Genomic DNA, 57,671 nt, shown 5'->3' with positions numbered 1-57,671 from the left:
CTTGCGGGCCTCCACGGCCTGCTGCTCACCTTCCACGGTCAAAGGAAGGTCGGTGAGCCCGGTGTACTGTCCGCTCTTGGACCATTCGGTCTCACCGTGGCGAAGGATCCAGAGCTGGGGGCGCGGGGCAAGGGCGGGATTGGTCACTTGGACTCCTCAACGGGTGAAGGTTCGACGACGGCGGGAGGGGCTTCGGCCCCAGGTCCGGCAGGTGCTGATTCAGGCTGTTCGGCCCACCAGCGGAGCAGGCGCGCCTCCGCTTCTTCGGCGGGCAGCGGGCCGTGTTCCATCCGCTCATTAAGGAGGAACTTGTAGGCGCGCCCCACAACAGGTCCGGGTTTAAGGTCCAGCAGGGCCATGATCCGCGCGCCGTCCAGATCCGGGCGCACCGCGTCCAGGGACTCCTGTTCACGCAGGACGGCAATCCGTGACTCAAGGTCGTCGTAGGCGAAGGCCAGTCGTTCGGCCTTCCGCTGATTCCTGGTGGTGACGTCCGAGCGCGTCAGCCGGTGCAGCCGCTCCAGCAGCGGCCCGGCGTCCGTGACGTAGCGCCGGACGGCGGAGTCACTCCAGCCGGCGTCGCCGTAGCCGTAGAAGCGCATATGGAGCTCCACCAGCCTTGATACGGCCTTGGTGGTGTCATTGTCGAACCGCAATGCCTTCATGCGCTTGCTGGTGAGCTTGGCACCCACCATGTCGTGGTGGCGGAAGCTCACCGCGCCGCCCGGTTCAAAACGGCGCGTAGCCGGCTTCCCGACGTCGTGCATTAATGCCGCAAAGCGCAACACGAAGTCCGGCCCGGGAACGGGGCCCTCCGCGTCCGTTTCCAGCTCCGCGGCCTGTTCCAGGACCTGCAGGGAGTGCTGGTAGACGTCCTTGTGACGGTGGTGCTCGTCGGACTCGAGGCGGAGGGCGGACACCTCGGGCAGCACGTGCTCGGCCAGTCCCGTGTCCACCAGGAGGTCAATACCTGTCCGCGGCCGGGCCCCGCAGACCAGCTTGACCAGTTCATCCCGCACCCGCTCCGCGGAGATGATCTTGATCCGGTCGGCCATGTTGGTCATGGCATCCCGGACATCATCGCGGACGGAAACGCCCAGCTGGGCGGCGAACCGGGCCGCCCGCATCATCCGCAACGGATCATCAGAGAAGGAAGCCTCGGGGGCGCCCGGCGTGGCCAGCACGGACGCGTGGAGGTCACGCACGCCGCCAAAGGGATCCACCAGCTCCATGGAAGGCAGCTTCAGCGCCATGGCATTGATGGTGAAGTCGCGGCGCAGCAGGTCATCGGTCAACGAGGAGCCAAATGCCACTACCGGCTTGCGGGAGTCCGGATCGTAGGCCTCGGCCCGGTACGTGGTGATTTCGATCTGGAAACCGGCCTTGCGCATGCCGATGGTGCCGAACGCCCGGCCGATCTCCCAAAAGTTGTCCGCCCACTTCTTGATCAGCGCCACGGTCTGGTCCGGCGTGGCGTCAGTGGTGAAGTCCAGGTCGGGGGAGGTCCGGCCCAGGAACAGGTCACGCACGGGACCGCCCACCAGGGACAACTCGTGGCCGGCGTCCACGAAGCGCTGCCCGAGCTCCAGGACCACCGGGGGCACCTTGAAGTCGACAGTGTGGGAATCAATCTTGTGATGTGCGTGCGCCATAGTTCCTTAAGCTTGGCAGAAACCAGCGGCTTGGCAGTCCAAAAAAGCGTCACGATCCGCGCTGATTCGCGATCCCCTCCGGAAAGTACGTCATATCCCGTCCATGTTGCTGTCATGTTCCGGTCATCACCGGAGGGCAACAGTCGTTAGAGTGGACTCCATGGCCCATCCAGTACCGAGCGCTCCAGGCAGGAGGACAAACGCACCATTGCCGTCGGCAATCGGTGCGCACGTTGCCCCTGCCCAGCAGTCGGCACCGGCATCGCTGCCTACGGTTGAGGAAGTCTCGGCCGGTGGCGTGGTGGTGGACACGTCCGACGCCGAATTGAGGGTGGCGATTATCGCCCGCCTTAACAGGGGTGGCCGCCTCGAGTGGTGCCTGCCCAAGGGCCATCCGGAGGGCAAGGAAAACAACGAAGAGGCCGCGGTCCGGGAGATTGCCGAGGAAACCGGCATCGAGGGCACCATCCTGGCTCCGCTGGGCAGCATCGACTACTGGTTCACCGTCAGCGGCCACCGGGTCCACAAGACCGTGCACCATTACCTCCTTCGTGCCACAGGCGGCGAGCTGACGATCGAGAACGATCCGGACCAGGAAGCCGTGGACGTGGCCTGGGTACCCATCCAGGAACTGGCCCGGAAGCTGTCCTTCCCCAACGAACGCCGCATCGCCGACCTCGCCCGCGAGGTCCTGCCCGGGCACCTTTAAGCCCGGACGCCGCCGTCGCCATTGCGGTGTTAAGTGCCCGCGGGTGAGACGATGAAGTCGATGTCAGCTACCAACTTTCCTTCCGACCGGTCCGGCCGGCCCGATGACGCCGCGCCCGACGGCGTACCCCCTGAGCCGGCGGCCCCGGACCTTGCGGAGCCTGCAGCGGCGGGCGTCAGCGAGACCCGTTCCAGCGCCATCATGGCTGCCGGGACGCTCGTTTCACGTTTCCTGGGCTTCGGCAAGACCTGGATGCTCGGCACCGCCCTGGGCCTCGGTTCAACGGTCAATGACACCTTCATCAATGCCAACAACCTGCCCAACCTGATCTTCCTGCTGGTGGCCGGCGGCGTGTTCAATGCAGTGCTGGTCCCGCAGATCATCAAGGCCAGCAAGGCTCCGGACAGGGGAGCGGACTACATCAGCCGGCTGCTGACGCTGGCTGTCCTGCTCCTCCTCGGGCTGACAGCGCTGGTTACCCTGGCGGCGCCGGGGGTTATCGAACTGACCACGCAGGGGTACTCGCCACAGCAGAAGGCGCTGGCGGTGACGTTCGCGTTCTGGTGCCTGCCACAGATCTTCTTCTACGGCCTCTACGCCCTGCTCACCCAGGTCCTGAACGCCAACGGCGCGTTCGGCCCTGCCATGTGGGCACCCATCCTGAACAACGTGGTGGCTATCGCCGGCCTGGGGATGTTCATTTGGATCTTCGGCACCAACGAGTTCAGTCCCCACACCCTGGACAACTGGGGTTCCACGCAGACGCTGCTGATCGCAGGGTTCTCCACCATTGGCGTGCTGTCGCAGACGGCCATCCTGCTGGTGCCGGTCTTCCGGCTGAAGCTGGGACTCCGGCCGCGGTTCGGCTGGCGGGGAGTGGGACTCGGCCACGCAGCCAGGCTGAGCGTGTGGACGCTCCTGACGGCCGCCGTCGGGCAGTTGGCTTTCCTGTACGTCATGCGCATCGCCACTATCCCCGGCGCTGAGCGCATCCGGCTGCAGGAGGCGGGGGACCCTTCCGCCTCCACCCTTCCGGGCAACGCCGTCCTTGAGGTGGCCAGCCAGCTGTACCTCCTGCCGCACTCGATCATCGCCCTCTCCCTTGCCACGGTGCTGTTCAACCGCATGACCCGCGCCTCACAGGAGGGCAATCGTGCGGAACTGCGGGATGCTCTCTCTCACGGTCTCCGGACCATGGCTGTGGCCACCGTCTTTGGAGCGCTGGCGCTGTTCGCCCTGGCAGGTCCGCTGGGCATGTTCTTCTCGGGCGGCCTCCGCCAGGACGGCGTCATGCTCGCCCAGACGCTGACCATCCTGGCCCTCAGCACGCCGTTCATGAGTGCCAATTTCATGATGTCCCGCGTTTTCTACGCCAACGAGGACGCCCGCACCCCGTTCTACGTGCAGCTGCTCCTTGCAGTGGTGTACGTGGCGGGCGCCTTTGCCATCCAGTTCCTGCCGGTGGGCCAGATCATCTACGCCATCGCCGTCCTCTACATGGCAGGCAACATTCTCTCCGTGGTCATCAGCGCGTTCTTCCTGCGCCGCATGCTGGGCAGCCTCGATGGGCCGCGCATCGCCAACTCCTACATCCGCATGGGGTACGCGGCCTTGGGCTCGGCCATTGCCGGTGCCGGCGCGCTCTGGCTGATGGGCAGCTACAACCCCGACGGGTTCGCATGGAGCGGGCGACTCCAGGCGCTGGTGACGGTGGCCGTGGCAGGGCCGGTCATGCTGGCCGTCTACTTCCTGCTGCTCAGGCTGTTCCGGGTCTCTGAGCTGAGCGATATGCTGCGGCCCCTGTTGGGACGGTTTGGCCGGGGCGGCCCGGCCCCTGCTCCTGAAGCCGGGGACGCGCCGTCGTCCGCTCCTGCCGGCGGAACTTCCGGCCAGGGTCAGCGTCCGGAGCGGGCCACCACGTCGGTGGACACCGGCCTCATCCCACGGATTTCAGGCGAGTTCGACGCCGTCTCCTTCCGTGCGGGCCCGGATCCGGAGCGTGGGGCCCGCCGCCAGGAAAAGTACGACGACGGGGCGCGGCAAGGTGCCGAGGAAGCCTACCTGCCGGGCGAGGACCAGCCCGGCACGGCCCGCGGCGGCCTGCTCAGCGACCAGATTCCGCTCCCCGGCCGCCGGACCTACCAGGGCAAAGCCGGTGAGAACCCGTATTTCAGCAGCCGGCGCAAGCGCAAAAAGTAACCCAGGTGCGCCCCCGCGGCCGTCTTCTCCGCGGCCGTCCGGGGCGGATCGGCTAGGATCGAACAGGTACAGGGGTAGTTGCATTCAGGGCAGGCCGTGCGCGGGCACCTGAAGGGCGGTTGCGTTATCGAGGCCGGCAATCCCGGACAGTCTAGGAGGAACACGTGTCCAACCCGATCGATGTCGGATCAGTACTGGGCGGCCGCTACAAGGTCACCGCCACAGTGCTGGCCTCGCACGACCACGATCTGGTGCTGGATGGTGTGGACCAGGTCCTCAACCGCCCGGTCAGCATCCTGGTTGCCGGACCGGAAAACACGGAACAGGTTGCGCAAAGCGCCCGCGAAGTGGCCACCGGCGAACGTCCCGGAACCGTGCAGGTCCTGGACCTTGGCGTCACCGAGGACGCCACCTACCTCATCACCAACCACACGTCCGCCGCCGACCTCCTGGACCTGGTGGTGGCCCCCAACCCGCCATACGTGGAGCCGTTCTTCACGGACACCCTGGGCAGTGAAATCTTCGGACAGGCGCGGTCACACGAGCCCGAACCGTACGACGAAGAAGACCACGTCGAAGCAGGCTACATCAGCTACGCCGATTCGCACCCCAACCAGGTTGATCCCTACCGTTCAGCTCCTGAGCGGTCAGCTCCCGCCGTTCCGCCCCGGCCGCCGGTCCGTCCCGCTTCCAGTCAGCCCACGCCGAGGGGCCGCGCCGGAGCAGCTGCCGCCGGTGTTGCCGGTGTTGCCGGTGCAGCCGCCACTGCCAAGACGGGGACGGGTGCCTCCCGGATGGACCCCGACGCCACTGCCGCCCAGCCCGTGGCACATGATGCCGTAACCGCGCCGGGCCGCGCAGTCTCCGCAGAGGCGGACACTGGTCCGAACGCTACAGCTGCCCAGGCCAACACTTCGTCAGTCACCCAGCCTTCCGCTGAAGAACGTAAGCCGAAGGTCTCCCTGTGGTCCAACGACGACTACGCCCAGCCGGGGGACCAGGACCACCACGAAGACACGGATCACGCCCCGCAGGAGCCTCGTCCTGTCAAGAGCAAATCCGCGCTCTTTGCCCGCACGGCAGCGCCCGCTACCGCCGGCGTCTCCTTTGCTGACCGAGACGACTACGACGATGACCGCGACGCATCCGAAAGCCAGCCGCGATCCATGCGCTGGCTGGTCGGGGGTCTGCTCGCTGTTGTCCTGATCGCCGGCCTCATCTTCGCCGTAACCAACCTCGGAAGCCTCTTCACGTCAGAACCGCAGGCCAAGCCCACGGCCGCGCCCGTTACCACCGGTGCTCCGCAAAACTCTGCACCGGCAACGCAAGCAGCCCCATCGGCGCCCCCGGTTGTTCCTCCGGCCATCGAGAGCGTCAGCCGGCAGGGGAATTTCGACTTCGCCGCCACGTTCGACGGCGACCTGATCAAGGCGTATGACGGTAACGCGGCCAGCTACTGGTCCGACATGGAATTCGCAACGGAGAACTGGGGCGGTTTGGCTCCCCAGGGGGTCCCGTTGGTTGTGAAGTTGAAGGGCACTTCCACCATCTCATCCATCACCCTCTCCCAGCTCGGTGGATCGGGCGGCAACATCACCGTTTACACCAACGACCGGCCCTCCATGGACGGAGCGAAGCCAGTGGGAACCAACAGCTTCACGTCCACTGACCTGAACATGCCCCTTCCGGAACCCGTTCAGGCACAGTACGTGATCGTCTCCATCAATTCGCTCCCCAAGCTGGCGGCCCCCAAGACCCGTTACGGCTACGGCCTCCGGCTCGCTGAAATCAAGGTCCAGTAGCGCTTAGGCATCACGGCGGCCCGGCTGCTGTAATCCATCCTGCAGCAGCAGGGACTGTAGTCTGGGAAAAGCGCCCTGATACGGCGGGACCTTTGTCTTCCGCTGTGCTTTACGTCGTCCGGGCGCTGGAATATTCAGCACTCGGACACAGTTGTGCCATGTGGCCGGCCTCCACGGGGAGGCGAGTCGAACAAGGAAGAGGTTCACGGTCCAGTGACCATCGAAGAGAAGACGGCGTCGGACGTTCGCGACGTCATTATTGTGGGCTCAGGCCCGGCGGGCTACACAGCAGCTGTCTATACCGCCAGGGCAGACCTTAAGCCTCTGCTGCTGGCTGGTTCGGTGACCGCCGGCGGGGAATTGATGAACACCACGGACGTGGAGAACTATCCCGGTTTCCCAGAGGGAATCATGGGACCGGACCTGATGGAAAACTTCGAGAAGCAGGCCGCACGATTCGGGACTGAAATCCAGTTTGAGGATGTGACCGCGCTTGAGCTCGATGGGCCCGTGAAGACGGTTACCATCGCCACGGGGGAGACCTTCAAGGCAAAGGCAATCATTCTCTCCACCGGCTCCGCCTATCGTGAACTGGGCCTCCCCAACGAAAAGCGGCTCTCTGGGCACGGTGTGAGCTGGTGCGCAACCTGCGACGGTTTCTTTTTCAAGGATCAGGACATCGCAGTCATCGGTGGCGGCGACTCCGCCATGGAAGAGGCCCTGTTCCTTACCAAGTTCGCGAAATCGGTAACGGTTGTTCATCGCCGTGACTCGCTGAAGGCCTCCAAGATCATGGCCGACCGGGCGCTTGCCCATGAAAAGATCAATTTTGTCTGGAACAGCACCGTAGACGACGTCCTGGGAACGGACAAAGTCACGGGTCTGCGGTTGAAGAATCTGTTGGACGGCTCAGTGTCCGATCTTGCCGTTACGGGAGTTTTTGTCGCTATCGGTAATGATCCCCGCACCGACCTGGTTGAGGGTGTCCTGGATCTGACGCCTGAAGGAACCATCGCGGTGGAGGGGAGGAGCTCCCGGACCAGCCTCCCGGGTGTGTTCGCCGCCGGCGACGTTGTGGATCCCACCTACCGGCAAGCCATCACTGCCTCGGGTTCCGGATGCGTTGCGGCTATCGATGTTGAACACTATCTGGCAGACCTGCCTGCATAATCTGCCCCACTGTTATTCGAAGAGAAAGATTAGGTTATGAGCAACGCTAAAGATGTAACTGACTCGAGTTTCGGCTCCGACGTCCTCTCCGCCGATAAGCCGGTAATCGTAGACTTCTGGGCAGAATGGTGCGGCCCCTGCCGCAAGCTGGGACCTATCCTGGATGAAATTGCAGTCGAGTACGGTGAGAAGGTGGACGTCGTCAAGGTAAACGTTGATGACAACCCCGCTATTGCTGCCCAGTATGGAATCACCTCCATTCCTGCGGTCTATCTCTTCCAGGGCGGCGAGGTGAAGAGCACTGTCATAGGCGCCAAGCCGAAACAGTTCTTCGAAAAGGAATTTTCTGACGTCTTGTCCTGATGCCTGCATCCCTCAGATGTTTAGTGGGGGATTGCCCGCGCAGAGATAGCGCTTGAAGTGGCCATCGCCTACCGGCGGTGGCCACTTTTTATTGTGTTGGCCCCCTGGTTGCTGGGCGACCACGTGCCGGAGACCGCATCAGCGCCCCTGTCCGTCATACGACGTGTTTCACGTGAAACGTTCCCAGTGGGCTAGTCAGGCGACAACTGGGCGTCCCTGAACCCGCACTTCAGTAACCGCCCTCGATCACGGTACACCCACGACTACTGCAGAGACACCGCGCAATGGAGACGCGTCGTCCGGGAATAAGCGTCCTCGTGTTGAGTCTCCTGCCTGCTTCATCTCTTCAACCCACCACTGCTGTCGCCCTGATGCTGGCAGGCGTCCCACGGACTATCTAGGCAGAGGGCGACAGGGGATAGAAACGCGCATACCCCGCCGGATCCCTTCAGAGACTCCGGGGAGTCCGTCGAGGTCCCGGCCTCCCCAAATCGGGGTGGAGCAGCCTGCGAGTCCTGATCGGCATGCGTCTTGGGAGGATGTTTCACGTGAAACGAGGCAGCATCTCTTTGTCCTCTAAGCTGCATCCCCTTACCGGGGTCAGTCTCCATACTTGCAGATTGAATCTCCACTATGATGCGAGGATTGGTCGCCTGTGCGTGGTGCGCGGCAGCGTACACCACTTCAGGCTCCCCAGATGCCTTCAAACTTACTAGTCACGAACACTATTCGAGTATCCTTTTGCGCAGGACCTACCAGTAGCAGCGGCGACGTCAGCTATCCACTACATTGAGACGCAGTATCCGTCTTGCAGCGGCCGCACGACCAGGGGAAGGCGATTGCAGTCGTGGATCGACACGAACGACAACGCTCGCGATAACCCGGAATACGCGACCAACCCGGCGCGCCCGGTCGAAATCTGCCGTCTCCGTCATCGCGTAGCTTCTCGGTCCGCGCTGCGCTGAACACCAAGCGTTGTTTGCCACTCAGCCACTAGGGCTCCGACGTGCTCATGCCCGGGAGAGTGGTGACACCGACACCAGCCAGCAGACGCGGGATCTGGTCTGAAGACCATAAGAACACTAGTGGTAGCTCCCCGCGGACGACGTACATCCAAGGTGCCATACCGCTTGGGGCCGATTCGCTGGGCACGGCCATTGGTATCCGATGGGCTGGGCCCGGATCCGCACGGCGAGCAGCAAGAGGGTGGGCAGCTGCGCGTCCGCAGTCACGGATGGACTGACAGCCTAGGTGCCATTGCGTCCCGGTCAGCGCAGGACGGGGAACTCGTTAGACTAAGCCTTTGGCTCGGGCACCATCCGGGTTTCCGCGGCCTCCCGCTGATTCAAGGACCGGTGAAACATCGGCGAATGATGATTGCGGGTTGTTCATTCACGTCCGCGATCCCCATCCAACGACCCGCACGCAACCCCGGTTCACTTGGAAGGCCGCACTCTGTTGCGCCGGTGCTTCACGTGAAACAATGGCGCCACCGGGGGACAAGTCCTGTTCACTCAGGCGCACTCCGGCCACTAACAGGACAATGTTTCACGTGAAACGTTCATGCGACACAGGACCGCGGCGAGGTGCAGGCGTAGACCCCAGGGAATAGGCAGGCGGGGGCATACCCATGCACTCATCGCCCACGATATGCACATTCTCCTTTAGGGATGTGCGACCCGCTAGACGATGATCGAGCCCCAGCCTTGAAGGAGGGCGTAGGAATATACCGCTAAACGGTTGACCGATCATGCGGCCTGCGCGAACAGCGGCGGTAGCAAAGGTCAGGCATGCATCCACGTGGCGGCCCAGGGGCCAGGCATCAGTCCATCACCGCGTGAGATCCACGCCATCGACTGAGGCCCCGCATCGTACGAGACTGCAGTAGGAGATGCTACCTTCCCGGCGGGTGCTGGCAGTCAGCTCAGTAGACCCGCACGGATATCGATGGTAGCCGGTCGCCCTGGGCTTATCGCACGCCAGGTGGCATTCTCTGAAGTGTCGTGCCCTGCATCTTGAAGGGTCCAGCGGCACAGCGCCCGACTGCGCGACGAGAACGGGCGAGGTCTAGCAGGAAGGCGTAGTCTCAGGGGGCAGAGGTCTGCCCGCCATGGTGATCTTGTCCACACGATTATCCACAGCTACACGGTGGGCTAATCCACAAGTTTATCCACAGCCCCCAAGGTGGGAGGCGGGCCGCGCTGTATAGGCTATCTTGCTATGAAATTGAGGACGGTCCTGGGCAGGCCTTCCTGTTCCTATGGGCAACATGGGACCAGTGCCAGCACTTCCCAGCGAATCGCGATTTTCAAGCCCGATTATTACCCTCTTTGGTTGTAAACTCAGTCTAGCTTCCACTACGAGTGCATGCGGCGCCAGCTGTTTCACGTGAAACAATGCTAGCGCCTCACGTCATCCGTCTCGGGTATCGGGACATATCCGGACGGTCGGCCGCTGGGTGGCCGGAGGAACCGGTAGGGGACTGCAGATGTGTCCCATTTATCCCCATGGTTATCCACAGGGATATCCACGGCCGGTCTCTCTGTTGATACCCCGCCACAGTGGCAGCGGGGCAGTACTGCGAAGCCGTAACTCGAAGGACGGTGACCGCAGCTCCGCCGCAACACTGGTAGGTCGCCAGAGGCCAGCCTCAGGACCAGGAGCGGACCCACCCCAACAACGGCATTCACGGTCCGCGCGGGCATGCGGAACAAAGAGATGCGGATTTTTCCCGGGGGGCGGATTTTTCCCGGGGGGCGGATTTTTCCCGGGGGACGGGCGCTTCAAATGGACTTCCTCAAGTCGTCATTCGGCTGCCGGGTACTTAGCTCCATGATGCTGGTAGCGACTGCCCCTGGACTTGGTCAAGCCAGAGGGGCACTGCGGGAACGCGTCGAACTCACTGTAGCGCAAAGGCCCATCCGTGACCGATGGGTAGCGGCGGACGTGGGGCCGCCATCTACATGCGGTTAATGAGAGGTAAACGAAATTGCACAGTTAACTATGTTCCGCCACGGTCGGCCCCATCGTCAGCTCGAGTACGTCGAAGGCGGTGGCTGGTGAGCCCACCTCACATGACCCTGCGGGCGCAGTCACAGCTCTGCCCAGCACTTTTTTCTGAACAGATCCTCGCACCGTCCTCCATGTGCGTAGCAGCGTTGGTCCGCCTACGTGGGGTCCAGGGACAATGCGGGCACCGCACGTGCAACTGAGTCGTCTTCCGCCAACCAAGGTCTGCTTAGGAAGATACGGACGGGTCAGGCGCCGGCACCGGTAGCCCTGGTCGACGCCGTGGGCGTACACGTTGTTTCACGTGAAACGCCGCGTCGATGGACGGTCTGGGATGAACGCAATTGCCCCATTCCCTCGCCACCCCCGGCTTCCCTTGCTCACCGGCTTTGTCTCATAGGATGAGTACCCGCTGCACGTCAGGACTTAGCTTTCCCGCACGATGAATTTGAACGCGTCTTGCTGGATGCCGCCCAACTCGTTAGCTGGATGAAGACGGCGGCCTTGCGTCCAGGTAGCCCGCAAAGCAGGTGAGGGGACCTTCGCGGTGGCGCCAACCTTGTTTCACGTGAAACACGGCAGCGCGTTTTCGCTGTCAATTCCGTCGGCACGTGCTGCAATCCGTGACCGACTATATTCACATAGAGGTACCCGGTCCTCCGTTGAGTCCCGACAGTCTCCTCTTCTAAACCTCCGTATACACAATGTTCGTCAGCAGACGATGAGTCACCCTAGTGGAAAGGCAGGGCGCAAGGGGTAGCGAAGCTAGTATCGCCGTGGTCTATGCTGCATCAGGGCTGGGGAGGCCGCGAACAGCTCATAGGATGCGAGTCCTGATCCGAGCCCCACCTGGGCGAGCACCACGGGGGCCAGCCGAAAAGCCCTTCAACGGATCCTTGGCAACCTTACCGTCAAAGCTGAAAGAGACGGCTAGGTTGGAATACTGGTCTTGTTCGCGCGTTTCTGGATGAAGCACATTTTGGGCGGCAGCCTAAGGCGTCAATGGCACGGGTTTCCGACCAACCACATGTAGAGCAGCGGCCACGGGCAGCTGTCACGCCCATTCACGGCCCCCAAGTAGGCGGCACATGCGCCGCGGTGGTGGCGTGCGCGTGGAGCTTCAAGAACGCGTGGAGTAACCTCTTCCTCGGGCCAAGAGGTGCTGCGATTCTGACGCGGAGACCATTAAAACGGCCACCACGTTGATTCACTGGCGGCTCATTCAGTGCAATGACGGATGTCGCCAGTAATCCAAGCACGGAATGCAAGACGTGTTTCACGTGAAACGTCGCAGCCGGGTAAGGGATCGAAAGGAGTTACCCTGTTCACTGGGCCAGCGTCACACCGCGGATCAGCAATCACCACGTAGGTTTAGCCAAGTCCTATCCTCGTTGAGCTGAAGCTCGGCTGTACTGCGGGAGCGGAGGCGCCAGTAGGCTAGTCACAAAAAGATCGAGGTATCCCGTTCAGGCAGACATCGAGGTATCCCGTTCAGGCAGACTGGGCAGCAATCGCCCTAGTACGTTGCAGCAAGCGTCGGCGCCGTCCAGATCGGGTTATGAAAGCAGTGCTACAAGGGAGGCACGGAAGCACCATCACGTGCGGGACATAAAGGGAAAGTGCAGGCGAGGCGCCAATCGAGCCAGTCTCGCGGTCGCTTATATTCATTGATCTGAGGTCCGCGAGGCACTACGCAAAACAGAAACAAAAAAGGCCCGGTCCACAACGGACCGGGCCTCTTCTGGACTCAATTATTGGAACCGGGAGCCAAAACGTCCATAATCCGGTTCAGGTCCTCAACGCTGGCAAATTCGATGCTGACTTTGCCTTTCCTGACACCCAGGGAGATCTTGACGTTGGTGTCCAAGCGATCTGAGAGCGAAGAGGCAAGGTAATCCAGTCGTTCATGCCTGGCCCCAGGACGCGGAATGTTGTTCTTGACCGGCTTGGCAGGATCCTGGTACAGGGTCACTGCTTCCTCTGTTGCCCGAACAGACATCCCTTCGGCAACGATTTTCTGGGCGAGGCGCTCCATGGCGGCCGCGTCAGGCAGCGAGAGAAGGGCCCTGGCGTGGCCAGCGGACAGCACACCGGCGGCTACGCGGCGCTGAACCAGCGGTGGCAGCTTCAGGAGACGCAGGGTGTTGGAGACTTGGGGCCGGGAGCGACCGATACGGTCCGCCAGCTGCTCGTGGGTGGTACCGAAGTCCTCCAGGAGTTGCTGGTAAGCCGCAGCCTCTTCCAGGGGGTTCAGCTGGCTGCGATGGAGGTTCTCGAGCAGGGCGTCCCGCAGAAGGTCGTCATCGGTGGTGTCCCGGATGATCGCGGGGATGGTTTCCAGCCCTGCTGCCTGCACTGCGCGCCAGCGGCGTTCACCCATGACAAGTTCGTAGGGTTCACTACCGTCTTCGGTTGAAGTACGAACCACGACTGGCTGCAGGACGCCGATTTCACGGACTGAGTGAACCAGCTCAGCCATGTCGTCTTCATCGAAGACACTTCTAGGTTGCTTCCGGTTGGGATGGATATCGGCGACGGGGATCTCCGCGAAGCGGGCACCCGGAACCTCTACGAGCTCAACACCGGAGTCCCCAGGACTACTTACGTCGGCGCTGGCGGCAGGAGCGTTGCTCTCTGGCCTCTCGGCACCAGCAGGCGCCTCCATTGGAGGAGCGGGCTCAGCTGCTGCCTTAGCCTCCGCAGCGGACGCCTTTTTGGCAGGAGCCTTTTTCGCCGAAGCCGCAGCTGCAGAAGGAGCGGGCTTCTCTCCGTCCCCACTGCCGTTGTCCACGGTGGACTTTGCAGCTCCCGACCTGGCTGGGGAACGGCGTGATGCCGCCGATTCCGCCGAGTCATTGTCCTGCGACCTGGCAGCGGCAGGCGCTGCAGGCTGCTCCAAGGGTTCGGTCTTCTTCCGGCCCTCGGGGAAAAACAAGTCCACAGGTCGGGATACCGCCCCGCCGTTACCGGAAGACCCATTGGCTGCGGCGGAACTAGGAATCAGCGCGCCAAGACCGCGGCCTAGGCCCCGTCGCTTCTCGCTCATGGGTAAATCCCTCCAGTGGTGGAGGCAGGACCAGCCTGGCTCCGTGCGTTGCGGTATTGAAGATTCTAGCGTTCGGCTATTTCAGCAGCGGCTTCCAAGTATGAAAGAGCACCACTCGAGGAAGGGTCGTATGTCATAACCGTCTGCTGGTAGCTCGGGGCCTCCGAGATGCGCACCGAGCGCGGAACGACGGCCGAGAGCACCTGGTCGGGGAAGTGCTGGCGCACCTCAGCGGCTACCTGTGCAGCAAGGTTGGTGCGGCCGTCATACATAGTAAGCAGGATGGTGGATACAACAAGATCGGCGTTGAGGTGCTTTTGGATCATCTCAATGTTCTTGAGCAGCTGGCTAAGGCCTTCCAGGGCGTAGTACTCGCACTGGATGGGAATCAGTACCTCGTTGGCCGCACAGAAAGCATTGACTGTCAGCAGGCCCAGGCTGGGCGGGCAGTCGATGAAGACGTAGTCCAGGCGCTCTTCGCCGTTCTTCTCGCGCGTCTTCGCGTAGACATCGATGGCCCGGCGCAAACGCTGTTCACGGGCCACGAGCGATACCAGTTCAATTTCGGCGCCGGCGAGGTGGATCGTGGCCGGCGCGCAGATCAGTTTTCCTATGTCCGGGCACGGGGCGACTACGTCAGCCAGCGGGACGTCGTTGATCAAGACGTCGTAGATGCTGTCGACGTCTGCATGGTGTTCAATGCCCAGTGCAGTGGAAGCATTGCCCTGCGGGTCGATATCGATAACAAGGACATTCAGCCCGGCGGCCGCCAGGGCCGCGGCGATGTTGACGGTCGTGGTGGTTTTGCCCACCCCGCCCTTTTGGTTGGAAACGGTAAAGACCCGAGTCTTTTCGGGCCGCGGCAGGTTCCTCCCCATCAGACGCTCACGGCGTTTGGTTTCGTGGGCGAGCTCACGGGCGATGGGACTCGAGTCGTCGATGGCGTCCATGACGTTGGAACGACCGGCAGAGGTTGTTTCACGTGAAACGGCGTTTCCCAGAGATGGCGAGGCAACCGCCTTAGGATGATTACCGCCGCGACCAGGAGCCATGGCGGTACCCGCCAGTCCTGACCCAGCGACAGAACGTGCCGACCCCAAGGACACAAACGGCGGGATCCGTTGTGCGGAGGCTTCACTACTGGTCACTGGGGCACACTCACTCTCGTTCAGCCAATTTTGCTGCCGTTGTCTAGCCTAGCTGCTCCGGCCTGCTGACAGCCGTCAGCGGGCCCGCGTTAGGACTTCTTTTGGGACTTGTTCACCACGATGCGGACCACCGTGGTGGGCTCCTCCAGGAGGTTGTCGCCCACTGTCAGCACCGACGTCTCCACGCCACCCAGCTTGCGGATGGTCTTGGCAGCCTTCTCGATCTCTTCAGCCGCGCTGCGGCCCTTGATCGCCACCACTTCGCCGTGCCCACCCAGCAGCGGGATGGTGAGGCCGGCAAGGTTGGACAGCGCGGATACGGCGCGGGCCGTCACAACGTCCGCATGCACGTGGCCCACGGCCAGCTCGGCCCGGGTGCGCATCACCGTGACGTTGTCCAGGCCGAGGTCATCAACCACTTCCTGGAGCCAGATCACCCTTCGTTCCAGCGGTTCGATGAGGGTCAGTTCCAGGTCCGGACGTGCGATGGCAAGGCAAAGGCCCGGCAGTCCGGCGCCGCTTCCGACGTCGGCCACGTGGCTCCCGTGGGCGATCTCGCTTTCGATGACGGCACAATTGAGCACATGGCGGCTCCACAGCCTGGGAACCTCACGCGGGCCAATCAGGCCCCGTTCGGTCCCGGACGTGGCGAGGTGCTCCACATAGCGTTTGGCCAGCTCGAGGCGGTCGCCGAAGATCTTCTCAGCAGCGCGAAGCTCTGCTGCCGTGATGTCAACCATAACTATTGGGTCAGCATTCTCTAGTCTGCGGAAACAACAATGTGGCGGCCGGCGCCTTCGCCCTCGGACTCGCTGACCAGGCCGAGGTCGGCCACAGCGTCGTGCACGATCTTGCGTTCGTAGGCGCTCATCGGTTCAAGGGCGACCGACTTGCCGGTTTCCTTCACGGAAGCCGCGGCGTCCTCGGCGATTTTCTGCAGATGTCCGGTGCGTTCCTGCCGGTAACCATTGATGTCCAGGACAAGCCGGGAACGGTTCTCTGTTGCGGACAGGACGGCGAGGCGGGTGAGCTCCTGCAGGGCTTCGAGGACTTCGCCGTCCTCACCAACCAGGCCCTCCAGCCCTTCGGTCTCCTCCTCGGCGACGATGGAGATGTAAGTCCGTCCGTTGCGGACCTCGATGTCGATGTCACCGTCGATGTCGGCGATGTCCAGCAGTTCCTCCAGGTAGTCGGCAGCGACATCCCCCTCTTCCTCGAGGCGGCTGGCGGCGGAACCCTTGGCAGCGGAATCATCCTGGCTCACGGACTCGTCCTGATCTTCGATCGCTTCAGAAAAGGCGTGTTCGGTGCTCTCAGCTGACATTACTTCTTCTTCCTGTTCTTGCGCTGGGGCTGGACGCGCTGTCCCTTGGTCTCAAGTGCGGCAGCCTCGGCGGCGTCGGCTGCTTCGTCCCGCTTCCCGCTCAGGACGGAAAGGGCCGGCAGGCCCTTGGCGGCACGGCGCTCGGCGAGGGCCTTGGCTGCGGGCGATCCCGGCGTCGGCATGCGTCGGATGACGAAGAACTGCTGGCCCATGGTCCAAAGGTTGGTGGTGGTCCAGTAGATCAGGACGCCGATGGGGAAGTTGATGCCACCCACGCCGAAGACGAGGGGCAGGATGTAGAGCATCATCTTCTGCTGCCGCATGAACGGGCTGGCCATGGCTTCTTCGGACATGTTCTTGGCCATGATCTGCTTCTGGGTGATGAACTGCGAGGCCGTCATGGCGAGGATCATCACGATGGAAAGGATCCACACAGCAGCCTGGTTGCCGGTACCCCCGCCATGCAGCAGGGAGGCGGACAGCGGAGCCCCGAAGATGCTCGAGGCGTCGAACTCGACAACCTGCTCGTGGCTCATCGCACCGATGCCGGCGCCCTGGTCCTTGGCCTGCGAGATGCCGGAGAGCACCTGGAACAGGGCAAAGAAGAACGGCATCTGGATCAGCATGGGCAGGCATGCGGAGAACGGGTTGGTCCCGTGCTTCTTGTACATGGCCATCTGTTCCTGGGCCATGGCCTGGCGGGACAGCTGGTCAGTCTTGCCCTTGTACTTGTCCTGGAGCTTCTTCAGGTCAGGCTGCAGCAACTGCATGCCGCGCTGGGCCTTGATCTGCTTGACGAATACCGGGATCAGGGCGGCACGGATCACCAGCACCAGTCCGATGATGGACAGAGTCCAGGTCCAGCCGTTCGCGGCGGGCATCCCGATGGCGCTCAGGCCATCGTGGAATCCAATCATGATGATGGAAACCAGCCACTTGAACGGGGCCATGATTGTTCCAAAGAAGTCCATACTTATCCCTATTCGTCAGGCCGCACTGCGGCCTTCTTCATCAGTCCGAGCAACCAGGTACCGGTCCGGATTGTTCAGCACAACAATTGTGGGGGTCTGGCCCGCTGGCCATTCCCGGCCGCCGGCGGGGACGTGGTCCACTCCGCCGGCGTTCCATGGGTGGCAGTGGCCAAGGCGGCGCGCCGCAAGCCAGCTTCCTTTGACCGCGCCGTGGACGGTGACCGCTTCAAGGGCATAGGCCGAACATGAAGGGAAGAACCGGCAGACCGGACCGTACAAGGGAGAAACCACCTTGCGGTAGCCCATCAGCAGAAGAATGAGGATGTTCCGGGGCAGGTTCCAGAGGAACTTCCCGACGGCGGCAATCACGTTGCGGAGACGGGCGACGACGGCGCTGGCGTTAGGCACGCGGTGTCCCCTCCTGTGTTGTACCGGCTGAACCCTTGGCGGCAGCCCGTGGAGGGCGGCCGGCCAGCCGGTTCAGCGTAGATTCCAGTGCAGCGTTGTAGTCCGACAGCAGCTGGTCCCAGCTGGCAGAGGCGGACGCCGGAAGCGCCCGCACTACGATAGCGAGTCCCGTACCGTGCTCACGCAACGAGGCAGCACCTGCTTCTCTCAGTCTCCTCTTAACGAGGTTCCTGACCACAGCGTTCCCTACACTCTTGGAAACAATGAACCCGATCCGGCTGGGTTCGTCGGCAGCAATGGCTGCCGCATATAACACTACGTTCCGGCGTCCATTGCGGACACCGGAACGTACAGTTGTTGAAAAATCGGTTGGGGTCCTCAAGCGGTTGCGGGCGGCCAGCACCTTAAACTCGCAAGGGAATGTCTACCGACAAGCCAGTTATTTAGGCCGACAGTTCGGTGCGGCCCTTGCCACGACGGGCTGCCAGGATGGCACGGCCGGCACGGGTACGCATACGAAGGCGGAAGCCGTGCTTCTTGGCTCGACGGCGGTTATTCGGCTGAAAAGTCCGCTTGCTCACGTTAGTTACTCCAGTGGATCAAAGGTGCGCCCACCCGATCAGTAAAGGGGAAGAACTGGCCGACGCTAAGTTTTGTATATGCACGCTTCCCCCGACTGCCCAGGCGCACTGCGCCAGGATGTTCAGATGGGGCCCAAAAAGCGGACACAAAGGACTTCACAACGTTAGGGCAATCTGCAGGCCTTAGTCAAACCGGAGGGGCCCTTCGAGGCTGTCCCCAACTGTTCCTAACTATCCCCAACAGCCTGTGGATGAAGTGGCTCACAGAGGCCCTTCCGAAACCACACCGATGTAATTATCCACAGCCGGATAGCCAGCTATCTTCTAGGCTTTTCATCCCCTAGAGTGTCCCAGTAGCCGATTATCCACGGACTGTGCATAACCCTGTGGATGAAGCTGGGCCAGGACCTGGTTCCGGACTTGGGGCTGCAGGCAATGCAGGCATAGCAAGTTTTGAGGGAACCGATTGATGACAGTAGACGAAGCCAACCACGCCAATACTGTCGGAAGTTCCTGGCGTCGGGTTGTCAGCCTGCTGGAACAGGACCACCGCGTATCACCCCGCCAGCGCGGTTTTGTCATCCTTGCCCAGGCGCAGGGCCTCATCGGTTCCACCCTCCTGGTTGCCGTTCCCAACGAACTCACCCGCGAGGTGCTCCAGACCCAGGTCAAGGAAGCCCTTGACGATGCACTGCACAACGTCTTTTCTGACGACATCCGCTGCGCCATCGACGTGGACACTGACCTGGTCCCCATCCATGTGGAGCCCGAACCCGTCGTCGAACCTGCTTTCGCGCCGGACCAGGTCATCGAGCAGAAGCCGCAGCCAATGCTGCCCAGCACGTCGCACGAATTCGGCCGGCTGAACCCCAAGTACGTCTTTGACACCTTCGTGATTGGTTCCTCCAACCGGTTCGCCCATGCGGCTGCCGTTGCTGTTGCCGAGGCGCCCGCCAAGGCGTACAACCCGCTCTTCATCTATGGTGACTCCGGCCTGGGCAAGACCCATCTCCTGCATGCCATCGGCCACTACGCCAGGCGGCTGTACAGCGGGATCCGGGTCCGATACGTGAATTCGGAAGAATTCACCAACGACTTCATCAACTCGATCCGCGATGACGAGGGCACCAGCTTCAAGACGACCTACCGCAACGTGGACGTCCTGCTGATCGATGACATCCAGTTCCTGGCCGGCAAGGACCGGACGCTGGAGGAGTTCTTCCACACCTTCAATGCCCTGCACAACAACAACAAGCAGGTGGTCATCACCTCGGACCAGCCGCCCAAGCTGCTGGCCGGGTTCGAAGACCGCATGAAGTCCCGCTTCGAGTGGGGCCTGCTGACCGACATCCAGCCGCCGGAACTTGAAACCCGGATCGCCATCCTCCGCAAGAAGGCGCTGAGTGAGGGCCTGTCGGCGCCGGACGATGCGCTGGAGTACATCGCATCCAAGATCTCCAGCAACATCCGCGAGCTGGAGGGCGCTTTGATCAGGGTGACAGCCTTTGCCAGCCTGAACCGCCAGCCGGTGGACGTGGCCCTTGCAGAGATGGTCCTGAAGGACCTGATTACCGACGACGGCGCCCAGGAGATCACATCCGCCCAGATCCTTCAGCAGACGGCTGACTACTTCAAGCTCAGCATGGAAGAACTGTGCAGCAAATCCCGGACCCGGACGCTGGTGACTGCGCGGCAGATCGCCATGTACCTCTGCCGGGAGCTCACGGACATGTCGCTTCCCAAGATCGGCCAGGAACTTGGCGGCCGCGACCACACCACCGTCATCCACGCCGACCGGAAGATCCGCGAACTGATGGCGGAGCGTCGTGTGATCTACAACCAGGTCACAGAGCTGACCAACCGGATCAAGCAGCAGCAGCGCGACTCCTGAATCCACACCGCGCCCCGCACTCTATACCTTATTAACAGGGGCGTGTGGATAAGCCTGTGGATACTTAAGGGGACAAGCGCGGTTAATGGGCTTAAAACCCTTAAGCCGTCTGTGGATCGTTAAAAGCGGTCTTTCGCCTTGTCCCCATCCACACCCTGTTTAAAACCCCTTAACACACACTCGGTGAACAGGGCTTAAGCGCGGAACTGCGCGGCAGGACCGGGTTATCCACAGTTTCCACAGCAGTTATTAACACTACTAATCCCAAAAAATTGAAATCCCTCAAACAACAAGAACGTTCCGCGCATCCGGCACACGGGGCCTGCCGGCCCCTGAGGGGGCTGGACCGAACTTTGGGGGATGGGTTAATCCCCGATCTTCCGGCTAAGCTGTCAGCAGCGCTCCCATCCCTGGGTTTTCGTGTGGTTTCCGTCTTCGCGGACCATGCACCAGCCGGGGTGCGCCCAACTTCTTCCGGAGTTTCCTGCGAAACTCCCGGGTTTTACATGGCAGCAGCAATGAAAGGCGGCACCCTTCCGTGAAGTTCAGAGTCGATCGGGACGTCCTGGCAGAAGCCGTCACCTGGACAGCCCGGTCGTTGTCTCCGCGGCCGCCCGTACCTGTCCTGTCAGGGCTGCTTTTGAAGGCTGAAGGCGGAACCGTCAGCCTTTCGAGCTTTGACTACGAGACCTCTGCACGGCTTGAAATCACCGCAGACATCAGGGACGAGGGCACCATTCTGGTATCCGGCCGGCTGCTCGCCGACATCTGTCGGAGCCTGCCTTCTGCTCCGGTGGATGTGGAAACAGACGGAAACAAGGTCACGCTCACCTGCCGTCGAAGCAGCTTCCACCTCGCCACCATGCCGGAAGCCGAATACCCGCCACTGCCTTCCCTGCCGGATATCAGCGGAACTGTCCCGGGCGATGCCTTCGCCCAGGCTGTTTCGCAGGTCATCATCGCGGCAAGCAAGGACGACACCCTCCCCATCCTCACCGGTGTGCGGATGGAGATCGAGGACGACCTGATCACGCTTCTGGCCACCGACCGCTACCGGCTGGCCATGCGCGAAGTCCCGTGGAAGCCGGTTACTCCAGGCATCTCCACCAGCGCCTTGGTCAAGGCCAAAACCCTCAACGAGGTAGCCAAAACGCTCGGTAACAGCGGCGACATCAACCTCGCCCTGGCCGACGATGACAGCCGGCTTATTGGCTTCGAAAGTGGCGGACGCACCACAACGTCGCTGCTGGTGGATGGGGACTACCCCAAGATCCGGTCGCTGTTCCCCGAGTCCACCCCCATCCACGCGACGGTCCAGACCCAGGAACTGGTTGAAGCTGTCCGCCGTGTGTCCCTCGTGGCAGAGCGCAACACTCCGGTCCGGCTTGCCTTCACTGCCGGTCTGCTGAACCTGGATGCCGGCACCGGAGAGGACGCCCAGGCATCGGAAGAACTGGAGGCCCAGCTGTCCGGTGATGACATCACGGTGGCCTTCAACCCGCATTACCTGATCGAGGGACTCAGCGTCATCGAGACCAAGTTCGTCCGGTTCTCATTCACCACAGCTCCCAAGCCCGCCATGATCACGGCGCAGGCGGACGCCGACGGCGAAGACCAGGATGACTACCGCTACCTGGTGATGCCGGTTCGACTCCCCAACTAGTCCCCCTCCACCGCCAACCCCGTTCCTCCCACTAGCGCAGAAAAGAGTTCCACATGCACATTGGACTGATCGGCCTCGGCAAAATGGGATTCAACATGCGTGAGCGCCTGCGCAAGGGAGGCCTGGAAGTCACTGGCTACGACCGGAACCCGGACGTCACTGATGCCGCCAGCGTCGATGACCTGATCGCTGCCGTTCCGGCACCAAGGATCATCTGGGTGATGGTGCCCTCGGGCCCCATCACGGACGCCGTCATCACTGAGCTGAGCGAAAAGCTGGAGTCAGGCGACCTGGTCATCGACGGTGGCAATTCCCGGTTCACCGAGGACCAGAAGCACGGCGAACTCCTTGCGTCCAAGGGGATCCGCTTCGCTGACTGCGGCGTGTCCGGCGGAGTCTGGGGGCTGCAGAACGGTTATGGACTCATGGCCGGTGGCGACGCAGCAGACATCGAACGCGCTTTGCCCGTTTTCGATGCGCTGCGTCCGGACGGTGAAAGGGCCGACAGCTTTGTCCACGTCGGCGGCGTCGGAGCCGGCCACTACGCCAAGATGGTGCACAACGGGATCGAGTACGGCCTGATGCAGGCCTACGCCGAAGGCTACGAACTGCTCGCGGCCAAGGACATTGTCACCGACCTCCCCGGCACGTTCAGGGCATGGCAAAAAGGAACGGTAGTCCGCTCGTGGCTCCTGGACCTCATGGTCAAGGCCCTTGACGAAGACCCGGGGCTGGCCTCGATTGACGACTACGTGGAGGATTCCGGTGAAGGCCGCTGGACCGTTGAGGAAGCCATCGCCAACGCAGTCCCCGCCCCGGCCATCACCGCCGCGCTGTTCGCCCGGTTCGCATCCCGGGAAGACACCTCGCCTGCCATGAAGATGGTTTCCGCGCTGCGCCACCAATTCGGCGGCCACGCAACCCGTCCCGCCAAGTAGTACCCATCGGGAACCAACAGAGTTCCCAGAATTGCCGATAACCGCGTGTATCTGGAACACCTTTCACTGACCGACTTCCGCAGTTACGCCCAGGTTGACCTCACCCTGGGACCCGGCGTCACCGTCCTGGTGGGATACAACGGCATCGGCAAGACCAACTTGATGGAGGCCATCGGTTACCTTGCCACGCTCAGCTCGCACCGGGTCAGCTCCGACGCCCCCCTGCTGAAGTTCGGCACGGAACGTGCCCTGGTGCGGGCGCGGCTGGTCCGCGGCAGCCAAACCACGGTCCTTGAACTGGAAATCAACGCCAGCCGCGCCAACCGGGGCCGCATCAACCGCAGCAACCCGGTCCGGGCCCGCGACATTCTCGGCATCTGCCAGACAGTCTTGTTTGCCCCGGAGGACCTGGCCCTGGTCAAGGGCGACCCCTCAAACCGCCGCCGCTTCCTGGACGAGCTGCTGGCAAGCCTCATCCCGCACCACGCCGCCACCCGCAGCGACTATGACCGGGTCCTGAAACAGCGCAACGCCCTGCTCAAATCGGCGCGGGCCGGAAAGTTCACGGCGGCACATGAGTCCACCCTGGATGTGTGGGACCAGCACATGGCCCGGGCCGGAGCCCAATTGCTGCATGCGCGGCTGGAGCTCGTGGAACGCCTCCGCCCGCACCTTGCCCGGGCCTATGCCCAACTCACGGACGCGTCCAAGCCGGCGGACGCCACCTACCGGTCAACCCTCCAGAACCAAATGGACGACGACGGCGTCCCGGCGGGAAACGCGCAGCGCACCGCACCGGGAGGTTCTTCAGGCGGCCAGGATGACCTCCGCCTTCTGTCCGTGGAGCAGCTCACGGAACGCTACGTCCAGGCATTCGCGGAATCCCGGAAGAAGGAACTCGAACGGGGTATATCCCTGGTTGGCCCGCACCGGGACGAACTGGATCTCATGCTCGGGCAAGCGCCTGCCAAGGGCTATGCGTCGCATGGGGAAACCTGGTCCATGTGCCTGTCCCTTCGCCTGGCCTCGTACTACGTGATGCTGGACGATGCCCGGACCGGAGGTTCTGCCCCGATCCTCATCCTCGACGACGTCTTTGCCGAACTCGACGTCCAGCGGCGGCGTAAACTGGCGGCAATAGTCTCCGGCGCGGAACAGGTCCTGGTGACCGCCGCCGTCGACGCCGATATTCCGGAAGAACTGTCCGGACGGCGGGTGAAGGTCATCCCGGGAGGTATCGATGAGCAGTGACCAGGGCGGCGGGCTCCAGCCCGGCCGCGAACCTGACGACATCGATGCCCCGCAGGCCGCCCTGAACCGGATGCGTGAAGCCGCCGCTGCCCGTGGCGAAGTCCGCCGGAAAGTGGCGCGGCCTGGTTCCCAAAAAGCTAAAGGCAGTATCCGGGACACCCGGGGCTTCAGCCAGTTCCACGCAACGGGCCGGGACCCCCTGGGATTGGGGAAGGTTGTGGGACGGCTGGTTGCGGAGCGTGGCTGGACATCACCCGTGGCGGTCGGCTCGGTCATGGCGGAATGGGCCACGCTCGTGGGGCCGGAAATCTCTGCCCACTGCACGCCGGAGAGCTTTACCGGCACCACCCTCCACGTGCGGTGCGATTCCACAGCCTGGGCCACCCAGCTTCGGCTTTTGAGCAGCAGCCTGCTCGATAAATTCCGCCGGGAACTGGGCGACGGCGTGGTCACCACCATCCAGGTCCTTGGCCCCTCTGCACCAAGCTGGCGCAAGGGCGGACGCAGCGTTAACGGCCGTGGGCCGCGGGACACGTACGGATAGCCGGAACCGCAGGTCTTGAAACTGCGCCCAAGGGCGTGTAGGGCCTTCTAAGGACTGCGGCGTGTATAGGCACCCGGGGGGCGTACCGCTGGGCCGCCCTAGGCAGGACCGAGAGCCTCGCATGGCGGTATTCGCTGCCGGCGAAGGCCCCGGAATGCAGGGATATGCGCTGGTTCGCGGTAGAATTGTCGCAGATAACTGGGCGCGGATGAAACGTTGACTTCAGTCCGTTCTCCGCGCACTTCCCGTGTGCGGAGACTGGATCACCAACCGTCAGCAGGTCACCGGCGCCATAAGTTTGTGCCTGTTGGCGGGTGGCTTTCCCCTTGGGAAGAGCAACCGGCCGGCCATCATCGAGAACAGAGGAGTCGCAGCGCCTGTGGCTAACGACAATACAGATATTCTGGCAGCAGATACAGCAGTCGAGGATGGCCGCACCCCTGATACTCCACCCGCGTCACCCACTCCAAGGGAATACGGCGCCAGTGACATCACTGTGCTCGAAGGCCTGGAGGCTGTCCGTAAGCGGCCAGGCATGTACATCGGCTCCACCGGTCCCCGCGGACTCCACCACCTTGTCTACGAAGTGGTGGACAACTCCGTTGATGAGGCGCTGGCAGGCTACTGCAGCCATATCGAGATAGTCCTGCAGGCCGACGGCGGCGTCAAGGTGGTTGACGACGGCCGTGGCATTCCCGTGGACATGCACCCGACCGAACACAAGCCCACCGTCGAGGTGGTCATGACCATCCTGCACGCCGGCGGCAAGTTCGGCGGCGGCGGATACGCAGTCTCCGGCGGCCTGCACGGTGTGGGCATCTCGGTGGTCAACGCCTTGTCCAGCCGCGTGGACACCGAAGTGAGGCGCCAAGGGCATGTATGGCGGATGTCCTTCGCTGACGGCGGCAAGCCGCAGGGCAGCCTGGTCAAGGGCGAAGAGACAGACACCACCGGCACCACCCAGACCTTCTACCCGGATCCGGCGATCTTCGAAACCACGGAATTCGATTTCGAAACGCTGCGCGCCCGCTTCCAGCAGATGGCGTTCCTGAACAAGGGCCTGCGGATTACCCTCACGGATGAGCGTGCTGCAGCCAGCGACGATGCCGACGGCGACCTGGACCTTGATGACCTCAGCACCGAGGGTGAGGTCAGCGCCGAACACCGCACCGTGGTGTACCAGTACAACGAAGGCCTGCTGGACTACGTCAGGCACCTGAACTCGGGCAAGAAGGTTGAGGTGGTCCACGAGGACGTCATCGCCTTCGAAACTGAGGACACGGAGCGCAAGATCGCCCTGGAAATGGCCATGCAGTGGACCAGCGCCTATTCCGAAAGCGTCCACACCTACGCCAACACCATCAACACCCATGAGGGCGGCACGCACGAAGAAGGCTTCCGCGCCGCTATGACCTCCCTTATCAACCGGTATGCCCGCGAAAAAGGCATTATCAAGGAGAAGGACGACAACCTCACGGGCGACGACATCCGCGAGGGCCTCACCGCCGTCATCTCGGTCAAGCTGGCCGAACCCCAGTTCGAGGGCCAGACCAAGACCAAGCTGGGCAACTCCGAGGTGAAGGGCTTCGTCCAGCGCGTGGTCACTGACGGCTTGGGCGATTGGCTGGAGCGCAATCCCGGTCCCGCCCGCGACGTGATCCGCAAGGCGATCTCTGCCGCGCAGGCCCGGATGGCGGCACGGAAGGCCCGCGACAACGCCCGGCGCAAGAGCCCGCTGGAATCCTTTGGCATGCCTGGCAAGCTTTCGGACTGCTCCTCCAAGGACCCGGAAAAGTGCGAGGTCTACATCGTGGAAGGTGACTCGGCCGGCGGCTCCGCCAAGCGTGGCCGCAACCCCGAGACCCAGGCCATCCTGCCCCTTCGCGGCAAGATCCTGAACGTGGAGCGCGCACGCCTGGACAAGGCCCTGGGCAACGCGGAAGTGCAGTCCATGATCACTGCCTTCGGTACCGGCATTGGCGAGGACTTCGACTTGGCCAAGCTGCGGTACCACAAAATCGTGCTCATGGCAGATGCCGACGTGGACGGCCAGCACATCACCACGCTGCTGATGACCCTGCTGTTCCGTTACATGCGGCCCCTGATCGAGAACGGCTACGTGTACCTGGCCCAGCCGCCGCTGTACCGGATCAAGTGGTCCAACGCCCCGCACGACTACGTATACAGCGACCGCGAACGCGACGCCAAGCTCGTGTCGGGCCAGGCCGCCGGCCGCCGTATCCCCAAGGACAACGGCATCCAGCGCTACAAGGGCCTTGGCGAGATGGACTACACCGAGTTGTGGGACACCACCATGGACCCCGACCACCGCACCCTGCTGCAGGTGACCATGGACGACGCCCTGGCCGCCGACCAGATCTTCTCCGTCCTCATGGGCGAAGACGTCGAATCCCGCCGCAACTTCATCCAGCAGAACGCCAAGGACGTCCGGTTCCTGGACATCTAAGGACCCGCTCCAAAGTATTCGGAACCAGACATATACCTGAAACGGAAAATAACCAATGAGCGACGAAACCCCCGAGAACTCCGCGCCTGAGGCCGGATCTCCGGACACCGTTCTTGAAGGCGACGTGCTGATCGACCGGGTGGAACAGGTGGACCTGCAGACGGAAATGCAGCGTTCCTACCTGGACTACGCGATGGCCGTCATCGTAGGCCGTGCCCTGCCGGACGTCCGCGACGGCCTCAAGCCCGTGCACCGCCGCGTGCTCTACGCGATGTTCGACGGCGGCTACCGCCCCGACCGGTCTTTCAACAAGTGCGCCCGCGTGGTGGGCGAGGTCATGGGCCAGTACCACCCCCACGGCGACACCGCGATCTATGACGCCCTGGTGCGCCTCATCCAGGACTGGACCATGCGCTACCCGCTGGCACTGGGGCAGGGCAACTTCGGTTCGCCGGGCAACGACGGCGCCGCCGCCCCGCGGTACACCGAAACCAAGATGGCCCCCCTGGCCATGGAAATGGTCCGGGACATCGACGAGGAAACCGTCGATTTCCAGGACAACTACGACGGTAAGAACCAGGAACCCACCATCCTGCCGGCCAGGTTCCCCAACCTGCTGGTGAACGGTTCCTCCGGCATCGCCGTGGGCATGGCCACCAACATCCCGCCGCACAACCTCCGGGAAGTGGCCGACGGTGTGCAGTGGTACCTCTCCAACCCCGGCGCCACGCGTGAGGAACTCCTCGAGGAACTGCTGGTGCGGGTCAAAGGACCGGATTTCCCAACAGGCGCCACCATCCTTGGCCACAAGGGCATCGAAGACGCGTACCGCACTGGCCGCGGATCCGTCACCATGCGCGCCGTGGTTGCCGTGGAGGAACTGCAGGGCCGCACCTGCCTGGTGGTCACCGAACTTCCGTACCAGGCCAACCCTGACAACCTGGCCATCAAGATCGCCGAACTGGTCAAGGACGGCAAGATCCAGGGCATTGCCGACCTCCGCGATGAAACCTCAGGACGCACCGGCCAGCGCCTGGTGATCGTGCTGAAGCGCGACGCCGTGCCCAAGGTGGTGCTGAACAACCTGTACAAGCACACCGAGCTGCAGAGCAACTTCTCCGCCAACATGCTGGCCATCGTTGACGGCGTCCCGCGGACCCTGAGCCTCGATGCGTTCATCCGGCACTGGGTGACGCACCAGATGGACGTCATCGCCCGGCGCACCCGGTACCGCCTGCGCAAGGCCGAAGAAGAGGCCCACATCCTGCGGGCCCTTTTGAAGGCACTGGACATGCTGGACGAGGTCATCGCCCTCATCCGCGCCTCCAGCACCACCGAGGCCGCACGGGACGGGCTGATGGAGCTGCTGGACATTGATGAGCTGCAGGCCCGGGCCATCCTTGATATGCAGCTGCGCCGCCTGGCTGCCCTGGAACGCCAGCGGATCCAGGAAAAGCACGAAGAACTCGAAGCGATGATCACCGAATACAAGGAAATCCTGGCTTCGGAGCAGCGTCAGCGCGAGATCATCAGCACCGAGCTGGGCGAAATCGTGGACAAGCACGGCGATGACCGTCGCACCAGGATCCTCATGGGTTACGACGGCGACATGTCCATGGAGGACCTGATCCCCGAAGAGGAGATGGTCGTCACCATTACCCGCGGCGGCTACGTCAAGCGCACCCGTAGCGACAACTACCGGTCGCAGCAGCGCGGCGGCAAGGGCATCAAGGGTGCCCAGCTGCGTGGTGACGACGTGGTGGAGCACTTCTTCGTCACCACAACCCACCACTGGCTGCTGTTCTTCACCAACCTGGGACGGGTCTACCGAGCCAAGGCCTACGAGTTGATGGAAGCGGGCAGGGACGCCAAGGGCCAGCACGTGGCCAACCTGATGGCCTTTCAGCCCGACGAACACATCGCCCAGGTCCTGGATCTCAAGGACTACCAGCAGGCGCCCTACCTGGTGCTTGCCACGAAGAGGGGCCTGGTGAAGAAGACCAGGCTGGAGGACTACGATACGAACCGCTCGGCAGGCGTGATCGCCATCAACCTGCGCGACGGCGACGAATTGGTCTCCGCCCAGCTTGTCTCGGAAACCGACGACCTCTTCCTGGTCTCCCGCAAGGGCCAGTCGATCCGCTTCACCGCAACCGACGACGCATTGCGCCCCATGGGACGTGCCACGTCCGGCGTTACCGGCATGAAGTTCCGGGAGGACGATGAACTGCTGGCGGCAGACGTAGTCACCGACGGCTCCTTCGTGTTCATCGTGACCGAAGGCGGCTATGCCAAGCGGACGGCCGTGGAGGAATACCGGCTGCAGGGCCGGGGCGGACTGGGCATCAAGGTAGGCAAATACCAGGAAGAACGCGGCCACCTGGTGGGTGCCCTGATCGTCCATGAAGAAGATGAAGTCCTGGTGGTCATGGAAGGCGGCAAGGTTGTCCGCTCCTCCGTCGCCGGTGTGCCTGCCAAGGGCCGCGACACCATGGGGGTCATCTTCGCCAAGCCGGACAAGAATGACCGGATTATCGAGGTGGCGCGCAACAGCGAACGCGGTCTTGAGGACGAAGAATCCGCCGCCGATGACGTAACGTTGGCTGAAGATGGCGGGACCGCTGGGGAATCCGCCGCGCCAGCAATGGCAGAAGAATCACCGGCCGTTGAGTCAGAGGACGCCTCGGGCGACGCTGAGCCGAACGAAGACAACACGGAGGTAACGAGTGAGTAATTCCGACTCATTTCCCAAGCCGAACAGCACTGTTCCCGACGGGAACCGGCCTTCAGCGGCGCCCCGCGTGAACGCCCCCGTTCGTCCGCAGCAGCGCCCCTCGGCGCCTGCCGGCGCGCCAGGCCAGCGGCCTGCCGTCCCGGGACAGCGCCCCCAGCAGGGCGACCGCCCCGTGCAGCCCGGCCAGCGCCCCTTCCAGGGCCAGCCCGGGCAGCGTTCCGCACAGGGTTCCAGCCAGGGAACACCTGGCCTGGTGAAGCCGGCGCCGAAGGCAAAAGTCCGCCGGGCGCGGCTGCTGATCAGCAAGGTGGACCCCTGGTCAGTCCTGAAGATGGCATTCCTGCTGTCTGTGGCACTGGGAATCGTCACCGTCGTGGCCGCCATCGTCCTGTGGACGGTCCTGGACCTCACCGGGATCTTCGACCAGGTGGACAGCCTGCTCGGGACGCTTGCAGGCTCCGAAGGCGGCGGCTTCGAACTGAAGAAGGTGGCCTCGCTGGGCCAGGTGGCATCATTCGCTACCATCATTGCCGTGGTCAACGTCGTCCTGCTGACGGCGCTGTCCATGCTTTCCGCTGTGCTGTACAACATCTCCGCCACCCTGGTGGGCGGCGTTGGCGTGACCCTCACCGACGATTAGGAAGCCATTTCCACCGGCTCCGCACCGGTGGAAAGGCCCGATTTGAGATCGGGCCGGGGTGTGCTGTAAAGTCATGTCTCGGCCCGATGAGGGATCGGGGCGTATAGCTCAGGCGGTTAGAGCGCTTCGCTGATAACGAAGAGGTCCCAGGTTCAAGTCCTGGTACGCCCACGGAACCTGTGCAGGTTTCAAACGGAGGTTTGGTCCGGATCATTCGGTACCGGACCGGAACGGGGAGCATGTGAAGAAGTTGCTGGTACTGGCAGCCGCAATCGCAGGCTTCCTGGTCTACCGAAAGGCACAGGAATCCGAAGCCCGGAAGACAGTCTGGAGCAAGTCAACCGATACGGTCGACTAGCCCGGACACCCGCTCCGGGAGCCTGTCAGGGGCTCCGCGGTTCTAGGGTATGATGGACGGGTTGCTTCTTATGGGGGCATGGCGCAATTGGTAGCGCACCTGCTTTGCAAGCAGGGGGTTCGGGGTTCGAGTCCCCGTGCCTCCACCATAGGAAAGTCCCGGTCAGCGGAAACGCCGGCCGGGACTTTTTGCTTTCCATCTGAGTAAGGAACCAGCACCAGGGGGCTGCAATGAACTTCTTCTTCGCGGCCCTGGGAGTCCTGGGCGTTGCATCGTCGGGACCCCTGATCGCGGCGACGCTTGGCGCCACCGGCGTCAGCGCCCTTGCCATTGCCTTCTGGCGCAATGCCATCGGGGCCGCGGTCATGGCGACCCCTACCCTGGTCCGGGAGCCCGGCCAGTTCCGCAGGATCAGCGGCCGCGAGTTCCGCTGGTCCATGCTGGCCGCCATTGCGCTTGCCTTCCACTTCGCCTGCTTCATCACGTCCCTTCAGCTGACGTCCGTTGCAGCTGCCACCGCCCTCGTGTGCCTGCAGTCCGCCTGGATTGCCGTCTTCCAGCTGTTCCGCGGCATCCGCCACCGTTGGCAGGTCCTGGCCGGGCTGGGGATCGCCTTCGGCGGTGTCGTGGCGATCACCGGCTTCGATATGGGATCTTCCCCGCAGGCACTCACGGGCGACCTGCTGGCGATGGCCGGCGGCGCCCTTGCCGGCCTCTATACGCTCGCCGGCGGCAAGGCACGGCAGAGTATGACCACCGGAACGTACACCACGCTGTGCTACGGCATGTGCGCGGCCCTCGTGGCCGTGCTGGCCGTGTTCGCTGGGCAGCCCCTGGCGGGTTTCGAACCCGCGGGATGGCTGGGCATCGCAGCCATCACCGTTTGTGCGCAGCTGGTGGGCCACACCGCCTTCAACCACCTGTTGGCCACCATGAGCCCCCTGATCGTCTCCATGATCATCCTCCTGGAAATCCCGGGGGCAGCGCTGTTGGCGGCCCTGTTCCTGCACGAGACCCTGCCCGCGGGCACCTATGCGGGGCTCGGGCTGATCCTGGCGGGACTCGCCGTCGTGGTCCTCGGCCAGAGAAACAGCAGGGGCCAAAGGAACGGCAGACGCGGCAGCGGTGGCACGGCGCCGCAGGAGGAACCGCCGTCGGAACGCCTCGCCGGGCTGGGAACTGACTGAGCGCTATTGTCCGCCGCGGCGGACTGGCTGGGCCGTATTAACGGTGTGGATTGCCCTGAGGAGCTTGGCCGGGAAGTACACCGAGAAGAAGACCACCATGGGGGCCTTGAGCGCCATTTTTTTGACGTTGTGGGCCTTGTAGGTGCGGTCGAACCGGGTGACGTAGTAGCGGTAGTCCCGCGGTGAATCTTCAAGCCGCCGCGCGGACATTCCGGACACCATCTGCGGCCAGTAGCGAACCGGCAGCTCATGGTCAGCCAGGTGCAGGGACAAATCGATGTCCTCGTGCATCTCGTCCTTCTCGTCCCGGCAGGTCTCGGAACGGATGGTCTCCCAGGCGCTGGCCCGCAGTGCCATGTTGGAGCCGAACAGGAAATGGTACTGGTGCTTGGCCAGCTTCAGCATGAGCTGGCGCATTTTGTCGTCCGCCTTGAGTCCAAAACGGCGCATCGGCATGTCGTAGTAGACCACAGGGCCGGTTGCAGCCTGGACCGACTGGTCAGCGAAGGCCTTCTGCACCTGCTCAACCCAGTCGGGTTCCACGATCGAGTCGGCGTCAATCCGGCCCAGGATATCCCCTGTGGCACTGTCCAGCCCGAAGTTCCGGGTGGGGATGAGCCCCTGCTCCCGGTCCTGGCTCAGGAGGATGATGGGGCTTTCCGGATACTCAAGCTGCATCTGGCGAACAATGTCAGCCGTCCGGTCCTTTGACAGGTTGTCCACCACGATGATCTCGTGGGCAGGAACGGACTGGTAGATGGCGGCTATCAGGCACTGCCTGATCACGCTCTCCTCGTTGTACGCCGGGATGACGATTGACACACGGAGCTGTACGGCTGCGTCGTTCACGGCATCCCCAGAGGATCGATTGGCTGACATCACTTCAAATCTAGCATCCGGGAACGATGCCCCCGCGGACGGGAAGAGACACAAAAGGGGGCCCCGCCGTCAAACGGAGCCCCCTGTGTGAACGGCGAAAATCAGGCCTGGCTGCTGCCCTTGTCTTCATCGGCAACCGTCTTGGCGCCGCCTTCGGTGTCGTCGGCAACGTGCTTGGCCTTATCGGCGGCGTCCGCTGACTTATCAGCGGCAGTCTCAGTTGCGTCACCGGCCTTGTCTGCGGCAGCATCGGCTATGGACGTGCCCTTGCCGGCGGCGTCGGCAGTTGTTGCGTTGACATCGCTGACCGTCGTGGCCGGAACGGGCGCAGGAGTCGGAGTGACGGGCGAGGGGGTCTTCCAGGGGTCTTCCACCGGCTTGGATGCCTTCCATGCCGCAACACCCGCAGCAACCGCGGCGGCCACCACGCCGAAGACCAGCCAGCCGCGCTTCTTGGGCTTCTCCGGCTGGGCCAGCTGGACGTCCACTGCGCGGCTGGCTCCTGCTGCGGCTGCCTTCAGCTGCGTGCCGGTGGCCTGGGCCTGCTCCTGGAGGGCGTGGATAATGCCCACGTCTCCCAGTTTCTGCGCAACAGCGTCAACCCGTGCGGGGGTGTTTTCCAGGGTGCGGTGAACGACGCCGGACGCCACGCCAATCTGGTCGGAGAGCTTGGGCAGGTACTCCACCACTACCCGGTCACGGGCATTGAGGACGACGGGAGTGGCCTTGTCCAGGGCTTCGTGCAGCCTGGGCGATGCGCCGTCAACCACGTCATTGATCTTCGGGGCTAGGTGGGCCAGGCCGTCCTGGATCCGGGGAGTCACGGTGGCAACACCGTCAGCCAGGCTGTGGGCCGCGGTCTTCAGGCCTTCCTGGATCTTGGGAGACGCGGTGTCCAGGCTCTGCTGCAGCCGCGGAACAGCCCAGTCCACGGCAGCTTCCACCCGGGGGGCCGCCCAATCCTTGGCGTTTTCCACCGCACTGGTGACCGACTGCTCAAGGTCACGGGCAATACGATCCGATTTCTTCACAACTACCTCCCGATTAATGTGACGGTTCTGTCGCTAGCCTACGTGCCCAGATCACCACGGGCTATTCACTCTGCGGATTTTAGGGGGATTTCACCCAGCGCGGAACTGCCCGCGGAGCCGTGGCTGCCCAGAACCGGCATGGGAGAATCAACCTATGACTGCCATCGCAACTGCAAAAGCAACCATCCACACCAGCCTCGGCGACATCGTGGTTAACCTCTTCGGCAACCACGCGCCCAAGACGGTCAAGAACTTCGTCGGCCTTGCCACCGGCGAGCAGGCGTGGACCCACCCGGAAACCGGCGAGGACAAGGCCGGCACGCCGCTCTACAACGGAACCATCTTCCACCGCATCATCAAGGACTTCATGATCCAGGCGGGCGATCCCCTGGGCCGTGGAACCGGTGGCCCCGGCTACCGCTTTGACGACGAGATCCACCCGGAACTGAGCTTCAACCAGCCCTACAAGCTGGCCATGGCCAACGCCGGCATCCAGATGGGCAAGGGAACCAACGGTTCACAGTTCTTCATCACCACCATTCCCACCGACTGGCTCCAGGGCAAGCACACCATCTTCGGTGAAGTGGCTGACGAGGAATCCAAGAAGGTCGTGGACGCCATCGAGGGTGTCCGCACCGGCATGGGCGACCGCCCGGTTGAGGACGTCACCATCAACAGCATCGACATCGAACAGCTGTAACGTCCCACCATGAGTTACGGAATTCCGTCGGCTGAGCCGTCCGCGCAGGTCCCGGTGTGCCCCCGGCACCCGGACCGGCCGTCCTACGTGCGCTGCCAGCGCTGTGGGCGCCCGGCCTGCCCGGACTGCCAGCGGGCGGCCGCCGTCGGATTCCAATGCGTTGACTGCGTCAACGAAACAAAACGTACGACGCCGGAAGTACGGACCGTCTACGGCGGTGCCGTTGCCACTGGCAAGCCTTTGGTGACGTTCGGCATCATCGCAGCCTGCGTTGTGGTCTACGCACTGCAAATGCTCATCCCCGGCGATTGGGTTTACAAACAGTTCGCCTACAACAACATCTTTGCCGCCCCGCAGTACGGCGCGTTCGAGCCGTGGCGGATGGTGACCTCAGCTTTCCTCCATTCCCCGGACTCGCTGCTGCACATCCTCCTGAACATGTACACGCTGTGGATCTTCGGCCAGGCCCTGGAACCCATCCTCGGCCGGGTCCGCTTCCTGGCGCTGTACCTTATCTCTGCTCTTGGCGGTTCAGTGGGTTACCTGCTGATGAACCCCGTGCTGGTGCCAGGGCAGGGCCTGGTTGGGCTGGTGGGCGCCTCCGGAGCCATCTTCGGCCTCTTCGGCGCCATGCTGCTGGTCCAACGGCAGCGCGGCGGTGATACCCGGCAGCTGTGGGTCCTGATCGCCATCAACGGCGTCATTGGTTTCCTGATCCCCCACATCGCCTGGCAGGCCCACCTTGGCGGCCTCATCACCGGCGGCCTCTGTGCCGCGGTCCTTGCCTACACACCCCGGGGACGCCGCCAGGGCCTTCTCCAGGCGCTGGGACTCGCCGCCGTTTTTGCGCTGCTTGTCGCTGCGAGCTGGATACGGGTGACACTCTAGCCGCCGCTTTTCCAACACCCGCATGCCCCCGACACCGTTGGTGCCGGGGGCATTCGTGTTTTCCACAGCCTTTGTCCACAGTGTTGGTAACTTACATTGCTGTAGTTCAATAGCGTCTTCGCCGCGTTCCGGGCCTTGGCCCCTGATAAGCGGGGAGCTGGGCCGCTGTTCTCCACATCTGTGGATAACCTGTGGGGATAGTGCTGTGCGTAAGTGGATAAGCGGCCCTCTGAGTGCCGTTCTGTGGAAAAGTCATCGCCCGGCAGAGGCGCAGGCCCCCTCTGCCCTCCTTCACAGGAGGTTATCGACACCGCTATCCACACTGTTAATAAGTGACAGGAGTGTTGTTTTCGTGCCGTCCCCGACCGCAGGAGTAGGGCAAGGGGGCCTCGAGTGGCAGAATTTCCACGCCGTTTCCCACAGCTGTGGATAACTTGTGGGTATCGCGATGTTGGTAAGTGGATAATGCCGGCAGCTGCGGCCCGCTGCCTGCCTATGATGGTTGCCTGCCAGCCGTTCAACCTGACAAGGACACCCGTGAGCGCCACCGAGCACTTGTACCTGGATAAACAACACCCTGCCCTCTGGAGGGCGATCAGCGGGCTTGGCCTGAAAGTGCAGGAAGCGGCCGAAGAAGCTGGAATCGGGCGGGGCCTGCTGGAACTGCTCAACGTACGGATTTCCCAGATCAACGGCTGCGCCTACTGCCTGGACCTCCACGTGCGGAAGGCCGGCGAGGCGGGGGAAAGCCCCCAACGGCTGGCGGTACTGCCTGCGTGGCGCGAAACGGCTCTGTTCACGGACAAAGAGCGGGCCGCGCTGGCCCTGGTGGAGAGCATCACCGAACTCCGGAACGAGGAGTCAAGGGAGCACGCGGAGGCGTACGCGCGGGAGCGTCTCACAGCTGACGAGTTTTCGGCTGTGAGCTGGGTTGCCGTGACCATGAATGCGTTTAACAGGGTGTCCATCACCAGCCACCATCCGGTCCGGCGGAACCGTCCCTAGGCTCAATGGGCCGCCGGGCGGGATGTGTCCCCCGAGGGTCCTTGGATTTATCCACAGGTATTCCACACTGTTAATAACCACATCTTCCCGGCAGCTTTGGGCGGAAAGGCGCTGCACGGGGCTGCTGTCGCTGTCTACAGAGCTCGAAAGGAAGGTTGTCCACACTGTGGATAACCTTCCCAACAGCTGGGGATAACGGGTAGCGGTAGGGTCTTTAGGCCTGCATGGACCAGATGCCGGAGGAACCGCGGCGGTGGCTGTCCAGGAGATGGGTGTCCACTATTCCCACGGCCTCCATCAGCGCAAACATGGTGGTGGGACCAACAAAGGAGAAGCCGCGCTTGCGGAGCGCCTTGGACAGGGCCACCGACTCCGCTGACTGCGTGGGGATATCGGCAGCCACGGCCGGCTCCGGGGTGCTGGCCGGGCGGAAGCTCCAAACAAAGTCCACCAGTCCGCCGTCGTTGCGAAGTTCCAGGGTGGCCTGTGCATTCTTGACCGCGGCAAGGATTTTGAGCCGGTTCCTGATGATTCCCGGATCCTGCATGAGCCGCTCCACGTCGGACCCGCTGAACGTGGCAACCTGTTCCGGATCGAAGCCGGCAAAGGCGGCACGGAAGGCCGGACGCTTACGCAGTATGGTGGCCCAGGACAGACCGGCCTGGAAACCCTCCAAGCAGATCCGCTCGTAGAGGCCCTGCTCGTCAGTGACGGGCAGTCCCCATTCCTGGTCGTAATAGTCGCGCATGAGCGGATCTGTGGCAGCCCAGGCAGGACGGGCCAGTCCATCCTCGCCAACGATCACTCCGCTGGAATCGGGAGCCAGTGGGGTCCCCCTTGGAACAGTTCCCTCGGCAAGCGCTAGGAGCGCCAGCGGGTGGTCATCAGGAACCCGACGATGGCGATGCCGAAGCCCGCCACGATGTTCCAGGACTGCCAGGCCTGGACCGGGAAGCGTCCCTCGCTGATGTAGAAGGTGATGATCCAGAAGAGACCGATGATCATAAGGCCAAACATGACCGGCTTGAACCACACGGGGTTGGGCTTGTAGGCCTGCGGGGACGCCGGTTGGGCGGTGCTGGCGGTCTTTCGGCGGGGCTTTGACTCGGGCACTGGCTCTCCTTGGCGGGCTGGGCAAGCTCGGCGGTCCGGGCTTGGTATCCTGCAAGAAGGAAATTGCCAGCGGCCTGCGCGATCTTGGTCAAATCTGGATTCTTACTAGCAGCCAATTCTAGCCGCAGTTGACGGGCACCCCGGTGCCCAGGGCAAAAGCCCGGAGGGGAACGCGTGGTATTGCAGGAGAAGGCGGAGCCCGCCACTGCGCCCGCATCCCGTCGCGCCCTCCTGCACGGCACCATCTCGGTACTAGGCGAGCTGCTGATTACTGCCGGCGTGATCCTCCTGCTCTTCGTGGCGTGGCAGCTGTGGTGGACCAACGTGGAATCCGATGCCAAGCAGAGCCAGGTCATCAAGGAATTTGCCGAGGACCTGGGCAGTGCTGTTCCGGACCCCGCCGCCTCAGCTCCCGCGGCGCCACCTGCCGCCGGCGAGGATTTCGGTGTGCCCGTGGTGGGGACTGCTCCCGGGCATGCGGGCACCATCGGCATCATGTACATCCCCCGGTTCGGCCCCACCTACACCCGCCCGATCGTCCAGGGGACCAGCCAGGACGTCCTGGACACCCTGGGCCTTGGGCACTACAGCAATACGGCGATGCCGGGCGCAGTAGGCAACTTTGCGGTGGCCGGGCACCGGCAGACGCACGGCGCGGTGCTGGACAACATCCACACGCTGGTGCCCGGCGACAAGATCTACGTCCAAACCAAGGACGGCTATTACGTCTATGTCTTCCGGAACAACCAGATCGTGATGCCTTCCCGCACCGACGTCCTGGAACCGGTCCCCACCCAGCCGGGCGTCGCGCCCACCGAAAGCTACCTCACCATGACCAGCTGCAACCCCCGCTTTGGCGCAGAAGAACGCATCATTGCCTACGCCCTGCTGGACAGCTGGCGCCCGGCAGCGGCAGGGCCGCCGGCCGAAATCGCGGCGCAGGTCGCAGCAGCCACCGGACGGAGCTGACCGTGTACGCCTGGATTTTCCGCCACCTACCCGGGCCGCTCTGGCTCAGGATCATCATTTCGCTGGCACTGATCTTTGTTGCCCTGATCCTGATGGTCCAGTTCCTTTTCCCGTGGATGTCCCATTTCACCCAATTCACCGACTCAACGATTGGTTCCGCAGACCAGCCATGACCACAACCAAGATCCTTGTAGTGGATAACTACGACAGCTTCGTCTACACCCTGGTGGGCTACCTCCAGGAACTCGGTGCCGAGACCACGGTGGTCCGCAACGATGACGTCACCCTGGCCGAGGCCATCGAACTCGCCAGCACCCGGGACGGTGTCCTCATTTCTCCGGGTCCCGGAAATCCTGCCGAGGCAGGGGTCTGCATCGAGCTGATCAAGTGGTGCGGCGAACACAGCGTCCCCATGTTCGGGGTCTGCCTGGGCCACCAGGCGCTGGCAGAGGCTTTCGGAGGCAAAGTGACCCACGCCCCGGAGCTCATGCACGGCAAGACGTCCCAGGTGGAGCACATTGGCACCAGCGTGTTCGCCGGGCTCCCCTCCCCCGTCACGGCAACCCGCTACCACTCGCTGGCCGCGGTACGGGAATCCATTCCCGACGTCCTGGAAGTGACGGCACAGACCGCGTCCGGCGTAGTCATGGGACTGCAGCACCGTACAGCCCCGCTCTGCGGTGTACAGTTCCACCCCGAATCGGTACTCACCGAGGGCGGATACCAGATGCTGGGCAACTGGCTGGAGTCTCTGGGCATGAAGGGAGCGGCCGCGAGGGCCGCGAAGCTGAGCCCGTTGATCCAGCACTAGCCAGCAGACGGCCAGCCAGGACGCGTCAGCCCTTCCTGGTGGGCTTGGGCGTCGGTGTTGGCGTGGGCGTAGCCGTTTCCGTTGGCGCCGGCGGAGGCGGGGGCGGCGGCGCCTTGGCCACCACGACGGTGATGGTCTTTCCCTGCTCCACGGCGGCGTTGGCCGCGTCGCTTTGGTCCGTGACCTTGCCGGGCTCCACCTGGGAGTTTTCCACCTCGACCACCGAGGGCACCAGGCCGAGCTCCTTCAGTGCTGCCTCGGCTTCGTCACGCATCAGGCCCCGCAGTTCCGGGACCACCACCTTTCCGGTGGACACGATCAGCTCCACGCTGGTACCGACACCGACGCTTTGCCCGGGAGCCGGGTTGGAGGTGATGACGATTCCCGCAGGCACAGTGGCACTGTTGGCGGTGGTGGTCGACGGCGCGCCCACCAGGCCGACCTGGCGGAGGATGTCCCGCGCCGCTGCCTCGGTCTTGCCGGGAAGGCTGTCAGGGATCTTCACCGAGCTGGGGCCGTCGGAGACGTTAAGGATGACCTCGGCCCCCGGATCCAGCGAACCGCCCGCCGCGGGATCCGTCCCAATGGCGGTCCCCTTGGGCACCGTGTCGTTTGCTGACCTGGCGATCTTGGGGCGAAGGCCTGCGTTGTACAGTTCCTGGAGAGCGGCTGTTTCCGTCATGGACGCCACCGCCGGGATGGGAACCTTGGGCGGCGCCGGAGCGGGCCGGTTGACCGTTTGGTACAGCCACAATCCACCCCCGGCGAGGATCAGCAAGGTGAAGATCACCAGGGTGGCAATCCATGCACGACGGCGGGACTTCTGCCGGGTGGTCCGCTCGCGTTCGGGAGCGAGGCCCAGCGGGAGCGGGCCGTCCCCGTAGGAATCTGCACCGTACCTATTTGCACCGTGCTCATCCGCCCCGTGCGCATCTGCCAGTTCCAGCGGAACCGCGCCGCCCTCGTCATGGAAGAGGTTGGTGGCAGCCAGCCGCCCGGTGGGCGCGTCATCAAGGAAGTTTGCCCCCGTTGCAGCGAACGCCTCGGTGGGCGGCGCCGCCTGGGGTACGTGGTCATTTGGATCGGTGGGTGCCTCGGATGCCGGCAGGGCCGGGACGGGGACGCCGGCCTTTGCTGAGCGCAGGGCTCGCCGGAAGGCTGCCGCATCCTGGAACCGGTCCGCGCGGTTTTTTTGCAGGGCCTTGGCGAGGACGGTGTCCAGCGCCGGTGACACCTCGGAGTTGAGTTTGCTGGCCGGCTCGGGAATCTCCCGGACGTGCTGGTAGGCCACGGAAACAGGGCTGTCCCCGACGAACGGCGGCCGTGAGGTCAGCATTTCGTAGAGCAGGCATGCGGCCGAATAGAGGTCGCTGCGGGCGTCAACGGTCTCACCCCGGGCCTGTTCCGGCGAGAGGTACTGGGCCGTTCCCACCACTGCCTGGGTCTGGGTCATGGTGGCGGACGAATCGGCGATGGCGCGGGCAATGCCGAAGTCCATCACCTTCACCGAGTTGGTGCCCGGGCAGTACATCACATTCGCAGGCTTGATGTCCCGGTGCACAATGCCGGCCTTGTGGCTGTACTCGAGGGCTCCCAGCACGCCCAGGCAATAGTCGATCGCCTGGTTGATGGTGACCTCGTTGCCGCGGATCAATTCGCGAAGGGTCCTGCCCTCCACGTATTCCATGACGATGTACGGCACCCGCACGTCTTCGGCGGAGCCGTCATGGACCACGTGCTCACCGGTATCGAAGATGGCCACGATGGCGGGGTGGTTCAGCGCGGCCACCGCCTGGGCTTCACGTTTGAAGCGTGCCTGGAACTGTGGATCCCGGGCCATGTCAGGCCGGAGCAGCTTGATGGCAACAGTCCTGCCCAGGCGGGTATCGGTTCCCTTGTAGACGTCCGCCATACCGCCGCGGCCAATGAGGTTGCCCAGCTCGTAGCGCCCGCTCAGGACACGCCGGTTATCCACCGGCAGGCTGTCCTCCCGGTGCAACGGTGTGCGTGGTGACTCATTCACTGGTGGTCCAGGCCTTTACGGGGCGCAGGTCGGGGGTATTCCCGGCGTTTGGCCGGCCGCACATGTTGCCAAGGGCGAGATGGGCGTGGGCCCCGCCTGGGAGGACGTTGTGGGCGTAGGGGTAGGTGCCGCACTGGTGGGCGCGGGGCTGGGAGCAGGAGCTACGGCGTACGTAACCGTGATTGGCGACCCAACCTCGATACGACCGGAACGGGACAGCGCGATGACGGTGCCGGGCTTCGCCGTAGCGTCCACCTGCTGTTCCAATGTGACGTCCAGGTTCTTCGCGGATAGCTCGGATTGGACGGTCTGGTACGGCTTACCGAGGTATGCCTCGGGAATGATGTCAACGGTTTCCGGCGTTGGTGTGGGTGTGGGCGTTGGGGTGCTGCGTGTCTGCGTAGGCGTCGCCGACGGCGTGGTCCGCGTGGGTGTAGCGGACGACGGCGGTGCGCTGCTGGCCGACGCGCTGGAGGTAGGAGTGCCGGACGGCGAGAAAAGCCCCACCTGGTTCAGGAGGAAGCCCACCAGCGCGAAGAGGAGCAGCAGAATCAAGGCGACCAAAGGCCAGGTCCAGGGGCTGCGGCCCTTGCGCCGGGGCTCATCGGCGGGCTCGTCGTCGTACGTCTCCTCCTCCTGGTCCCAATTCCGCTCAGCAGCCAGCGCGTTGGCGCGGGCAAGGGGTCCCTGCGCCCGCTCCGCGTCGTCTCCGGAGGCGCCATGGGCGCCGGCAGCCATTGCGGCGGCAGCGCCGGCCGCAGCTGCCCCGATCACCGGCAGGGCGGATGTGGCAGTCGGGGAATCCCGCTGGCTGCCGATGATGCCGGTGGGGGCAGTGGCGGTCTCGACGGGGGCCGTGATGGGGCCGGTGTCGGCGTCGAAGAGAAGCATGCCGGGCACTGCTGCGCGCGCCGCGCTGATGTCACCGTTACGGATGGCCTCCGCCGCTTCGGCCAACTTGATGGCATTGGCGGGACGGTCCTTGGGATCCTTGGCCAGCATGGACATCAGGAGCGCCCGGACCGGAGAAGGCAGGCTGTCCGAAAGGGGTGGCGGAGCGTCGTTGACCTGAGCCAGCGCAATCGCGATCTGCGATTCGCCGGAGAAAGGGCGGTGGCCGCTGAGGCATTCGTACCCGATAACGCCGAGTGAGTAGATGTCAGAGGAACCGGTGGCGGTCTGGCCTGTGGCCTGCTCCGGTGCGAGGTACTGCGCCGTTCCCATGACCTGGCCGGTCTGGGTGAGCGGCACCTGGTCGGCGAGGCGGGCGATGCCGAAGTCGGTGACCTTGACCCGTCCGTCGGGGGTGATCAGGAGGTTGCCGGGCTTGACGTCGCGGTGGACCAGCCCCTGGGCGTGCGCAACGGCCAGGGCACGGGCGGTCTGCGCGATGATCGAAAGGGTACGGTCCGGCGACAGCACCTGTTCGTGCTCGATAATGCTGCTCAGCGGCTGGCCCGGGACCAGTTCCATGACCAGGTAGGCCGAGCCCTCTTCTTCGCCGTAGTCGAAGACGTTGGCGATCCCCACGTGGTTCAGCAGGGCGGTGTGGCGGGCCTCCGCACGGAAGCGCTGGAGGAAGCCCGGGTCACCGGTGTACTCCTCCTTCAGCACCTTGATGGCGACGATGCGGCCCAGGACGAGGTCTTTGGCCTTCCAGACTTCGCCCATGCCGCCGATCGCAATCCGCGTGGTCAGCTGGAATCTGCCGCCGAGGGTGATTCCCGTTGTAGGCCTCACTTATTCAACACCGCCTCAAAAATCTTCTTCGCGTTGGGACTGGTCAGCTTTGCTCCCGCGTAGATGTCTACGCCTTCCATGACGATCGTGACGCTGACCTTCGGGTTGTCAGCGGGGGCGAACCCGGTGAACCATGAATTGTTGGTTCCGTTCCCGAGTTCCGCGGTGCCGGTCTTGCCCGCTACCTGTACGCCGGGGACGGCAGCACCCTTGGCAATACCGTCCGTCACTACGCTGGTCATCCATTCGGTGATCTGCTTGGCGATCTCCGGGCTGGTGGACGTCCTGAGTTGGGATGGCTGCGGCTCATCAATGACCCGCAGGTCCGGGGAGCGCAGGGTCTTGACCAGGCTGGGCGCCATCTGCACGCCACCGTTTGCGATGGCGTTTGTCATCATATTCACCTGCAGCGGCGTGACCCTGACATCCTTCTGGCCAATGGCGGACTGGGCCAGTCCGGGCTTGTCCAGGTTGTCGGGGAACCCGTTCCCGGTTGCATGGCCAAGCTTCAGCTGGTCCCCGACGTCCTCGCCGAACCCAAACTTCTTGTACTGGGCGGCGATGGCGTCGCGGCCAAGGTCCAGGGCGATGCTGGCGAACGGGGTGTTGCAGGATTGCTGCAGGGCGAAGGCGAAGCTGGCGGTGTCCCTCGTGTAGCAGTTGCCCCCGGCGTAGTTGGGCAGCTTGTACTGGATGCCGTCGAAGGGCATTTCCGCGGGGTTGGGCAGGACGCTGTCCTTGTTGTACTTGCCCGAGGCGAGGGCGGCGGCCGTATCCACGAGCTTGAAGACCGAGCCCGGGGCGAGCAATTCGCCGGTGGGACCACTGACGTTCTGGTTCAGGTTGATGCCCGGCACCTTGACCAATTCGTTGATGTTGGCCCGTTCCGCGGCAGCGTCCTGGGTGGCCACCAGGTTCGGGTTATAGGACGGCTTGGACACCATGGCGAGGATGGCGCCGGTCTTGGGATTGCTGACCACAATCGAGCCGCGCTGGCCGTCCGGGATCAGGTCATACGCCAGCTTCTGGATCTGGGGGTCGATGGTCAGTTCCACTGATGCACCCTTGGGCTGGTTGCCCAGGAAGAGCTGGCCCACGCGGTCAAGGAACAGCTGGTCCGAGTTGCCTGCCAGTTCCGCGCCCATGGTTTGTTCCAGCCCAGTGGCTCCGTAGTTCTTCGAGAAGTAGCCGGTGAGGCCGGCGTAAAGTTCAGGCTGGGCGTAGGTGCGCTGGAACGTGCACGTCTCCGAACCGGTTTCCACCGACTCGGCCACGGGAGTGCCGCCAACGATGATGGCACCGCGGTCATTGCAGTAGTTCTGGAGAATGGCGCGCTGGTTGAGCGGGTTGGTCTTGAGGTCGTCCGCACCCACCACCTGCACAAAGCTGATGGCGCCGAAGAGCAGCGCAAACATGGCCACTGCTGCCACCCATGAATGTCGAATTGCCTGGTTCACGCCTGCTTCACCGCCTCGGTTGGAGTGTCAATGCCGGTTGCTGCCGCCGCATCGGCGGGCGGGAGCGGAGTGGTATCCACAGGGCCGCGGGCTGCGTGCGAAATCATCAGGAGCAGTCCCACAATGATCCAGTTGGCCAGGAGGGACGATCCGCCGGCCGCGAGGAACGGCGTGGTGAGCCCGGTCAGCGGAATGAGCCGCGTGACGCCGCCGATGACCACGAAGCACTGAAGGGCGACGGCAAAGGACAGGCCGCAGGCAAGGAGCTTGCCGAACGCGTCGCGGGTCCCCAGGGCGGCGCGGAAGCCGCGGGTAATGAACAGCAGGTACAGCAGGACGACGGCGAACAGGCCGATAAGCCCCAGCTCCTCGCCCAGGGATGCGATGATCATGTCGCTGTTGGCGAAAGGAACAAGATCGGGACGCCCCTGGCCGAGGCCGGTACCCACCAGGCCGCCGTTGGCCATGCCGAACAGGCCTTCGATGACCTGCCGGCTGCCGTTCTCATAGACGTCCGGGGAGAAAGCATTGAGCCAGCCGTAAACGCGCTGCTGGACGTGGGAGAACACCTGGGCCGCCACGAAGCCGCCGCCAATGATCAAGGCCAGCCCGATGACCACCCAGCTGATCCGGCTGGTGGCCACGTAGATCATGACAATAAACAGGCCGAAGAACAGCAGGGAGGAGCCCAGGTCGCGCTGGAAGATGAGCACGCCAATGCTGACCAGCCACGCCGTGATCATGGGGCCCATGTCCTTGAACCGGGGAAACTGCAGTGGGCCGATCTTCCGGCCGGCCAGCAGGATGAGGTCCCGGTTGGACGACAGATAACCTGCGAAGAATATGGCCAGCGTAATTTTGGCTACTTCGCCCGGCTGGAACGTCATGGGACCGAACCTGATCCATACCCGTGCGCCCAGGATTTCTCCCGCGCTGATCCCTGGAACAAGCGGAAGGATCAGCAACAAGGCGGACGCGGCCAGCGAAATAAAGGTAAACCGGCGCAGGACGCGGTGGTCCTTGAGGAAGAACACCACCGCAATGGCCACGGCCATGGCGATCAAGGTCCACCGAAGCTGGTTGTTTCCCGTGTCCTCGCCCGGAGCGTCTAGGCGGTGGATCATGGCGAGCCCCAGGCCGTTCAACGCAACAACGATTGGAAGTATAACGGGATCGGCATATTTGGCCCGGAAGCGCAGCACCCCGTGGAACACCAGGGCGGCGACCGCCAGCAGGCTGGACTGGAACCAGAAGTCGGAGTCGAAGGCCTTTTCCTGGTCCACGCCAACCAGCATGTTGGCACCGATGCCGACGGCGAGGGCCAGCAGCAACAAGACAAGTTCAACATTGCGGCGAGGCTTGGGCGTGGTGCTTACCTGGCTCATTTAGCCGCCTCGCAGGTGATGGTGGGACTGGGTGAGGGGGACGGTGCCGATGGCGCGGGGGCAGCAGCGGACGCATCCGGTGCCGGCGGCGGAGCTGCTGCGCTGGCCGGGGGTGCGCTGGCTGACGGCGCGGGGGCAGTGGCAGACGCGGAAGGCTTGGGGCACTCTTCCTCCGGGGAGGTGGTCCCGGTGAGCTCCAGGTTCTTGACGATCCGCTGGGCGTCGTAGAGGTCATTGGCGGGAACGGTCTGGCGGACCCGCTGCTGCGAGAACGGAGGAAGGGAATCCATCCGGATATCGGTCACCGCTTCCAGGGAGGACAGCTGGATGGGACCCAGCCTCTGGGACACTCCGTTGTAGATTGCCACGCGGGAATCGAACTCCCCCACGTAGTAGCGTGTCTGCGTCCAGGCGTACCCGAGCCAGAGGCCGACGGCCACCACCACCAGCACGGCTGCCGCAATGGACCAGGTCAGCCAGCGGCGTGGCCGCAGTGCCGGCAGGGTGTCTTCCCCGTCGGCTGGCTCCGCTTTGTGGGTGAGGAGAGTGGCGGCCCGACGGGCCACGGTGCGGCCCGCCACCGTGGGGATGGAACCGGACTCCGCGGCAGCAGCAGCGGCACCCACCAGCTCGTGCGGGCGGGAGGCAAGTTCTTCGCGCAGGACCTCAGCGGAGAGGTGTTCGCCCAAGTGGGGGTCCGTGCTTCCGGCTTCGGCGGGGGGTGTATCGCCGTCCTTCGCGTCGCCGTCCGCCGGTTCCTTGGCAGGCCGTGGGTCCTGCTCGGCAGATTCGGCGCCGGCGGGTTCCTTGCCGGCGGCCGGGGCAACGGCAGCAGCTCTGGCAACGGGGGGAACATCCGCCGCGGCAGCGGGCTTGCTGCCCTGCACCGGCGGGACGATCTCCACGGCGGCCGTGCTGACGTCGTCGGGCGTTTCCTCCACAATGTCCACCATGACCACGGTGACGTTGTCCGGGGAACCAGCCTCGAGGGTCAGCTCAACAAGCGTTTCGGCGCACTCATGCAGGTTGTGGGTTTCGCGGACCGTCCGTTCCACGGCATGGGCGGCAACATAGTTCAGTCCGTCGGAGCACAGCAGCCAACGGTCGCCGGGCCGGGCATCCAGGGTGTCCAGGTCCAGCTCAGGGCTTGCATCGACATCACCCAGGACGCGCATGAGGACGTTCTTGTGGGGATGGGTTTCCGCTTCTTCAGGGCGCAGCCGGCCTTCGTCGATGAGCCGCTGGACAAACGTGTGGTCCACGCTGATCTGCTTGAATTCGCCGTCGCGAAGCCGGTAGGCGCGTGAATCGCCAATGTGGGCGAAGTGGAGTTTTCCGTCGGCCAGCAGGAGGGCCGTGACGGTGGTGCCCATGCCCGCCAGCTTCGGGTTGATATGCACCAGCTCGGAGAGCAGGGAGTTGGCCGTCTGGATTTCGTCGGCCAGGACGGTTCCGGCGTCGTCACCGTGGTCCGGGCTGTCCAGGTGGATCATGTCCAGGACGGTTGCGGCTGAGGCCACGTCGCCGCCGGCATGCCCGCCCATGCCATCCGCGACCACTGCGAGGTGGCGGCCGGCGTAGGCTGAATCGTCATTCTTGGAGCGGATCCGGCCGACGTCGGACCGCGCGGCGAAGCGCATGATGAGGGGCCGCTGCGCCGGACTGGAGCCGGGTGCGGGGGTTTCAGCCACGGCCATGGTTACGGCCTCAATTCAATGACCGTCTTGCCGATTCTCACGGGTACCCCTGGCTCGACAGGCAGGGCACGGGTAAGTTGCTGGTCTCCCAAGTAGGTTCCGTTGGTGGAACCAAGATCTTCGATGAACCAGCGGCTGCCCTGCGGGAAGAGTCTCGCGTGGCGGCCGGAGGCGTAATCATCCTCAAGGACCAAGGTGGCTTCCTGGGCGCGTCCCAGCAGGATGGGGCTGGCTGCCAACGGCAGGGTCCGGCCTTTAAGCGGTCCTTCAAGCACCACCAGTTGCCGGGCCTGCTGCTTCGCGGGCTGCGGCGGCGCGTCGGCGAGTTCGGGGTTGCGCCGGACCTGGCGGGCCGTGGGGGCACCGGCTGCAGCTTTGCGGCCCACCATCAGGTCGCGGCGCATGGCGGAGACGATGCTGAAGATGAGTACCCAGAGCAGCAGCAGGAAGCCGAACCGCAGCGCGGTGATGGTGAGGTCGCTCATGCGTGGCCACCTTGGGTGGCAGGAAGCAGGCGGAAGATAATCTTTGTCCGTCCCATCGTGATGGTGGAGCCGTCCGTGAGTTCGGTGCTTCCGGAGACCTTCTGGCCGTTGACGTAGCTGCCGTTGGTGGAACCCAGGTCCACGGCGCTGGTGACACCGTTGTTGGTGCGGATCTCCAGGTGGCGCCGCGATACGCCCGTATCCTCGATGTGGATGTCCGCCTCGGAGGACCGGCCCAAGACGATGGACGGGGCGTTCAGCGAATAGCGCTGGCCGTCAATGTCCAGCACCGGCTGCAGCCTGACAGGCTGCCGGCTCGGGGCCGCCGGGACGTTCGGCCTGGGCTGGGCGGGCGCGGAACCCTGGGACGTCTCGGTTGCGGAAGCAATTTCGAAGTCGCCGGCGCGGAGCTCGGCGTCGCGCCGGAATGAAATCCGGACCGGGCCCTGGAGGGTGTAGCCCTGGCCGCGGACGTGGTTGATGACCACGTCGCACAGTTCTTCGGCCAGCGGGGTGCCCCATTCCTGTGCCCGGCTGAAGTCGTCGTCACTGAGCTGGACGTCAAAGACATTGGGCACCAAAGTGCGTCCGGCGGCCACGGTGAGGGCTTTGTGGTCCACCTCGCGGCGGAGCCGGCTGGCGATCTCAACGGGCTCAACCTGGGCCTTGGAACCGGTGGAGAAGACACCGCGGACGGCCTTTTCAATGCCACGTTCAACCTTGTCCAGCAGTCCCATGGTTCTTCTCCTTTCCCCCCGGCTCCGGGGCAGTAGTTGTTGTTGGCCAGTACCTGCAGGGCAGTCCACCGTTGTGCGGTGATGCCCTTCGGCAGTGGCCACTCCTACATCCGATACTAATGGCCAGCCCTGCGAATGACCTTAATCCACAACGGCCGGGCGCCGGCAAAAGTTCGGATGCGTAACTGTTCCGCACTGCTGTGACGCCGGTGGTGGAGTCTTCTTGCCGGGCCCGCGATCCCTGCTATTGCGCAGTTTCGATCCTGTTTCGACGGGCGTGCGGAAGGGTGGGCGGGGGCCAATTGGTAATTTGCGGCATCTGTCCGTTATGCTTGATCTCGCTGCTTTTACGAGGCGCGGAACGGGAAACCGGTCCGGCTCAGTGGAAGAAGTTGCGCGCGAGTGGCGGAACGGCAGACGCGCTGGCTTCAGGTGCCAGTGTCCGAAAGGGCGTGGGGGTTCAAATCCCCCCTCGCGCACGCAAATGGAAGAGCCCCGGTCTTGGACCGGGGTTCTTTTGCGTTTCCCGCCTGCAACAGCGGTTCTGCCGCCTAGCTGGACGGACGCGCCGAAGCCTTGAACCGGCGTCGTGAGTTGGCAAGATGGCTGCGCATCGCTGCCGCCGCGGCAGCCTCGTCGCCGTCGGCGATTGCCTCCAGGATGGAGCGGTGCTCCAGCACCACCTGGTCAAAATGGTCCCGCGCATAATGTTCGACGCCGGTCATCAGGCGGGTGCGCGGCATGGCAATCATGGTTTGGCCCAGGGCCGCCAGGCAATCGGAGTAATAGGGGTTGCCGGATGCTGCGGCAACGGCCCGGTGGAACTCGAAGTCCGATTTCATGGCATGGGCAGGGTGGCCGGCGCTTTCGGTGAAGGCGTCCAGCGCCGTACTGACGGCGCGCAGCTGCCGGTCCGTGCGGTTCCGTGCGGCCAGGGCAGCGGCTTCCGTCTCCACCCCCATGCGGAAGGCCAGCAGGTGCAGCCGGTCCTCCGTGGTGGCCACCGGCCGGACCCCGGGTGCTGCCTGGGGCCCGTCCGGTGGCGGCGTAAGGGCGAAGCTGCCGCGCCCGCGCTCGGTTTCGACGAGCCCCTCTGCCTGGAGCCGGGTGAGGGCGGCCCTGACCACGGTCCGGCTGACACCGAAGTCGCTGATGAGCGTGTTCTCGCTGGGGAGCTTCTCGCCGGGCTGGATCACGCCGTCGACGATGCGGTTGCGAAGGTCAGCGGCGAGGTCCGCGGTGAGGTTCCGGCTCATGGCTCAAGGTTACGGCTTCGGGGTTACGCGCCGAACTCCACGCTCTCGGTGGTCCAGGCGCGGGCCTGCTCGCTGAGGGTGACGCCCAGGCCGGGGCGGTCCGGGACGATCATCCGCCCGTCCTTGGTCTCCAGGCGTTCGTTGAACAGCGGGTCCAGCCAGTCGAAGTGCTCCACCCAGGGCTCGCGCGGATATGCAGCCGCGAGGTGGAGGTGGATCTCCATGGCAAAGTGCGGGGCCAGGCCCAGTCCCCGCTCGTCCGCCAAGGCGGCTAAGCGGAGGAACTGGGTGATGCCGCCCACGCGCGGGGCATCAGGCTGGATGATGTCGCAGCCGTTGGCGGCAATAAGCCCTTTGTGCTCGGCCACGGAGGCGAGCATCTCACCCGTGGCGATGGGGGTGTCCAGGACCTGTGCCAGGTGGGCGTGGCCTTCGAAGTCGTAGGCGTCCAGCGGCTCTTCGATCCAGACAAGGTCGAATTCCTCGAGGCGGCGGCCCATGCGCAGGGCGGTGGCACGGTCCCACTGCTGGTTGGCGTCCACCATGAGCGGAACGTCAGGGCCAATGTGCTCGCGGATGCCGGCAACGCGGCGCAGGTCCTCTTTGCTGTCCGGCAGGCCCACTTTGATCTTGATCCCGCCGATGCCTTCTTCAATGGACCGGGTGGCCCGTGCCTTAACTTCCTCCAGGCTGGCGTTCAGGAAGCCGCCCGAGGTGTTGTAGGTCTGGACGGAGTCGCGGTAGGAGCCGAGGAACTTTGCCAGCGGCAGCCCGGCGCGCTTGGCCTTGAGGTCGTACAAAGCGATGTCGACGGCGGCGAGGGCCTGGGTGGCGACCCCGGAGCGGCCCACGGAGGCCCCTGCCCACAGGAGTTTGGTGTAGATCCTTGCGATGTCGTTGGGGTCCTCGCCGATGAGGCCTTCGGCCACTTCCTTTGCGTGGGCATACTGCGCCGGGCCGCCGGCGCGTTTCGAGTAGCTGAAGCCGATGCCGGAGTGGCCGAGTTCAGTGGTGATCTCCGCGAACAGGAACACCACCTCGGTCATGGGCTTTTGCCGGCCGGTGAAGACCTTGGCGTCGCTGATGGGAACGGCGAGGGGAAGGCGGGCGGTGGACAGCCTGACGTGCCGGATGAGATCGACGGTGCTCATTAATTCTCCTAAGGGCGGGGCGGGGCTCCTTCGCCCACACACCTAGGATATAAGTGTTCAACTTGTATTACAAGTATCGTGAAGGGCCCTGCGGTATGCCACTCCCGCAATGTCCCCGGATGGCCGCTACTTCCTGATCCCCCCGAAACCGGCAATCAGTGCCTCGAGCCCAAGGTGGAAGGCGGTGTCGGCCGGGCGGCCGCGTTCCGGTCCGGCCGGCGCGTGTCCCTGGGTTGAACTCCTCACGGCCGCCGTGAAGTGCGGCGTGGAACCGGCCATCGACCCGGAATCGAAAATGTCTTCCGGTGCCGTGACGTCGTACGCAGAGCCGAAGATGAACGATTCCAGTGCCACGATGGCGGGGACGATGCGCTCCTGGGGAAACCCGGCGTCGGAAAATCCCTTGCTGACGGTTTCATACATAGCAAGGGTCTGGGGAGCGTCCGTCACTGGCAGGACTGCGATGACGGGAATGAGCGGGGTGTGTTCGGCGAAGACATCCCGGTAGCTCCACGCCCAGGTGCGGACGGCGTCTTCCCAGCTGCCGCCCCCGAAACCTGAGACGTCCACCAGTGACATCAGGTGGTCCTCGACCAGGAGCAGTACGTCCTGTTTTGATTTCACATGGTTGTAAAGGGCGGAAGGTGCCACGTCGAGCACCTTGGCCAGCGCCGCCATGGTCAGGCCGTCATAACCTTTCCGGCTCACCAGTTCCAGGGCCGCTGCCGTAATGCCCGCCTTGTCCAGCACTGCAGCCGACGGCCGGCCTGCCCGCCTCCTCTGTGCGCCGCCATTGCTGGCGGAGCGCCCCTGTGCGGCTGATACTGCCGGCATTGCTGCCCTTTCGTCGGTGTCCCAAGCATTATTCCATCCAGCACTTCCGCTCCCGGCAGGTACCGGCTATAGTTCTAGCTAAATGAATGGCATTCATTTAGTGGTCCCCGTCACCAAGGGCCGCAGAGAGGACATCATGCTTAACCTGAACCGCGACGTCGTGGTCGTTGGAGCCGGGCCGTCCGGACTCACCGCCGCCCGTGAACTGAAGAAGGCCGGCCTCACCGTCGCCGTGCTCGAGGCCCGCGACCGCGTGGGCGGCCGCACCTGGACCGACACCGTGGACGGTGCCATGCTCGAAATCGGCGGCCAGTGGGTCTCGCCGGACCAGACAGCCCTCCTGGAACTGCTCCAGGAACTGGACCTGGAAACCTACCCGCGCTACCGCGAAGGGGAGTCCATCTACATTGGAGCCGACGGTGCGCCCGTGCGGTACGCAGGCGACACCTTCCCGGTGGACCCGGACACCGCCGTCGAAATGGGCCGCCTGGTGGCCCTCCTGGACGGACTTGCCGCAGAGATTGGACCCACTGAACCCTGGGCCCACCCGAAAGCCCGTGAGCTGGACACCATCTCCTTCCACCACTGGCTGCGGCAGAATTCCGCCAACGAGGAGGCGTGCAGGAACATCGGCCTCTTCATCGCCGGCGGCATGCTCACCAAGCCCGCGCACTCCTTCTCCGCCCTGCAGGCCGTCCTGATGGCAGCTTCTGCCGGCTCCTTCACCCACCTGACGGACGAGGACTTCATCCTGGACCGCCGCGTGGTGGGTGGGATGCAGCAGGTATCACTGCTGCAGGCACAGGAGCTGGGTGACGACGTCGTCCTTAACACGCCGGTGCGCACCATCAACTGGGAGCCGGATGCGGACGGCGGCCATCGCGTGACCGTTGTTTCGGAGCGCGCCACAGTGAACGCCCGCTTTGTGGTCATGGCCGTGCCGCCCAACCTTTACTCCCGCGTCTCCTTCAACCCGCCGCTGCCGCGCCGGCAGCACCAGATGCACCAGCATCAATCCCTGGGCCTGGTCATCAAGGTGCATGCCGTCTACAGCACCCCGTTCTGGCGGGACAAGGGGCTCTCCGGCACCGGCTTTGGCGCGGATGCCCTGGTCCAGGAGGTGTACGACAATACGAACCACGGCGACCCGCGGGGCACCCTGGTGGGGTTCGTGTCCGATGAAAAGGCCGACGCCGTTTTCGAGTTGGGTGCGGAGGACCGCAGGAAGGCCATCCTGGAATCCATCGCGGGTTACCTCGGTGACGAGGCCCTCACCCCTGAGGTCTATTACGAGTCCGACTGGGGCTCCGAAGAATGGACCCGTGGCGCCTACGCCGCCAGCTATGACCTTGGGGGCCTGCACCGCTACGGCAAGGACCAGCACGCCCCCGTCGGCCCCATCTACTGGTCCTCGTCGGACCTCGCCGCGGAAGGCTACCAGCACGTGGACGGGGCCATCCGCATGGGCCGCATCACCGCGGCGCGCATCGCCGAAGTTGCCAAGGTCCCGGTGGCATCCGGCTGGTAAATAAGCATGCTTACTAATAGGCTGGCGGCGGGGAGCGTCCCCGGCTTTTCGACGAACGAGGTGAGGCATGACAGACGCCCAGAGCATCAGCAAGGTTACTGAGATCATCAACGATTCCAAGATCGGAATGGTCACCACCATCAACGAAGCAGGCGCCCTCGTCAGCCGGCCGCTGGCGGTCCAGGAGGTTAAGGACGACGGCGACATGTGGTTCTTCACGGGCCTTGGCACTTCGCAGGTTGCGCACGTCCGGGCCGATCCGCGCGTCAACGTCGCCTTTGGCAAGAACACCGAATGGGTTTCCGTGGCCGGAACTGCGGAAGTGGTCACGGACCGGGCCAAGATCCACGAACTTTGGAACCAGGTGGTCGAGGCGTGGTTCCCGGACGGCCCGGACACGCCTGAGGTGTGCCTGCTGCGCGTCGATTCAGATTCCGCGGAGTACTGGACCAGCCCGGGCGGCACCGCTGCCACGGTGCTTCAGTGGATCAAGTCGAAGGTCACCCACGACCGGATGAGTGTAGGCGAAAGCGGGACGGTGGAGCTGTAACCGGGGTTCTTGGGAAAGGGGAGGGGCGGCTACTGCTGCTCCGCCCCTTCCAATGTCTCCAGGACTGCCGGCAGCAGCATGTCATTGCGTCCCCATGCGGGATCCAGGATCTCCACGTACCAGGAATCTGCGAGCAGGAGGGCCAGCGCATCGTTGGTCTCGCCGGCCCAGTCCTGGATCTGGGCTTCCTCGACAGGGTTTTCGCTGGAGCCGAGCACCGTGGCGATCTCCGTTCCGGCGAGGGTCACGGGAATGGCGGCGCTGCTTGCCTCGCCGGGAGCATGGGCCACGGTCACCAGTTCGGTCCGGGTGGAAAGTGCCAGCAGTCCGCGCGCGGTTTCGGCACTGCAGAAGCCGGTGACGTACTGCCGCTGCGCGGCGCCATCGGCCAAAATGCCCGGCTGGGACTCCTTGGTGAACAGCCCGTGGCGGTTCAGCTCCGCCAGCGCCGCGGCAATTGGTCCGGTCTCGGCGTCGAACGCGGCAGCAAAATGTCCCGGCTGGTACGAGTTCCCGCCTTCCAGCCACCGGGCCGTCAACTCGCCGGCAGCCTCCAGCGTGGTGGCCTGGCGCCAGACTCCCCGGTCCTCCAGCAGCCGGCCGTACTCGTCATGGACAGGCAGTTCCTCAGGCTTCATCTTGGGATGCTATCGCCGGGCCTCGGGAGCGATCCAACCCCTGCGACACACCGGTTAACCTCAGCCGGCCTGCTTCGCCTGCAGGGCGCCCGGAATCCCCGCCGCCCGTTCCGCCGCTGCCAGCGATGCGGCGAGGCTTCCGACGGCGTCCGGGTACTCCTTGTGCGCTGCTGTCCGCAGCTGGTCCGCGGTCCGCATCGCCTTGATCAGCGCGGACGTTTCCGGCAGCCGCACGTCGGTCAGCGCCGGGTAGTCGATGCTGCAGCCTGGATCCAGCTCGTAGCGCCGCCAGCGCGCCATCAGCTCATCATGCTGTATCCGCGCGGCCTGGTGGGCGGAAAGCTGCTCCCGGTGTTCACGGCGGCCAGAGCGCCACGCCAGGAACTTCGGGCTTCCCCGGTAGGCCGCAAGGCCCGAAGCAACAGCTGCCCCAGCCAGCACCAGCCCCGCCCACGGTGAAACCAGGGCCGGAATCAGAAGGGCGGGAAGGGCCACGCAGGAACCAAGGAAGAGGTCCCAAAACAGCTGGTCCGTCCGCTCGGGTGAGGTTCCGCTGGGAGCGAGGGACCGTCGTCGGACGACAAAAACTGTGGCGGCTACGCTGGCAACCAGCACCGGACCGCATAACAGGACCGCACCCGCACCATGAAGCAGTCCCTGCACCAAGGATTCCATGACTGACATCTGCGCACCTCCGGCGCCCCGCATACCCATTCGCGACTGGCCCCGGCCGGAAAGCACCGGCTGGTCCTTCCATTGCACCGTTTTCCAGCAGGTGGGTCAATGCCAGGGACTGGATCCTTATGCTTCCGATACACCGGAACAAAAGCGGGGCCGCGACTTCGAGGCGTACACTGCGTTCACGCCTTCGGAAGGGGCCTGACGGGTACCGTGGGACCATGCGACTCAAAATGTGCAGCATCCACGTCCAGGACCCGGCGGCCGCCCACGCTTTCTACACCGGCACGCTCGGCTTTGACACGCTCATGGCCATGCCTGAATACAACCTGTACATCATCAAGGATCCGGGTGCGGACGACAGTTCGGTGGGGCTGCTCCTGGAACCCAGCGACAACCCGATCGGCGCCAACTACATGAACGCCGTGCGGGAGGCCGGGCTCCCGGCCATCGTCTTTGGGGTCCCCGATGTCCAGGCGGAGTACGACCGGCTGACGGCTGCCGGGGTCAGCTTCAAGACGCCGCCTACCACCGATCCGTTCGGGACCAGCGCCGTGTTCGACGACGGCTGCGGCAACTACGTCCAGATTCACCAGGACTGACTGCCCCGGATGCAACGGAAGCTTGTCCGCGCATCCGGGCCTTCACGGACCTGACGGGCGAACACGCTTCTGAAACAACTGGCCGCGCTACTTGGCCTGGGCGCGGTCCTTCTTGGCCTGCTTCTTTGCGGCCTCGTCCTTGACCCGCTGGGCTTCGGCGCGGACGGCGGCATGCGTGGCCCGCTCGGTGACCAGCCACTGCGGGGGAGCCTGCAGCAGCGCGGTGATCTCCGCCGTCGTGAGCGCTTCCTCCACGCCGGCCCGGGCCAGGCCGCTGATGGACACGTTCAGCTTCTGGGCCACCACGGGGCGCGGGTGCGGGCCGTTGCGGCGCAGTTCGGCCAGCCATTCCGGCGGGTTGGCCTGGAGTTCGGCGAACTCCTCGCGGGTGATGGTTGAATCCTGGAACTCCTGCGGCGTGGCCGGGAGGTAGATGCCAAGTTTCTTGGCAACAGTGGCCGGCTTCATGGACTGGGAGTTTGCAGAGGTCATGCTTCAAGGGTATCCGGGCGGCAGGTACTGTGAAGACGTGCCAGCCGACAATACCCCCACCCCCGACGCCCCCGCTGCCCCTGAGGAAGGGGCGCCGCGGGTGCTGCGGATCGCGTACGTGGCCGGGGTTACGCCCGGGAAGTGGATCCGCCGCTGGGAGGAGCGGATGCCGCATATACCCCTCCAGGCATTCATGGTCGACGACGGCCGCCAGCTGGGGAGCCTGCGGGATGCCAGCGCAGACATGGCCTTTGTCCGCCTGCCCATCGAGCGGGAGGGCCTCAGTGTTATCCCGTTGTACGAGGAACAGCCGGTGGTGGTGGCCCCGAAGGGTCATGAGATTTCGGTATTCGAGGAAGTGCCGCTTGCCGACCTCGCGGAGGAATCGTTCCTGGATGTTGCGGCGTTGGGCGGGCCGGAGGCTGCACTCCAGGTGGTTGCCGCAGGCGCCGGCCTGGTGATCCTCCCCATGGCGGTGGCGCGCCACTTCAACGTCAAGGACACTGTTGCACGCCGGCTTACGGGCGCGGAGGCGACCGAAGTTGCCCTGGCCTGGCCGACGGACGCCACGGACGACGTGCTGGAGGAATTCATTGGCGTAGTGCGCGGCCGTACCGCGCAGAGTTCACGGCAGCCCTCCGCCCAGCCGCAGAAGGTGAAGAAGGAACCCAAGCCGGACCGCCGCGGCACCGGCGCCAAGAAAGCACCCAAGGTGGCCCAGCGCTACGCCCCGAACCCGGACAAGGGCCGCGGCAAGGGGTCACGGAAGAAGGGCAAGCGCTAGCCGCACGCCCTGCCGACCGGGGAGGGTGCGGCCCGGGCAGCAGAAAAGCCGGCCCCAGATGATGCGGAGCCGGCTTTGCTGCAGTCCGTGGTTACCCACGCGGACTAGGTGTTTTGGATGTTGTCTTTGGCGTCTGTTGCGCGGTCTTTGACGTCGGTGGCTGCGTATTGGCCTTCGGTTTTG

52 protein-coding genes and 3 tRNA genes (1 of these 55 running past the window's edge) are annotated in these 57,671 nt (G+C 64.0%); 28 read left to right on the top strand and 27 right to left on the bottom strand.

The genetic code is table 11. The annotated features are described in order from the left end of the window. Nucleotides 1-147, bottom strand: the start of a protein-coding gene (locus ACR65J_RS17150) for a histidine phosphatase family protein (RefSeq protein WP_141182849.1). 438 nt of this gene lie to the left of the window's left edge; 147 of the gene's 585 nt are visible here — the first part of the coding sequence; the start codon lies at nt 145-147; its stop codon lies off the left edge, out of view. Next, the gene (locus tag ACR65J_RS17145; RefSeq protein ID WP_440171329.1) at nt 144-1,652 is read right to left on the bottom strand and encodes a CCA tRNA nucleotidyltransferase; all 1,509 of its coding nucleotides are present in this window, start codon (nt 1,650-1,652) and stop codon (nt 144-146) included. Before ACR65J_RS17145 ends, ACR65J_RS17150 begins: the two co-directional genes overlap by 4 nt. 208 nt (nt 1,653-1,860) lie before the next feature. On the opposite strand from ACR65J_RS17145, the gene ACR65J_RS17140 reads away from it, so the two are divergent. The 5 genes from ACR65J_RS17140 (at nt 1,861) to trxA (ending at nt 7,895) form a co-directional block, all read left to right on the top strand. Continuing rightward, nucleotides 1,861-2,361, top strand: coding sequence for an NUDIX hydrolase (locus ACR65J_RS17140; RefSeq protein WP_056335973.1), 501 nt, complete (start codon nt 1,861-1,863; stop codon nt 2,359-2,361). Between the two features lie 60 nt (nt 2,362-2,421). Then, nucleotides 2,422-4,560 carry a murein biosynthesis integral membrane protein MurJ gene (gene murJ / locus ACR65J_RS17135; protein ID WP_440171327.1) on the top strand — a complete coding sequence of 713 codons (2,139 nt, stop codon included), beginning with the start codon at nt 2,422-2,424 and terminating at the stop codon, nt 4,558-4,560. Nucleotides 4,561-4,724: 164 nt separating this feature from the next. Further along, on the top strand, nt 4,725-6,362 hold the full coding sequence (locus ACR65J_RS17130) for a discoidin domain-containing protein (protein ID WP_440171325.1): 1,638 nt from the start codon (nt 4,725-4,727) through the stop codon (nt 6,360-6,362). 213 nt (nt 6,363-6,575) lie between these two features. Further along, entirely contained in the window at nt 6,576-7,532 is a 957-nt protein-coding gene (trxB, locus tag ACR65J_RS17125; RefSeq protein ID WP_440171324.1) for a thioredoxin-disulfide reductase, read from the top strand. A 36-nt stretch (nt 7,533-7,568) separates the two neighbouring features. Beyond that, nucleotides 7,569-7,895 carry a thioredoxin gene (trxA, locus tag ACR65J_RS17120; protein WP_440171322.1) on the top strand — a complete coding sequence of 109 codons (327 nt, stop codon included), beginning with the start codon at nt 7,569-7,571 and terminating at the stop codon, nt 7,893-7,895. A 4,756-nt stretch (nt 7,896-12,651) separates the two neighbouring features. Here trxA and ACR65J_RS17115 read toward each other — a convergent pair. The 8 genes from ACR65J_RS17115 to rpmH all read right to left on the bottom strand — a co-directional run bounded on the left by ACR65J_RS17115 (nt 12,652) and on the right by rpmH (nt 18,382). After that, complete coding sequence (locus ACR65J_RS17115) at nt 12,652-13,950, bottom strand: ParB/RepB/Spo0J family partition protein (protein WP_440171320.1); 1,299 nt, start codon at nt 13,948-13,950, stop codon at nt 12,652-12,654. Between the two features lie 65 nt (nt 13,951-14,015). Next, complete coding sequence (locus tag ACR65J_RS17110; RefSeq protein WP_440171318.1) at nt 14,016-15,098, bottom strand: ParA family protein; 1,083 nt, start codon at nt 15,096-15,098, stop codon at nt 14,016-14,018. An 89-nt stretch (nt 15,099-15,187) separates the two neighbouring features. Beyond that, nucleotides 15,188-15,838: a 16S rRNA (guanine(527)-N(7))-methyltransferase RsmG gene (rsmG, locus tag ACR65J_RS17105; protein WP_440171316.1), complete on the bottom strand. Its 651-nt coding sequence runs from the start codon at nt 15,836-15,838 to the stop codon at nt 15,188-15,190. Between the two features lie 20 nt (nt 15,839-15,858). Then, complete coding sequence (locus tag ACR65J_RS17100; protein ID WP_440171314.1) at nt 15,859-16,422, bottom strand: Jag family protein; 564 nt, start codon at nt 16,420-16,422, stop codon at nt 15,859-15,861. Next, nucleotides 16,422-17,393, bottom strand: coding sequence for a membrane protein insertase YidC (gene yidC, locus ACR65J_RS17095; RefSeq protein WP_440171312.1), 972 nt, complete (start codon nt 17,391-17,393; stop codon nt 16,422-16,424). The genes ACR65J_RS17100 and yidC overlap by 1 nt, the downstream gene beginning before the upstream one ends. A gap of 15 nt (nt 17,394-17,408) precedes the next feature. Then, a complete protein-coding gene (yidD, locus tag ACR65J_RS17090; protein WP_440171310.1) occupies nt 17,409-17,801 on the bottom strand; it encodes a membrane protein insertion efficiency factor YidD in 393 nt (130 codons plus the stop codon). Continuing rightward, nucleotides 17,794-18,204, bottom strand: a complete 411-nt coding sequence (gene rnpA / locus ACR65J_RS17085; protein WP_440171308.1) for a ribonuclease P protein component — start codon at nt 18,202-18,204, stop codon at nt 17,794-17,796. The genes yidD and rnpA overlap by 8 nt, the downstream gene beginning before the upstream one ends. Before the next feature lie 40 nt (nt 18,205-18,244). After that, nucleotides 18,245-18,382, bottom strand: a complete 138-nt coding sequence (gene rpmH, locus ACR65J_RS17080) for a 50S ribosomal protein L34 (protein WP_003800212.1) — start codon at nt 18,380-18,382, stop codon at nt 18,245-18,247. Between the two features lie 469 nt (nt 18,383-18,851). On the opposite strand from rpmH, the gene dnaA reads away from it, so the two are divergent. The 12 genes from dnaA (at nt 18,852) to ACR65J_RS17020 (ending at nt 32,055) form a co-directional block, all read left to right on the top strand. Further along, nucleotides 18,852-20,273: a chromosomal replication initiator protein DnaA gene (dnaA, locus tag ACR65J_RS17075; RefSeq protein WP_440171306.1), complete on the top strand. Its 1,422-nt coding sequence runs from the start codon at nt 18,852-18,854 to the stop codon at nt 20,271-20,273. A 538-nt stretch (nt 20,274-20,811) separates the two neighbouring features. Next, nucleotides 20,812-21,936, top strand: a complete 1,125-nt coding sequence (gene dnaN, locus ACR65J_RS17070) for a DNA polymerase III subunit beta (protein WP_440171304.1) — start codon at nt 20,812-20,814, stop codon at nt 21,934-21,936. A gap of 53 nt (nt 21,937-21,989) precedes the next feature. Further along, nucleotides 21,990-22,874, top strand: a complete 885-nt coding sequence (gnd, locus tag ACR65J_RS17065) for a phosphogluconate dehydrogenase (NAD(+)-dependent, decarboxylating) (protein ID WP_440171302.1) — start codon at nt 21,990-21,992, stop codon at nt 22,872-22,874. A 45-nt stretch (nt 22,875-22,919) separates the two neighbouring features. Beyond that, nucleotides 22,920-24,125, top strand: coding sequence for a DNA replication/repair protein RecF (recF, locus tag ACR65J_RS17060; protein ID WP_440171300.1), 1,206 nt, complete (start codon nt 22,920-22,922; stop codon nt 24,123-24,125). Beyond that, nucleotides 24,115-24,669 (top strand): DciA family protein, encoded by a 555-nt coding sequence (locus ACR65J_RS17055; RefSeq protein ID WP_440171298.1) that lies wholly within the window; start codon nt 24,115-24,117, stop codon nt 24,667-24,669. Before recF ends, ACR65J_RS17055 begins: the two co-directional genes overlap by 11 nt. Before the next feature lie 379 nt (nt 24,670-25,048). Beyond that, on the top strand, nt 25,049-27,136 hold the full coding sequence (gene gyrB, locus ACR65J_RS17050) for a DNA topoisomerase (ATP-hydrolyzing) subunit B (RefSeq protein WP_440171296.1): 2,088 nt from the start codon (nt 25,049-25,051) through the stop codon (nt 27,134-27,136). Nucleotides 27,137-27,191: 55 nt separating this feature from the next. Beyond that, a complete protein-coding gene (gyrA, locus tag ACR65J_RS17045) occupies nt 27,192-29,870 on the top strand; it encodes a DNA gyrase subunit A (RefSeq protein ID WP_440171294.1) in 2,679 nt (892 codons plus the stop codon). Next, entirely contained in the window at nt 29,863-30,510 is a 648-nt protein-coding gene (locus ACR65J_RS17040; protein ID WP_440171292.1) for a DUF3566 domain-containing protein, read from the top strand. The genes gyrA and ACR65J_RS17040 overlap by 8 nt, the downstream gene beginning before the upstream one ends. A gap of 97 nt (nt 30,511-30,607) precedes the next feature. Continuing rightward, a tRNA-Ile gene (locus tag ACR65J_RS17035) sits at nt 30,608-30,681 on the top strand. A gap of 70 nt (nt 30,682-30,751) precedes the next feature. Further along, the gene (locus ACR65J_RS17030) at nt 30,752-30,868 is read left to right on the top strand and encodes a DLW-39 family protein (protein WP_210411329.1); all 117 of its coding nucleotides are present in this window, start codon (nt 30,752-30,754) and stop codon (nt 30,866-30,868) included. A 72-nt stretch (nt 30,869-30,940) separates the two neighbouring features. Continuing rightward, nucleotides 30,941-31,016 (top strand) — tRNA-Ala (locus ACR65J_RS17025). Nucleotides 31,017-31,098: 82 nt separating this feature from the next. Next, nucleotides 31,099-32,055 carry a DMT family transporter gene (locus ACR65J_RS17020; protein WP_440171289.1) on the top strand — a complete coding sequence of 319 codons (957 nt, stop codon included), beginning with the start codon at nt 31,099-31,101 and terminating at the stop codon, nt 32,053-32,055. A 3-nt stretch (nt 32,056-32,058) separates the two neighbouring features. Here the strand turns inward: ACR65J_RS17020 and ACR65J_RS17015 are convergent, their stop codons facing one another. Next, nucleotides 32,059-32,934 carry a glycosyltransferase family 2 protein gene (locus tag ACR65J_RS17015; RefSeq protein ID WP_440171287.1) on the bottom strand — a complete coding sequence of 292 codons (876 nt, stop codon included), beginning with the start codon at nt 32,932-32,934 and terminating at the stop codon, nt 32,059-32,061. A 101-nt stretch (nt 32,935-33,035) separates the two neighbouring features. After that, nucleotides 33,036-33,965, bottom strand: a complete 930-nt coding sequence (locus tag ACR65J_RS17010) for a hypothetical protein (RefSeq protein ID WP_440171286.1) — start codon at nt 33,963-33,965, stop codon at nt 33,036-33,038. Nucleotides 33,966-34,119: 154 nt separating this feature from the next. Here ACR65J_RS17010 and ACR65J_RS17005 point away from each other — a divergent pair, with 154 nt between their 5' ends. The 3 genes from ACR65J_RS17005 to ACR65J_RS16995 all read left to right on the top strand — a co-directional run bounded on the left by ACR65J_RS17005 (nt 34,120) and on the right by ACR65J_RS16995 (nt 36,558). Continuing rightward, nucleotides 34,120-34,665: a peptidylprolyl isomerase gene (locus tag ACR65J_RS17005; protein WP_440171284.1), complete on the top strand. Its 546-nt coding sequence runs from the start codon at nt 34,120-34,122 to the stop codon at nt 34,663-34,665. A gap of 9 nt (nt 34,666-34,674) precedes the next feature. After that, the gene (locus ACR65J_RS17000; RefSeq protein ID WP_440171282.1) at nt 34,675-35,553 is read left to right on the top strand and encodes a rhomboid family intramembrane serine protease; all 879 of its coding nucleotides are present in this window, start codon (nt 34,675-34,677) and stop codon (nt 35,551-35,553) included. A 537-nt stretch (nt 35,554-36,090) separates the two neighbouring features. Continuing rightward, complete coding sequence (locus tag ACR65J_RS16995; protein ID WP_440171281.1) at nt 36,091-36,558, top strand: carboxymuconolactone decarboxylase family protein; 468 nt, start codon at nt 36,091-36,093, stop codon at nt 36,556-36,558. 214 nt (nt 36,559-36,772) lie between these two features. On the opposite strand, the gene ACR65J_RS16990 is transcribed toward ACR65J_RS16995, so the two are convergent. Beyond that, complete coding sequence (locus ACR65J_RS16990) at nt 36,773-37,363, bottom strand: DNA-3-methyladenine glycosylase I (RefSeq protein ID WP_440171279.1); 591 nt, start codon at nt 37,361-37,363, stop codon at nt 36,773-36,775. 56 nt (nt 37,364-37,419) lie between these two features. After that, complete coding sequence (locus ACR65J_RS16985; RefSeq protein WP_141158788.1) at nt 37,420-37,671, bottom strand: cell division protein CrgA; 252 nt, start codon at nt 37,669-37,671, stop codon at nt 37,420-37,422. 174 nt (nt 37,672-37,845) lie between these two features. Between ACR65J_RS16985 and ACR65J_RS16980 the strand changes: the two genes are divergently transcribed. From ACR65J_RS16980 to ACR65J_RS16970, 3 genes are read left to right on the top strand one after another with little or no spacing between them, the layout of a single operon-like run. Then, on the top strand, nt 37,846-38,640 hold the full coding sequence (locus ACR65J_RS16980) for a class E sortase (RefSeq protein WP_440171277.1): 795 nt from the start codon (nt 37,846-37,848) through the stop codon (nt 38,638-38,640). Between the two features lie 2 nt (nt 38,641-38,642). Next, the gene (locus tag ACR65J_RS16975) at nt 38,643-38,813 is read left to right on the top strand and encodes a hypothetical protein (protein ID WP_440171275.1); all 171 of its coding nucleotides are present in this window, start codon (nt 38,643-38,645) and stop codon (nt 38,811-38,813) included. Further along, a complete protein-coding gene (locus ACR65J_RS16970; protein WP_440171274.1) occupies nt 38,810-39,451 on the top strand; it encodes an aminodeoxychorismate/anthranilate synthase component II in 642 nt (213 codons plus the stop codon). The genes ACR65J_RS16975 and ACR65J_RS16970 overlap by 4 nt, the downstream gene beginning before the upstream one ends. Nucleotides 39,452-39,476: 25 nt before the next feature. Here the strand turns inward: ACR65J_RS16970 and pknB are convergent, their stop codons facing one another. The 7 genes from pknB to ACR65J_RS16935 are packed head-to-tail and all read right to left on the bottom strand — an operon-like array spanning nt 39,477 to nt 48,975. Then, nucleotides 39,477-41,474: a Stk1 family PASTA domain-containing Ser/Thr kinase gene (gene pknB / locus ACR65J_RS16965; RefSeq protein WP_440171272.1), complete on the bottom strand. Its 1,998-nt coding sequence runs from the start codon at nt 41,472-41,474 to the stop codon at nt 39,477-39,479. Between the two features lie 15 nt (nt 41,475-41,489). Further along, nucleotides 41,490-43,214, bottom strand: coding sequence for a serine/threonine-protein kinase (locus ACR65J_RS16960; RefSeq protein WP_440171270.1), 1,725 nt, complete (start codon nt 43,212-43,214; stop codon nt 41,490-41,492). Next, nucleotides 43,211-44,671 (bottom strand): peptidoglycan D,D-transpeptidase FtsI family protein, encoded by a 1,461-nt coding sequence (locus tag ACR65J_RS16955; RefSeq protein WP_440171268.1) that lies wholly within the window; start codon nt 44,669-44,671, stop codon nt 43,211-43,213. The genes ACR65J_RS16960 and ACR65J_RS16955 overlap by 4 nt, the downstream gene beginning before the upstream one ends. Next, nucleotides 44,668-46,056, bottom strand: a complete 1,389-nt coding sequence (locus ACR65J_RS16950) for an FtsW/RodA/SpoVE family cell cycle protein (RefSeq protein WP_440171266.1) — start codon at nt 46,054-46,056, stop codon at nt 44,668-44,670. Before ACR65J_RS16950 ends, ACR65J_RS16955 begins: the two co-directional genes overlap by 4 nt. After that, a complete protein-coding gene (locus tag ACR65J_RS16945) occupies nt 46,053-47,753 on the bottom strand; it encodes a PP2C family protein-serine/threonine phosphatase (protein ID WP_440171264.1) in 1,701 nt (566 codons plus the stop codon). Before ACR65J_RS16945 ends, ACR65J_RS16950 begins: the two co-directional genes overlap by 4 nt. 2 nt (nt 47,754-47,755) lie before the next feature. Then, nucleotides 47,756-48,238, bottom strand: a complete 483-nt coding sequence (locus tag ACR65J_RS16940) for an FHA domain-containing protein FhaB/FipA (RefSeq protein WP_440171262.1) — start codon at nt 48,236-48,238, stop codon at nt 47,756-47,758. Beyond that, on the bottom strand, nt 48,235-48,975 hold the full coding sequence (locus ACR65J_RS16935) for an FHA domain-containing protein (RefSeq protein ID WP_440171261.1): 741 nt from the start codon (nt 48,973-48,975) through the stop codon (nt 48,235-48,237). The genes ACR65J_RS16940 and ACR65J_RS16935 overlap by 4 nt, the downstream gene beginning before the upstream one ends. A gap of 396 nt (nt 48,976-49,371) precedes the next feature. Between ACR65J_RS16935 and ACR65J_RS16930 the strand changes: the two genes are divergently transcribed. Further along, nucleotides 49,372-49,454: transfer RNA gene (locus ACR65J_RS16930), tRNA-Leu, on the top strand. 72 nt (nt 49,455-49,526) lie between these two features. Here ACR65J_RS16930 and ACR65J_RS16925 read toward each other — a convergent pair. The 3 genes from ACR65J_RS16925 to ACR65J_RS16915 all read right to left on the bottom strand — a co-directional run bounded on the left by ACR65J_RS16925 (nt 49,527) and on the right by ACR65J_RS16915 (nt 52,216). Then, nucleotides 49,527-50,231 (bottom strand): FadR/GntR family transcriptional regulator, encoded by a 705-nt coding sequence (locus ACR65J_RS16925; protein ID WP_440171260.1) that lies wholly within the window; start codon nt 50,229-50,231, stop codon nt 49,527-49,529. 23 nt (nt 50,232-50,254) lie between these two features. Next, entirely contained in the window at nt 50,255-51,382 is a 1,128-nt protein-coding gene (locus ACR65J_RS16920; protein WP_440171258.1) for an L-talarate/galactarate dehydratase, read from the bottom strand. Between the two features lie 126 nt (nt 51,383-51,508). Further along, nucleotides 51,509-52,216 (bottom strand): TetR/AcrR family transcriptional regulator, encoded by a 708-nt coding sequence (locus ACR65J_RS16915; protein ID WP_440171257.1) that lies wholly within the window; start codon nt 52,214-52,216, stop codon nt 51,509-51,511. An 82-nt stretch (nt 52,217-52,298) separates the two neighbouring features. Here ACR65J_RS16915 and ACR65J_RS16910 point away from each other — a divergent pair, with 82 nt between their 5' ends. Then, nucleotides 52,299-53,744: a flavin monoamine oxidase family protein gene (locus tag ACR65J_RS16910; protein ID WP_440171255.1), complete on the top strand. Its 1,446-nt coding sequence runs from the start codon at nt 52,299-52,301 to the stop codon at nt 53,742-53,744. A 67-nt stretch (nt 53,745-53,811) separates the two neighbouring features. After that, nucleotides 53,812-54,294, top strand: coding sequence for a pyridoxamine 5'-phosphate oxidase family protein (locus ACR65J_RS16905; RefSeq protein WP_440171254.1), 483 nt, complete (start codon nt 53,812-53,814; stop codon nt 54,292-54,294). A 29-nt stretch (nt 54,295-54,323) separates the two neighbouring features. Here ACR65J_RS16905 and ACR65J_RS16900 read toward each other — a convergent pair whose 3' ends face one another. Both ACR65J_RS16900 and ACR65J_RS16895 read right to left on the bottom strand, forming a co-directional pair. Next, a complete protein-coding gene (locus ACR65J_RS16900; protein WP_440171252.1) occupies nt 54,324-54,932 on the bottom strand; it encodes a DUF6919 domain-containing protein in 609 nt (202 codons plus the stop codon). Nucleotides 54,933-54,992: 60 nt separating this feature from the next. Then, complete coding sequence (locus ACR65J_RS16895) at nt 54,993-55,616, bottom strand: hypothetical protein (protein WP_440171251.1); 624 nt, start codon at nt 55,614-55,616, stop codon at nt 54,993-54,995. 215 nt (nt 55,617-55,831) lie between these two features. Here ACR65J_RS16895 and ACR65J_RS16890 point away from each other — a divergent pair, with 215 nt between their 5' ends. Next, nucleotides 55,832-56,212, top strand: coding sequence for a VOC family protein (locus ACR65J_RS16890; RefSeq protein ID WP_440171249.1), 381 nt, complete (start codon nt 55,832-55,834; stop codon nt 56,210-56,212). A gap of 87 nt (nt 56,213-56,299) precedes the next feature. Here the strand turns inward: ACR65J_RS16890 and ACR65J_RS16885 are convergent, their stop codons facing one another. Further along, a complete protein-coding gene (locus ACR65J_RS16885; RefSeq protein WP_440171247.1) occupies nt 56,300-56,704 on the bottom strand; it encodes a DUF5997 family protein in 405 nt (134 codons plus the stop codon). On the opposite strand from ACR65J_RS16885, the gene ACR65J_RS16880 reads away from it, so the two are divergent. Then, complete coding sequence (locus tag ACR65J_RS16880) at nt 56,667-57,488, top strand: LysR family substrate-binding domain-containing protein (RefSeq protein WP_440171245.1); 822 nt, start codon at nt 56,667-56,669, stop codon at nt 57,486-57,488. The two genes, ACR65J_RS16885 and ACR65J_RS16880, sit on opposite strands and share 38 nt — an antisense overlap. Nucleotides 57,489-57,671 lie beyond the last annotated feature (183 nt).

The sequence above is a fragment of the Arthrobacter sp. SAFR-044 genome (assembly GCF_059414985.1).
Note: the sequence above shows the minus strand (reverse complement) of the source record. Positions and strands in the feature narration are given on the sequence as shown.

Coding starts and splice junctions, on each gene's coding strand:
- rsmG (WP_440171316.1), bottom strand. CDS start 15,838: ATGGTTGACATCACGGCAGCAGAGCTTCGCGCTGCTGAGAAGATCTTC.
- ACR65J_RS16915 (WP_440171257.1), bottom strand. CDS start 52,216: ATGCCGGCAGTATCAGCCGCACAGGGGCGCTCCGCCAGCAATGGCGGC.
- ACR65J_RS17000 (WP_440171282.1), top strand. CDS start 34,675: ATGAGTTACGGAATTCCGTCGGCTGAGCCGTCCGCGCAGGTCCCGGTG.
- ACR65J_RS17020 (WP_440171289.1), top strand. CDS start 31,099: ATGAACTTCTTCTTCGCGGCCCTGGGAGTCCTGGGCGTTGCATCGTCG.
- murJ (WP_440171327.1), top strand. CDS start 2,422: ATGTCAGCTACCAACTTTCCTTCCGACCGGTCCGGCCGGCCCGATGAC.
- ACR65J_RS16900 (WP_440171252.1), bottom strand. CDS start 54,932: ATGAAGCCTGAGGAACTGCCTGTCCATGACGAGTACGGCCGGCTGCTG.
- ACR65J_RS16950 (WP_440171266.1), bottom strand. CDS start 46,056: ATGAGCCAGGTAAGCACCACGCCCAAGCCTCGCCGCAATGTTGAACTT.
- ACR65J_RS16925 (WP_440171260.1), bottom strand. CDS start 50,231: ATGAGCCGGAACCTCACCGCGGACCTCGCCGCTGACCTTCGCAACCGC.
- ACR65J_RS17115 (WP_440171320.1), bottom strand. CDS start 13,950: ATGAGCGAGAAGCGACGGGGCCTAGGCCGCGGTCTTGGCGCGCTGATT.
- ACR65J_RS17055 (WP_440171298.1), top strand. CDS start 24,115: ATGAGCAGTGACCAGGGCGGCGGGCTCCAGCCCGGCCGCGAACCTGAC.
- ACR65J_RS16905 (WP_440171254.1), top strand. CDS start 53,812: ATGACAGACGCCCAGAGCATCAGCAAGGTTACTGAGATCATCAACGAT.
- yidC (WP_440171312.1), bottom strand. CDS start 17,393: ATGGACTTCTTTGGAACAATCATGGCCCCGTTCAAGTGGCTGGTTTCC.
- trxA (WP_440171322.1), top strand. CDS start 7,569: ATGAGCAACGCTAAAGATGTAACTGACTCGAGTTTCGGCTCCGACGTC.
- gyrA (WP_440171294.1), top strand. CDS start 27,192: ATGAGCGACGAAACCCCCGAGAACTCCGCGCCTGAGGCCGGATCTCCG.
- ACR65J_RS17100 (WP_440171314.1), bottom strand. CDS start 16,422: ATGTCAGCTGAGAGCACCGAACACGCCTTTTCTGAAGCGATCGAAGAT.
- ACR65J_RS16895 (WP_440171251.1), bottom strand. CDS start 55,616: ATGTCAGTCATGGAATCCTTGGTGCAGGGACTGCTTCATGGTGCGGGT.
- ACR65J_RS16945 (WP_440171264.1), bottom strand. CDS start 47,753: ATGGCCGTGGCTGAAACCCCCGCACCCGGCTCCAGTCCGGCGCAGCGG.
- ACR65J_RS16885 (WP_440171247.1), bottom strand. CDS start 56,704: ATGACCTCTGCAAACTCCCAGTCCATGAAGCCGGCCACTGTTGCCAAG.
- ACR65J_RS16890 (WP_440171249.1), top strand. CDS start 55,832: ATGCGACTCAAAATGTGCAGCATCCACGTCCAGGACCCGGCGGCCGCC.
- ACR65J_RS16935 (WP_440171261.1), bottom strand. CDS start 48,975: ATGGGACTGCTGGACAAGGTTGAACGTGGCATTGAAAAGGCCGTCCGC.
- ACR65J_RS17015 (WP_440171287.1), bottom strand. CDS start 32,934: ATGTCAGCCAATCGATCCTCTGGGGATGCCGTGAACGACGCAGCCGTA.
- ACR65J_RS17145 (WP_440171329.1), bottom strand. CDS start 1,652: ATGGCGCACGCACATCACAAGATTGATTCCCACACTGTCGACTTCAAG.
- gnd (WP_440171302.1), top strand. CDS start 21,990: ATGCACATTGGACTGATCGGCCTCGGCAAAATGGGATTCAACATGCGT.
- ACR65J_RS16940 (WP_440171262.1), bottom strand. CDS start 48,238: ATGAGCGACCTCACCATCACCGCGCTGCGGTTCGGCTTCCTGCTGCTG.
- ACR65J_RS16970 (WP_440171274.1), top strand. CDS start 38,810: ATGACCACAACCAAGATCCTTGTAGTGGATAACTACGACAGCTTCGTC.
- ACR65J_RS16910 (WP_440171255.1), top strand. CDS start 52,299: ATGAATGGCATTCATTTAGTGGTCCCCGTCACCAAGGGCCGCAGAGAG.
- dnaA (WP_440171306.1), top strand. CDS start 18,852: ATGACAGTAGACGAAGCCAACCACGCCAATACTGTCGGAAGTTCCTGG.
- ACR65J_RS16920 (WP_440171258.1), bottom strand. CDS start 51,382: ATGAGCACCGTCGATCTCATCCGGCACGTCAGGCTGTCCACCGCCCGC.
- ACR65J_RS17005 (WP_440171284.1), top strand. CDS start 34,120: ATGACTGCCATCGCAACTGCAAAAGCAACCATCCACACCAGCCTCGGC.